The organism is Streptomyces sp. NPDC048484 (assembly GCF_040651415.1).
Classification (GTDB): Bacteria; Actinomycetota; Actinomycetes; order Streptomycetales; family Streptomycetaceae; genus Streptomyces.
On the sequence record NZ_JBEZJY010000006.1, the window covers coordinates 170,430 to 228,100 of the forward strand.

Sequence of the window (57,671 nt, forward strand, 5' to 3'; positions counted from 1 at the left end):
ATAGGTCAGATGAATTCAAGAGTCTGTGACGTATAAGTCTGACTTTTTGTTCCGGTCCTCCGCCTCGTACCCTGAACCTCATGAGCACACCGGGCCGGGGGCTGCACGGCCATGTACTGGAGAGCCTCGGTCCATCGATCACCGCGGGCGAGTACCCCCCCGGCAGCGTTCTGCGCACCGACGAGCTGGCGCAGCGTTTTGAGGTGTCACGCTCCGTGATGCGTGAGGCCGTCCGGGTCCTGGAGTCGATGCACCTCGTCGAGTCCCGCCGCCGGGTCGGCGTCACCGTGCTCCCCGCGAACGAGTGGAACGTCTACGACCCGCAGGTCATCCGGTGGCGTCTGGCGGGCGCCGACCGGCCGCGCCAGCTGCGCTCGCTGACCGTGCTGCGCCGCGCCGTCGAGCCCGTCGCCGCGGGGCTGGCCGCCAGGCACGCCACGGCCGAGCAGTGCGCCGAGCTCACCGAGTGCGCCCTCGGCATGGTGGCCAATTCACGCGGCCACAGGCTGGAGGGGTACCTCGTCCACGACATCGCCTTCCACCGGATCGTGCTGAACGCGTCCGGCAACGAGATGTTCGCCCGGCTCGGTGACGTCGTCGCCGAGGTGCTGGCGGGGCGCACCCACCACGAGGTCATGTTCGAGGACCCCGACCCGGCCGCGGTCACGTTGCACGTGCAGGTCGCGGAGGCGGTGCGTGGGGGCGACGCGGTTCGTGCGGAGGCGTTGACGCGGGAGATCGTGCTCGGTGCGCTGCAGGAGCTGGACATCCTCAGCCCGGAGACCTGAACGGACCTGGGCGCCCTGAGCGCCCTGAGCGACGGCGGGAGCCCTGCCGATGCTGCCGCCGGGCCGCCCGGCCGCTCGGTGCTGTTGTCGCCGATGCGGGCGGCCGCCCGGTGCCGGCTCCGGCCTACGTGCCTACGTGCCTGTCACGCCCTGGTCGGTGATGTCGCCGTCCACGTACACCCATGCGCCGTCGAGGCGTTCGAAGCGGCTGCGTTCGTGCAGGGCGCCTTCGGAAGAGGTCGCTCGGAAGGTCACTGTGCCGGTGGTGTGGAAGGGCGTGCCCTCGGTGGTGGCGAGGATCTCCAGGCCGGTCCAGCGCACGGCCGGATCGAGGTCCAGGCGGGCCGGCCGGGTGCGGGGATGCCAGGTCCGCAGCAGGTACGCCTCATCGCACTTCACGAACGCGCAGTAGCGCGAGCGCATCAGGGTCTCAGCTGTCGGTGCCGCGCCCTCACCCCTATGGAATCGGCCACAGCATCTGTCGTACGTCTCCCCAAGACCGCAAGGACAGGAGGGGTTGCGCGCGGGGGTGGAACGGCGCTGGTTGCGGGAGTGCGGGGTGCGTCTGGGCATGCGCTCCATTCTGCTGCACCACGGCCTGTGGCGAATCGGTGAATCAGGTGACCCGACACGAGTACATCGTGTGCGAACTGTGCGCGGTGTCCTTCATCGAACCTTCTCCACGGGTGGCGTGAACCTGCCTTGCATGCGCAACTGCTGAACCACCAACGTGGGTTGAGCACTTGAGCATCAGGAGTCACAAGCGTGCTGCTTGACCCCGGACGGCCGTCCGGCCGGGGCACTGACGGGGGAAGCTGATGCGGTTCCGTGGACCGGCGTGCCCTCGCACGTCCGGAGACCTCCGCGTGCCGCCGGACGAGACCACCCCCCTCTGCCGCCTCTTGGTGCATTCACCCGGTGCCCGAGAACGGATTTAGGAGGGGGAATGCCGATGAGCGCGGTGAACACTGCCAGGCCGACGTATCCCGGCGTCTACGTCGAAGAACTTCCCAGCAGCGCACGGACCATCTCGACCGTCACCACCTCGGTGACCGCCTTCGTGGGGCACACCCGGCGCGGTCCGCTGAACGAGCCGGTGCGCGTCACGAGCTTCACCGAGTTCGAGCGCCGCTTCGGGGGCCTGAGCTCGCAGAGCGCCGTCGGCTACGCGGTGCACCAGTTCTTCGGCAACGGCGGCACGGTCGCCGTGATCGTCCGAGTCGCCAGGTCGGGCAGCGGCAAGTCCGCCCTCGTCACCCTGGAGTCCACCGAGGGCCACAGCGAGTGCCCCGTCCTGGAGGTGCACGCCAAGGAACCGGGCGTGTGGGGCAACGGCCTGCGCGTCGCCGTCGACTACGACACACCCTGCCCGGACGAGACCTTCAACCTGCGCGTGTACGACGCCAAGGGCGAGGCCCGCGAGAGCTTCACCGGTCTGTCGATGGACACCTCGCACGGCCGGCACGCGCCGACCGTGATCAACGCGGGATCGCGGCTCATCCGTGTCGAGGCCGTGGGCGAGGGCCGCCCCGACCCGTCCGGCACCGTCTCCAAGCCGTTCGGGCACGAACTGCCCGACCTCGCCGTCGACTTGACCGTCAAAATCGGTGAGGTCGAGCGCGAGTTCACGCTGTACGACCCCGACTGCGACGGCGAAGCCCCCGCCACGGTGACCGAGCTGGCCCTGCTCCTGGAGCGGAAGCTGCGGGCGCTGCCCGACGCGCCGGGCCGGCACGCCTTCGCGGGCGCCGAGGTCACCGCCTTCGGCAGGCGCCTCCAGGTCGTCGCGGGCTCCACCGACCCCGAGGACGTCGTCCGTTTTGTCGGCGAGTGCGCCAACGACCTGGGCCTGGAAGCCTCCGTCAACCCGCCCGTCTTCCCGCTGGAGGACGGCGAGGACGGCGAGGCACCCGGCCCCCGCGACCTCGTCGGCAGTGAGACCGACAAGACCGGCATCCAGGCGCTGCGCGGCGTCGCGGACGTCAACCTCCTCGTCCTGCCCGAACTGGCGGCGTACGAGTCGACCGAGGACGCGATCACGGTCGTCTCCGCGGCCCAGCGACTCTGCCAGGAACGGCGGATCTTCCTCCTCGTCGACGCGCCCGGCACCTGGGTGAGCGTGGACACCGCCCGCGCGGGACTCGCGGCCTTCGACGCCGTACGCGGCAACCACGCCGGCCTGTACTTCCCCCACCTCCAGCTCACCGACCCGCTCACCGGACGGCTGCGTTCGTTCCCGCCGTCGGGCGCGGTCGCCGGCGTCTACGCGCGCACGGACTCCGAGCGCGGCGTGTGGAAGGCACCGGCCGGCACCGAGGCACGGCTCGCGGGCGTGCACTCGCTCACGGTCGACCTCACCGACCGCGAGACCGGACTGCTCAACCCGCTCGGCGTCAACTGCCTGCGCACCATGCCGATGGTGGGACCGCTCGTGTGGGGGGCGCGGACCCTGGAGGGCTCCGACGCGCTCGACAGCGAGTGGAAGTACGTGTCGGTGCGGCGGCTCGCGCTGCACGTCGAGGAGAGCCTGCAACGCGGCCTGCAGTGGGTCGTGTTCGAGCCCAACGACGAGAACCTGTGGCAGCAGATCCGCCTCGGCGCCTCCTCGTATCTGCACACGCTCTTCCGCCAGGGCGCCTTCAAGGGCGGCACACCGCGAGAGGCGTACTTCGTCAAGTGCGACCACGACACCACGACGGACGAGGACATCGCGAACGGCATCGTGAACGTCCTGGTCGGCATCGCACCGGTCAGGCCCGCCGAATTCGTGGTCGTCAGGATCCAGCAGACGTCCGGGCAGTTCGAGCTCTAGACCCGACGCCCGACGAGGGAGAACGTGAAGGAAACCGATGGCTGAGTTCACTGTCAACGCCCAGCGCTTCGACCCCTACAAGAACTTCAAGTTCCTCGTGCTGTGGGACGGTCGTACGGTCGCGGGCATCAGCAAGATCAGTCCGCTGAAGCGGACCACCGAGGTCGTCAAGCACCGGCACGGCGGCGACCCCAGCTCCCCGCGGAAGTCGCCGGGGCGCTCCGAGTTCGAGGGCGTCACGCTGGAGCGCGGGGTCACGCACGACCCCGAGTTCGACCGCTGGGCCAACAAGGTCTGGCAGGTCGGGGCCGGCCTCGGCTCCGAGGTGTCCCTCGCCGACTTCCGCAAGGACATCGTGATCCAGGTCCTCAACGAGGCCGGTCAGGTGGCTGTCTCGCACAAGCTCTACCGGACCTGGCCCAGCGAGTACCAGGTCCTCGGTGAACTGGACGCCAACGCCAACGCGGTGGCCATCCAGTCGCTGAAGCTGGAGTGCGAGGGCTGGGAGCGGGACTACGAGGTGCCCGAGCCGGAGGAACCGTCGTTCCTCAACCCCGCCTGACCAGCGGGCAAGTCGAAGGACCTGGGACAGGCCATAAGGGCTGCGGTGGCTGCGGTGGTTGCAGTGGTTGCGGTGGCAGCGGTACGGGACGGGGGAGGGCATGACGAACACTCGGGCGGCTGAACTTCTCACCACCTGGGAGGCCGGGCTTGCCCAGGCGCCGTCCGGACGTGCCCTGCTGCTGCACCGTGCCGCCCGCCCGGACACCGGGGGCGAGGCCCTGTCCGCGCTGCCGGTGGGCGAGCGGGAGGCCGACCTCTTCACGCTGCGCCGGGCTCTGTTCGGCGAACGGATGCAGGTCCGCCTGCCCTGCTCCTCCTGTGCTGAGGACATGGAGTTCGACCTGGACGCCGGGGAACTGGCCCGGCCGGCGGGTACCCCCGCCGAGTCCTCGGTACGGGTCGCCGAGGACGGCTGGGAGATCGAGTTCCGGGTGCCGAGTGTCGCCGACCTGACGGCGGCGGCCCGGCACCCGGAACCCCGGCGGGCCCTGCTGGCGCGGTGCGTCGTCTCGGCGGTGCGGGACGGAACGGTCGTCCTGGCCGACGCGCTGCCCGAGGCGATGCAGCGCAGGCTCGCCGAGGCGGCACAGGAGGCCGACCCGGGCGCCGACGTCACGCTCAACATCAACTGCCCCGAGTGCGGAACGGCCACCCGCGCCGAACTCGACATCGCCTCCTACCTGTGGACCGAACTGGACGCCTGGGCGCGCGATGTGCTCCTCGACGTCCATCTGCTCGCCACCGCGTACGGCTGGAGCGAGCCGGAGATCCTGGCGCTGAGCCCGCTGAGGCGCCGCTACTACCTGGAGCTGTGTGCCGATGTCTGACCCCCTGGGAGGGCGCGCCGACGAAGGCGGGACGTCACCGGCGCCCGACTTCCCCGACTTCTTCGACCGGCTGCTCGCCCGGCACACCCCGGCCGCCGTGCCGCACTCGAACGTGGTGCGCCTGCGGCCGCGACTGGCCGGACCCTTCGAACGGGCCGAGGCGGTACGGGCCACCGAGCCCGAGCCGGACGCGTCGGGACCGCTGTGGCCCACCACGGGCCGGCCGCCGCTCACGGACGGGGACCTGGCCGGCCCGTCGGTGCGTGAGATCCAGCTTCGTACAGAGCGCGAGCGGACCGTCGTACAGCCCGGGCGGCCGGCGTCCGACGCAGTCGTGTTCGGGCCCGTGGCGCGGGACCTGTCCGAGGCGCCACTGCTGAGGCCCGCCGCTTCGGCCGCACCGGCCCCGCGGCCGGTTCCCACGTCCGCGCGGCGTACCGCCGGGCGGGGCGAGCCGGCGCGGGCCGCCTCCCCGAGCGCGGTGTCCGTGTCCCGCCCCTCGGGCACGGACGTCGCTTCCCCTGCCGCCGTGTCCGCCGCGCTGCGACCCAGCGCCGCGGACACGGCGGCGGCCCGCGACGCCGTACGACAGGCCGCGGGCCGACGGCCCGGGCGCGGCGGCGAGCAGGTGGTCCAGGTGCAGATCGGCCGCCTCGAAGTGACGGCGGCGGGTGCGGCCCCGGGCAACGGGAGCCGACGGCCCGCCGCCGCCGGGCGCCCTGCGGCGAGCGTGAGTCTGGCGGACTACCTGGCGAGGGGGCGCGAGTGAGGCACGCGCCGAAGCACGGTCGACGGACCGGCGGGGCTGAGGAACGGACCGGCCGGACTGAGGAACTGACCGGCGGGATCGAGAAGCGGACAAGTGGGACTGAGGAACGAACAAGTGGGACTGAGGAACTGACGTCATGAGCAACGCACTCGCCATCGCCCACGTCACCCAGGCCCTCGCCCTGCTGATCGAGGCCAACCTGCAGCCCGAGATCGACATGGCTGTCAAGGTCGAACCGCGCAAGCCGTCGGCCGACCCGCCCGCCGAACCCACGGTCACCGTCTTCCTCTACCAGGTCACGCCCAACACCTCGCAGCGGGGAAACGACCTGCCGACCCGCGCGGCCGACGGCACCCTGCGCAAGCGGGCCGCGGCGGCGCTGGACCTGCACTTCCTGATCAGTGCGTACGGCGACGAGACGGAACTGGTCGGACAGCGGCTGATCGGCTCCGTCGTGCGCACCCTGCACGAGATACCCGTCCTGCCGAAGGACATCGTCGAACTCGCCGGGGAGAAGCCCTACTTGGCGGACAGCGACCTCGCCGAGGCCGTACAGCGGGTGCGATTCACGCCCACGTCGATGGACATCGACGAGACCTCGAAGCTGTGGGGGATGCTCCACCAGACCCCGTACACCCTGTCGGTGGTCTATCAGGCGGCGCTCGTCTTCATCGAGGGCCGCGAGAAGCCGGTGGCGGCCAAGCCGGTGGAGCGGTCGTCGGTGCGGGTGTTGCCGTTCGGTGCGCAGCCGCAGGGGGCGGGTGGCGCCTCGGCAGGCGCCCCCGCCAAGACGGTCGAGGCCGCCGACAACGCGCCCGACAAGGCACCCGTCAAGTCCGCCGAGAAGGTGCCCGCGCAGAAGCCCGCGAAGGAATCGGCCAGGACACCGGCCAAGGCGTCGGCCAAGACGTCGACCAAGGCGCCCGCGCAGGCACCGGTGAAGGCCGCCGCCAAGGCACCGGCCCGCGCTCGCAAGGAGACGCAGCCCAACAAGACGGCCCAGGCGGGCAGGTCCCCGCGAGGTACGGCCAAGGGCACGGCGGGCTCCCCGGCAGCCGACGACGGCCCCGACCGCGCGGAGCGGTGAGGCGGAGTGCGGACGACGGGGGCAGGTGAGGGCATGGGTACGTACGAGACGGGCGCGACGCACACGGGAGGAACGGGGGGTACGGAAGGAACGGAGGGCACACCGGGCGACAGCCCGGCCCTGACCCTGACTGCGGAGATCCGCCGCGTCCTCGCCCGTGTCGACGCCCATGCGGCCCGCGTGACCGAGTCGGCGGGCGCGGGCGCGAACCCGAACACAGGCGGGGGCACGGGCTCCGGCCCTGAAAGCGGCGATGGGCCCGGGCCCGGGTCCGGTAGGCCGGACGGCGCCGACAGTCCCGTACGGCATCAGGCGGGTCCAGCGGGTCCAGCGGGTCCAGCGGGTCCGGCGGGTCAGGTGGGTCAGTCGGGTCCGGCGACGGGCCCCCTCGACGCGCTCGTCGCCTGCTTCGGCCTCACCCCGTTCGAGCGCGACCTCGTACTCCTCACCGCCGCCTACGAGTTGGACGCGACGACCGCAGCGCGTTGTGCCGCCGCGAGTGGCGACACGGAGCGTGCGTACCCCACCTTCTCGCTCGCGCTGGCCGCGCTGGCCGAGCCGCACTGGAGTGCGCTGACTCCGGTCGCACCCCTGCGGCGCTGGCGTGTCGTCGAGTTGGACGACGACTCGCGCCTGACCATGTCCCGCCTGCGGCTCGACGAGCGCGTTCTGCACTTCCTTCTCGGCTCGCCCTATCTGGACGCCCGCCTGCACGGCCAGTTGCGCCGCGCCCCGGTCCCGGAGGAGCTTCCGCCGTCGTACGACCTGGCCGCGAGCCGGGTCGCCGCGGGCTGGACGACGGGCGCGCGGCCGGACGCGCCGCTGCTCGTCGAGGTGGTCGGCGGCGACCTGCGCAGCCGGGCCGACATCGCCGCCGTCGCGGCTGCCCGCTCCGGGCTCTCGCTGTACGCGATGAACGCCGAGGACATCCCGACCGCCCCCGGCGACCGCGACCGGCTGGCCCGGCTGTGGCAGCGCGAGGCGATCCTGCTGCCCTCCGCCCTGCTCGTCGAGGCCGGCGAACTCGACCGTGACCAGCACGCGGCGACCGACGCCTTTCTGGCCGGGGCCGCCGTTCCCGTCGTCGTGTCGAGCTCCGACCCGCGACAGACGGACCGGCCGCGCGGCGAGCGGGTGACGGTGCCGCATCTGAACGACGAGGAACAACTGGGCCTGTGGACGGGGGCGTTCGAGGACATCGCCGAGATCGGTGAGGGTGAACTGCGGTCGCTGGTGGCGCAGTTCCAGCTGCCACCCCATGTCGTACGGTCCGCCGCTGCCGCCGTACGCCGCGATCTGCCCGCCGGGGACGAGCCGGACCCCGTGCGACTCGCCTGGCGGGCCGGGATGAACGAGGCCCGGATCGGCATGGACGAGCTGGGCCGCCGTATCGAGCCGGACGCTGGCTGGACCGACCTCGTGCTGCACGAGCGGCAGGCCGGCGTGCTGCGGGAGATCGTCGCGCATGTGCGGCAACGGGCAACGGTCCACCAGGAGTGGGGATTCGCCGCGACCCTGCGCCGGGGCCTCGGTGTCACCGCGCTCTTCGCGGGCGGCTCCGGCACCGGCAAGACCCTGGCTGCGGAGGTCATGGCCAAGGAGCTGGGCCTCGACCTCTTCGTCATCGACCTGTCCCAGGTGGTCAGCAAGTACATCGGCGAGACCGAGAAGAACCTGCGTCGTGTCTTCGACGCCGCCGAACGCGGGGGCGCGCTCCTCCTGTTCGACGAGGCCGACGCCCTCTTCGGCAAGCGCAGCGAGGTCAAGGACAGCCACGACCGGTACGCCAACCTCGAAGTCAGCTATCTGCTGATGCGCATGGAGGCGTACCGGGGTCTCGCGATCCTCACCACCAACATGAAGAAGGCCCTGGACACGGCGTTCATGCGACGGATCCGTTTCATCGTCGACTTCCCGTTCCCGGCCGAGAACGAGCGCGCCGAGATCTGGCGCCGCGTGCTGCCGCCGCAGACCCCGGTGAAGGGCATCGAGCCGGAGCTGCTGGCCCAACTGACCGTCGCGGGCGGCTCGATCCGCAACATCGCCCTCTCCGGCGCCTTCCTCGCCGCCGAGGAGGGCGACCGCCTGCAGATGCGGCACATGCTCGCGGCGGCCCGTACCGAGTACCTCAAGCTGGAGCGCTCCCTCACGCCCGGGGAGGTCCGCGGATGGGTGTGAACACGGGAGTGGGCAGGGAAGCGGGCAGGGACGCGAACGGCGGTGCGGGCAGGCGGCCGGACGCGATCCGGGTGAACGTCGGCGAACTCGTCCTCGACGGGTTCCGGGCGGACCCCGACCGGGTGTCCGAGGCCTTTGAGCGCGAACTCACCCGGCTGGTGAGGGAACACGGCGTGCCGCTGGCCGCCGAGCGGGGCGGGGTGACCCTGGACGCGCTGTCCGGGCTGCCGCCGCTGCCCGCCGGGCTGTCGGCGCGACGGCTCGGCCAGGAGCTGGCACGCGCGGTGCACGAAGGCCTGAGTGGCCATGGGGAGGTGACGCAGTGAGAGGCAACTCCCCGACCCAGGACGCCAGTTCGGAGCAGTCGGCCGAGCAGCGGCGCCGCAGGCGCAAGGAACGGGCCGCCAAGTCCCGTACACCCGAACCGAAGAACATCGTCAGCGGCGCCGGACAGCCCCTCGACCCCGGCGTACGACGGGAGTTGGAGGAGCAGCTGGGCCACGACCTCGGTCGCGTACGGCTGCACACCGGCCGGGACGCGGGGCAGCTGACCGAGCTGGTGGGCGCGGACGCGGTCGCGGTCGGCCAGGACGTCTTCTTCCGTGAGGGCGCGTTCAAGCCGGGCACCGACGAGGGCCGCCGGCTCCTCGCCCACGAACTGCTGCACACCGTGCAGAACCCTCACGGTCTTGGCGCGTTGCGCGCCGGGCGCGACATGGGTGCGGTGAGTCTGCCGCAGCAGGCGATCGAGCGCGAGGCGGAGTCGGCGGCCCTTGAGGTCGTACGGCCGAATGCCGCCGGTCCCGAGGGGCCCGAGCCGGACGTCCAGGTGGAGGAGGGTCAGGCGACGCCGGGGTGGCTGCGGTACGCGACCGTGGACGCCGACCGCCGCCGTATGGAGGCGCTCGATCCCGCCACGCTTGTCGACCGGCTGGCGAACGGGCTCGTCCGATCGTTGCGGGGGGACCCGGAGGATCGCTCCGGCCGGGTACGGATCCAACTGGCGCGGCTGGCACCGGAGGTACAGGACAGCGTTCTCGACCGGCTGGAGGTACGGCTGCCCGCACCGGTCGTCGACCGGCTGCTGGACCTGGTCGAGGAGCAGGAACAGGGACCGCTGCCTCTGGACGCGGCCTCGGCACCTGCTGCCGTCCCCGGCGAGGCGGAGGAGATCGCCCAGGAACGCGAGCGCGATGCGGCGGAATCGGACGACCGGCGGGACGAGGCCGGGCGACTCGGCGGCACTGGCGACGGCCGGGACCCGCAGAGCGGGAAGCCTGGAGAAGGCGGCGGGAGGACCGGCGAGCCGCACGCACCCGGCGGCCGGGACGGCGCCGACGCGGACGGCAAGGGCACGGCGCCTCAGGACCAGGATCAGAAGCATGAAGAGGGGGCTGGCCAGGGCGAGGCGGCCGAGCGGCAGCAGGACCGGTCCCGGTCACAGAAGGACGAGAAGGACACCTCCGCGGAGGAGGACGAGAAGGACGCACAGGGCGAGACGAAGGACGCGGCGGGCGCCGAGGAGAAGGAGAAGGAGGAGCAGCGGGAGGAGCGCAAGGCGGAGGGCTCCGAGGAGGAGGCCGCCCAGGAGGCGCAGCGGCAGGCCGCCGAAGAGGAGTCTCAGCAGAGCGAGGACTTGGCCGAAGGCCCCGCCGCCGGCCGGGCTGCCGCGGATGCCCCGGCAGCCGTGGACAGGAGTGGGGCCGAACCGGGCGAGAAGGCCAGGACCGGAGACGACCTCGGCACGGGCCGTTCCCTGGGCGATCCGGAGAACGAAGAGGGCGCGGACGACGAGCCGTTGGGGCTGGTCGGCGAATCGTCGGACCTCGACGCGGAGGACGACCGGGACGACGGCGAGGACCAGGCGTCCGGCGCGTCCGGGGCGTCCGGCGGTGAGGACACGACCGCTGAGTTCGAAAGCGATACCTCGACTCCTGCGGCTCTGAGTCCGGTCAAGCCGAACCCTCGACCGACGGACGACGAGGACCCGGCCGGCGGGCCCATGGCCCCCGAACAGGCTCCGACCCCCGCGGCGGACCGGTCGGACGACAAGCGCGAGGGGCACCGGCAGGACGAGGACCGTCAGCTTCAGGACCTCCAGGCCGACCCGACCGCCGAGCGGGATGGCGATTCCGGTCAGCCACCCGGCAGCACGCTCTCGGGCGGCTCCGCCCCGGACGGCCGGGCCGCCCCGGACATCACCGGTCGCCATGAGGCCGAGCGGGACAAGGAGCAGGCGGACGAGCACCGGGAGGACGCCGAGGCCAGGCGCCGTGACGAGGCGGTGCGCACGGCGGACGACGGCGCGGGCGCTCCGGGGCCGGCGGCAGGCGGTGAGACGGCACCGCCCGAACGGCTGGCGAAGGCCGGCGAGGACGGGCGCGGACAAGCGGGGAGCACCGCCTCCGGCTCCTCGCAGTCGAGTACAGGTGCTGGTTCTGCTGGTTCGGCTGGTCCCCGTGGTGGGCAGAGCACCGGCGCCGGGGACACGGACCGCGCACGGGCCGAGCAGACCGGTGGCCGGTCCGGTACCGAGCAGGAATCCGCCTCCGGCAAGGACACGACCGGCAAGGACACGACCGGCAAGGACACGCAGGACCCCGACGCCGCGGAGGCTCCTGAGACGTCAGGTGTGAGTGAGGGCAATGGCCCCGTAACGGAGGCCGGGCCGACGACCGGACCTGACAAGGTGTCCGCTCCGGGGCCGTCCTCCGCACCGAAACTGGCGCCGGGCAACGGCCCTTACCCCATGTCCGCCGGAACGGAGCCGAAGGACAACGCACCCAAGGCCGCGGGCCCCTCGAACTCCACGGCGTCCAAGGCAGCAGCGGGCGCCGCCCCACAGAACAAGCCGACGGGGGCAAAGCGGCAGGCCGCCCGGCAGGTGGCCAAGAAGGCCCGCAGCGGAGGCGGTGGAGGCGGCGGTGGAAGCAGCCGCTCGTCCTCGGCCCCGGCACCCGTGCGCGGCGGTGCCCGTGGCGGTGGCCGGGCCGGTGCGTCCCGCCCGGCGAAGTCGAAGAAGGAAGCTCCGGCCCCCGATGTCTCGAACGCCACGCCCGAGTCGGGGCTGGCCACGGCAGGGTCGCTCAAGCCCCACCAGGCCCTGGAGACGCTGAAGGGCGTCGACGGCGCCGTGGGCCGCTCGGTGGAGAAGGAGCGCGGGGCGCTGCGCAAGGCTCCGCCGAAGACCCAGCGGCCGTCCGGCTCCCCGCGTACGGTGCCGGGCGGCCCGAAGGCGGCGGCTTCGGGGACCTACACCAACGCGAAGGTCGCGCGCACCGAGGCCGCCCGCGGCAAGACGCCCGAGATCAGTGGTGAGCAGAAACCGGAGGGCGAGGCCCCCGGCGCGAACGCGCCGGAACCGAGCTGGTGGGACATCGCTGTCACGATCGGCGCCCAGCTGTTCGGCAAGCTGCTCAAGGAGATCCTGCCGCTCGACGATGTCATCGACTCGATCCTGCAGCTGCCGACCGAGGACGAGGGTCTGAAGAAGGCCCGGGTGGGCGACGCCCCCAGGCTGCCGCTGGAGAACGACTCGGATCCGCAGCGCACGGACGAGCAGGGACAGAAGCTCGACGAGCGGAAGACCGAGCTGCACCGGGCCGGCCGTGACGACGCGGCCCGGCCGATGGGCGAGGACCAGATCTACCCGGACGTCCCCGACGAGACCCTGACCGGAAAGGTGGCGGGCGGCGGACGCAAGGGTGCCGGAGCGGGCGGCGCGCGCAAGCCGTCCAGCGGTGTGCCGATCGAGTCCGCGTCCGCCGTGGCCGAGCACGACCGTGGTCCGCAGATCAAGGCGGGCTTCGCCGACGGCCGGCAGAAGATGACGCAGGAACGCCGGACCAAGGACAAGAAGGCGCAGGACGACAAGCGGGGGCACGACCAGGATCTCCAGCGGGAGGTCTCGTCCAACAGCGAGCGCCAGGCCGCCACGCGTGAGCAGGGCCGGACCAAAATCGATGATTCCCGCGACAAGTGGCGCAAGGAGCAGGACGACAAGGTCGGGGAGATAGACGACAAGAAGGGCAAGAAGTACGACAAGGTCCGCAAGGACATCAAGGACAAGGACGAGGAGACCGACAAGGACGTCGACAAGCGCACCGAGGACGACAACAAGAAGATCGAGGACGAGGACACCAAGGCCGAACGCGAGGCGGAGAAGAAGCAGGAAGAGGGCAAGGGCGACGCCGACAACTGGCTCGAAGAGGCCATCGACAAGCTGAAAGAGTTCTTCGAGGAACTCAAGAACGCCATCAAGAGCGTCTTCGAGAAGGCACGTAAGGCCGTCACCGAGCTCATCGACAAGTTCAAGCAGCAGGTCTTCAAGCTCATCGACGCGGCGCGCAACTGGGTCGTGGAGCAGATCAACGACTTCGCCGACGCCCTCATCGCCCTCGGTGACGAACTCCTCGCCGACTACCCGGCGATGCGCGACAAGTGGCGCGACACCATCAACGGCGCGCGCGACTGGGCAGTGAAGAAGGTCAATGACTACGCCGACGCCCTCAAGGAGGTCGCCGGGAAGCTGCTGGACGGTCTGTGCGGTGCGCTGCTCGCCGGGCTCGACGTACTGGAGACCGGTCTGCTGGCGGCGGTCGACGTCGCGAAGACGGTCACCGTCGGCGCCCTGGAGTTCGGGGCCGCCGTCGTCGAGGGCCTCGGCGAGTGGGCCGCCATCTTCAACGACGTCGTCTCCGATCCCGGCGACTGGATCAGCAAGGCCGGGGCCGCCGCGGACACCGGTGCCAGGGAGTACCTGTTCGACGAGATCAAGACGGCGGTCAAGGCCTGGTTCGACCAGAAGGTCCAGGAAATCATCGGCGTCCCGCTGGAGGACTTCCAGGAATTGCTCGACGGCGGCGTCACCGTGGCAGAGATGGGCCAGATGGCCTGGGACGCCGCGCTGCCCCAACTCCCGGTCATCATCGGCGTGATGGTCGTCGAGAAGGTCGTCGCCAAGCTGATTCCCGGCGTGGGCTGGGTCATGGCGGTCATCGACGCCCTGCAGACCGCCTGGGGCGCGCTCAGTGAGATCCTCGCCGCCTTCGGCCTGTTCATGGACTTCCTGAAGTCGGTCAAGAGCGGCAACGGCGCGCTGCCGTTCGCGAAGGCGGTCGCGGCGGGGGTCGTCGCGCTGCTGGAGCTGGTCTACACGTTCCTGATCGAGGGCGTCAGCCGCTTCATGGGCAAGGTGACCGACAAGCTCGGCGACATCCTGAAGAACATCCGCGGCAAGAAGAACAAGCCGGGCCGGTCCGACGACCCCGACCAGCCCGGAGCACCCTCCAAGCCCAAGGACCAGGCGCCCACGCCCGACGAGGCCCGGACCCCGGCCCCGAACCGCCCGGCCGATCGCGCGTCGGACCGCCCCACCGACAACCGTCCGGCCCCGCGCAAGCCCTCCTCCGACAGGACGTCCCGCCCGCCGTCGAAGCCGGCCCCCGGCAAGCGTTCGTCACCCGGGAAGAAGCCGCGCCCCGCGCACACCACCAGGCCGAAGAAGCGCCGCGACGACGAGGAACGCCGCGAGGAGGGCCGCGAGGTCAACGCGGCCAGGCGCCGGGAGCGGGACGCCGCACGGCGCAGGCGCGACGAGGACCGGGACGACCGCGCCGGCGGGCCGGCGCGTCGCGGCCCGGCCAAGGACACGCTCCGACCCGACCGCCGCCGTCGGGACACGGACCGTACGGACGACGACCGGGACCGCGACACCAGGAGTGCTCGTCCGGACGGCAGGCATCGGACGGATGACCGCCGCCCGGACCGGGACCACAGGGACGACCGGCGTCACGACACGGACAAGGACACGGGCAAGGACAGGGACAGGGACAGGGACGACAACGACAGGGGGCGGGACAGGGATCGTCCCGGCCGGATCAGGCGCGCCCGCCAGACGGTCAAGTCGGCCGTGAACAGGGTGCGTCGGGCCGGACGCAGGCTCTACGGCAAGGGCAGGAGGCTCGGACGTCGGCTCAACGACCGCGTACGCCGTATGCGGGACCAGTGGCGACGCCGCCACGACCGGCTGCGGGACCGCCGCACCAAACGGCACGACAGGGAGCGGGTGCGGAAGCAGAACGATCCCATGACCACTCTCGAACGGCCGAAGGCGCGCTTCCGCGACGAGGGCGGGGAACTGCACACATTGAGGTTCCACGGCCGTGGCCGGGGAGCGGACCTCTTCGTCCACAGCATCCCGACGGAGGTGCCGAACTTCCTGGCCGACTGGCGGCGCGACGTCGCACGGCAGTCCAACGCGTCGCAGAAGGCCGAGCAGTCGAAGGCGATCAAGAAGATGACGCTGTGGCACAAGAAGGCGGCGGAGATAGACGACCGGATTCCGGCGAGGGTGCCCAAGAGTGAGCGCTCCCGCTGGAACCCGGACCGTGCGGAGCTGCGGGCGGCGATGGCCGAGGTCGCGGAGGCCGCGAGTATGCGCCGCTTCAACGAAATTCCGGATCCCCAGTACCCCGACTACGCGGATCGGCGTGCCACGGGGCATCTGTCGGAGTTCCTGGGCGAGCGTTCGAAGACGGTGTTCGGCGGTCCGGGCGAGGACGCGAGGCTGGCGAAGGACGGGCAGCCCCCCGGCTGGGACTACATCGAGAAAAACGGCCTGGGGCGAGAAGGCGCCTGGGTGCGGATGCATCTGCTGCCCGAGCGCCTGGGCGGCAGGGCGGTCGGAAACAATCTCGTTCCCGCCCGCGGCATCAGGACGAACATCAAGTTTCTCAACGAGATCGAGAACTTCGCGTACAACGCCATCCAGAGCGACGCCGAGTCGAAGGCGGACCGGATCATCTGGTACGAGACCGACGTCAGGTTCGACCACACGAGCGACCCGGAATTCACCGACTTCCCCAGCTACATCCGGTCGGCCTACGGGCGGTACGAGCCGATCCGGGGGACCGGCCGGGAACCCGGTGACTGGAAAAGAATCGAGTCGGCGGTCAAAGAATTTCCGCAGAAGGTCGAGCCGCCCGGCAGCGACGAGTCGGGGAAGCTCCACATCAACGAGGACGGCCACAAGATCATCGGCAATATGCTGAAGTGCAAGCGGTCCCTGGCCGACCACCTCCTGGCTGTTCGCACGGAGAACGGCGGGGAGTTCGAGAACGCGGACGAGGTCGCGGCGCTCATGAGGGAGCGCCGAGAAGACAAGGGCGGCGGTTACTTCATGGGAAATCTGGAGTCCATGCTCGAAAACCTCTTCGCGCTGGACGCCCAGGGCAAGGTCAAGTGGAAAGACGAAGAACCGTCATGAGTACCGATGAGAACTACGAGTTCCCTTATGAGCGGCGTTGCGCCGACATGCTGCGTGACCTGGGAGAATGCCCGGACTTGACCGTCTCGAAGGCCCGGTTCGGCACGATCTCCAAAATACTCGGCGATGTGGACAGGGTCTTCAAGGGCCTGGCGCGGGACAGCGAACTGTCACTCGTACCCGAAATCCGGGAGCACTTCTTCCGGTTCAATCGCATCGAGGCGCACTGGCGCTCTTCGAGTCCGGACACCGAGCTGGTCGGAGAAATCGACCTCAAGCATGTGTACGGGAGCATGGCGGGGCGGAGTCTGCACCACACCTGGGAGGGTTCCGACGACGAGGAGCGGGCTCTCCACCGGGAGTTGAGGGTTTTCGACGACACGCCACGCAGCGGCACCGGACGCATGGCCGCCCTACGGATTGTGCCCGGTGCGACGAATCCGGAGGTCTGGTACCTCGACATGCGTCAGGGCGCCATTCCCATGGAGCTGGGCTACGCGGCATATCTCGACATCCTGCTCATCACCAAGGGAACCATCGGCTGGCAGTACCTCTACTGCGACACCGGTTTCGGTGACCCGGGGTTCACATCCGTTGCCGGAGGCCTCAAAGAAATGCTGGAGGTCTTTCCGCGGTCCTTCCCCGACCACGACTACGCCGAGCTGCGGACCCGACTCCAGGAGCGCCTGTGACCCGCTACGCCGACATCCCCAAACCCATCCGCTCCGGAATAGTCGTGGTCGACCCCGACCGGGGCACCCCCCAGCGGGTCATCGTGCTGCAGTTCAACCCGGACACCCTGGAGCGCAGCGTCTCGCCGCAGACCGCCGGGGACAGCGGGGACGCCTCAGGCGGTGGGGCCGGGAGCGGGGACCGGAACGAGGCACTGCGGCTGAAGGGTCCCGCCCAGGAGACCTGGAAGTTCACCGCCGAGATCGACGCCACCGACCAGCTGGAGATCGCCGCGCCCGACGGCATCCACCCCCAGCTCGCCACGCTCGAAATGCTGGTGCAGCCGACCACGGCCCAGTTGCGCGCCGCCATGCGGCTGGCGCAGAAGGGGACCATCGAGATCAGCCCGATCGAGATGCCGCTGACGCTGTTCACCTGGGGGAGCAAGCGGGTCATGCCCGTGCGGCTGACCGAACTGTCCATCAACGAGTCCGCGTTCGACGTGAACCTGAACCCGATCAGGGCCTCGCTCAGCATCGGCATGAAGATCCTCACCGTCAGCGACCTGCCCGTGGGGCACCGCGGCGCCGACCTCTACCTGGCGCACCTCGCACAGAAGGAGCGCCTCGCGGCAGCCGCCCGCGGCGGCAGCCTGGGATCGCTCGGGTTCACCGGAACCAACGCAGTGACCGGAAGGGGCTGAGTAGACCACCATGCCCGACATCGAGCCGTACGAGAGCGCCCTGGACGCCATACCGGGCGCCCACCCCTACCCCCGTACCAGCCGCTACCACGACGCCGAGATCGGTGTGCACCGCCGACCCGACGGCACCGAAGTCCGTTACACCAAGCGCCGGTTGCTGCCGCCGCTCGACCTGTTCGACGACGAGACCCAGCCCCACACCGTCGGCGCGGGCGAGCGACCCGACCTCCTCGGCCAGGGCTACTTCGGCGACCCCGCCCAGTGGTGGCAGATCGCTGACGCCAACCCCGTACTCGACCCCCGCGAGTTGACCGACGAGGCCGGCCGTGTCATCGACATCCCACTCGCCGGCGGGCTCCCCGGCGGCAGGGGAGAGCGGCGTGTTTGACCTGCCCGTGGGCCAGGGCCCCGTACACATCACCCTCCGCATGGGACCGAAACTCACCCGACCCGTCCCCGCCGAGGTCACCGAAGCGCTGCTGTCCGCCCAGATCACCGCCACCGCGGGCGAACGCAGCGGCTTCCAGCTCGCCTTCGACCTCACCAAGAACGGTGTCATCAGCCGGCAGCTCCTGCCCGAGGGGTTCTTCGACCCGAAGACCCGGATCATCGTCACGGTCACCGTCAAGGGCACCCCCGACGTGCTCCTCGACGGCCTGATCGTGCGTCAGGAGGTCGGCGCCAGCAACCGCCCCGGCCACTCCACCCTCACTGTCACCGGCGAGGACCTGACGCTTCTGATGGACCTGGAGGAGCGCACCGACCGCTACCCCAACCTGCCGCCCTCCGAGCGAGTCCTGGCGATCCTGCGCCGCTACTCCGACTACGGCATCCGGCCCGACGTCTACACGGAGAAGGTGGCCCAGCCCCCGCACCAGGACCTCCGCGTGCACTACCAGACCGGCACCGACCTGCAGTACGTCACCGAGCTGGCCCGCGCCAACGGCTACACCTTCTACCTGGAGCCGGGCCCCACCCCGGGCCGTTCGTCCGCCCGCTGGGGACCCGAGGTGCGCCTCGGCATCCGCCAGCACGCCCTCAACGTCAACATGGACAACAACTCCACCGTCGACCAGCTGACGTTCTCGTACGACGGAACGGCGCGGGAAGAGCCGCAGGCCCGCTGGCAGGACCCGGGGACCCGGCAGTCCACCCTCCTCCCGCAGCCGCCGATCAGCCCCCTGCGCCCGCCGCTCGGCAAGCGCCCCACACCCGCCCTCAAACGCAGAACGCTCACCGGCACCGCCAAGCAGCAGCGCGAACAGGCCGAGGCCGAACTCCTCGCCAGAGCCGCCGTGTCCGCCGACGTCATCTCGGGCTCCGGCTCGCTCGACGTCAACCGGCACGGCTACATCCTCCAGCCCCGCCAACTGGTCGGTGTGCGCGGCGCGGGACGGGCCTACGACGGCGACTACTACGTCAAGTCCGTCACGCACAACCTGCGCCCGGGCTCGTACCAGCAGAATTTCACCGTCTCGCGAGAGGGGCTCGGGGCGCGCAGCGCCTACGTCAGGCCCTGAGACCCGGGGACACGACCAGCAACAGCCGACGGGCCGACGGGCCAACAGACAACAGGAGCAGTTCAGCATGGCGGCACCCAGTAATCGCTACCTCGGAAAGTTCCGCGGTCGGGTGGTGGACAACGACGACCCGCTGCGGATCGGGCGGATCACGGCCGAGGTCCCGGACGTCCTGGGCGACGAGCCGTCGACCTGGGCGCTGCCCTGCCTGCCCTTCACCGGGCCGGAGTCGGGTCAGTTCGCGGTGCCGCCGCCCGGCGCGGGCGTCTGGGTGGAGTTCGAGCAGGGCGACCCCAGTTTCCCGATCTGGACGGGCTGTTGGTATGGGGCCGCCGAGGAGCTGCCGCCCGACGCGCGCCGGGAACTGGCGGCGTCCTCGCCGAACAAGCCGGTCGTCGTGCAGACGCCCCTGGCGCACAAGCTCGTGATGAGCGACACCGCCGGTCCCGGGCAGGGGATTCTGCTCCAGGCCCAGGGCGGCGCGTACATCCGCATCACCCAGGAGGCCGTGGTCATCGCGACCGGCGCGGGTGCCGAGGTCGTGTTGCGCGGCAAGGAAGTGACGATCAACGAGGGCCAGTTGACCGTGCTCTCGAAGCGATAGCGACCGCGACAGCTTCAGTGACAGCGACAGGAAGACGGGGATCCATCAAGTGTCCAGAGCGACAGGGGCGTCCGGGAGCCTGCTCGGCGCAGGCGCCGTGATCAGCTGCCCGCACGGCGGACCCGCCACCACCGCCACCACATCCACCTCCACCGTGCTCATGGACGGCCATCCCGTAGCCACGGCCGCGCACGGGTACGTCGTCAGCGGCTGCCCGCACACCGTCGACGGTGTGCCCGAGCCGTGCGTCTCCGTCCGCTGGACGGCCCAGAGCACCGGTGTCACGGCCGGCGGCTCGCCCGTCCTGCTCGACATCTCCGCGGCCGAGTGCTTCACGGCCGCCTTCGTGCCGCAGGGGCCGCCCGTCGTCCAGGCCGGCCGGCGAAAGGTGACCGTCCGATGAACCCACGCACCCGCCCCCGTACCGACATCGCGTTCCCCTTCCGGGCCGACCGCCGGGGCCGCACCGCGCACGCGCGCCATGACGAGCACGTCCGCGACCTGATCGAACAGGTGCTGTTCACCAGCCCCGGCGAGCGGGTGATGCGCCCCGACTTCGGCTGCGGACTGCTCGACCTGGTCTTCGCGCCCAACAGCCCCGAACTCACCAGCACCCTCGAACTGTCCGTGCAGGCCGCCCTGCAGCGCTGGCTCGGCGACCTCGTCGACGTGGAGGCCCTCGACGTGGCCGGCGAGGACGACACGATCCGGGTGCACCTCTCCTACGCCGTGCGCTCCACCGGGACGCGCCGCGACGACGTCTTCGAAGGGAGGGCCGCCGCATGAGCACCAGCACGACCACGACCACCTCCCGGCGGGGCAAGGTAAGAGCCGCCCAGCTCAACGGAGTCGACGCGGTGGAGGTGAGCGACGACGGACTCACGCTCACCGTCACCTTCCTCGGCAAGGCCCCGCACGGCCTGTGCGCCGAGAACGTACGCATCGACGGCGGCCGGCGTATCACCGGTGTGGAGGCCGTCGACATCAGCGTCGAGCGCGAGGAGGACCCCGAACTCGACGACCGGCTGTACGTCACCCTCGACCGGGCGGGCGACGCGTCCCGCTACCGGCTCTCCCTCGTGGAGACCGACCCGTACGGGCGTCCCGGGACCGAGCCGTACCGAGGCTTCGACCAGCGCTATCACAGCGCCTCCTTCGTCTTCCGGCCCGACTGCCCGACGCCCTTCGACTGCGCCCACGAGAACTGTGCCGACGAGCACCGTGCGGACCCGCCCCACGAGACGCGGGAGTTCCCCGAGGCGCCCGTCGTCGACTACACCGCCCGCGACTACGACACCATCCGCAAGCTGCTCCTCGACCGGCTCGCGCTCACCACCCCCGACTGGATCGAGCGCAGCCCCGCCGACCTGGGGACGACGCTCGTCGAGATGCTCGCGTACACCGGCGACCAGATCAGCTATCAGCAGGACGCCGTCGCCACCGAGGCGTATCTCGACACTGCGCGCCGCCGCGTCTCGGTCCGCCGGCACGTCCGGCTCATCGACTACGCGATGCACGACGGCTGCAACGCGCGCACGTACGTCACCGTGGAGACCGCCGGCGAACACACCCTGGCCCCGGGCACGTACCGCTTCGCCTCCGTCGACGTACGCACCCTCGACCCGCACGACCGCCCGGAGCCCGGCACGGTCATCGGCGACGCAGACCTCGCCGACCTCGACGAGCGCGGCTCCGTCGAGGTCTTCGAACCGGTCGCGTCCGCCGACCCGCTGGAGCTGCGGGCCGCCCACAATGCGATCCGGCTGTGGACCTGGGGCGGCGAGGTGCACTCCCTGCCCAAGGGCGCGACCGCCGCGACCCTGCGCGACGAGTGGCGCGACACGGAGACCTGCGAGGAACGCCGACTCGGCGTGCGGCCGGGCGACGTACTCGTCCTGGAGGAGGTGAAGGGACCGCGCACCGGGACCCCCGGCGACGCGAACCCCGCCCACCGGCAGGCCGTGCGGCTGACCTCCGTCACTCCCGCTGTCGACCGGATCGAGGACCAGCCGGTCCTGGAGGTCACCTGGGCCGCCGAGGACGCGCTGCGTTTCCCGTTCTGCCTCACCACCCGCGGCGGCCGCGACTGCGAGCCCGTCGAGGACGTGACCCTCGCACGCGGCAACGTCGTCCTCGTCGACCACGGCCGCTCGTTGAACTGGTGCGGTGACGGCCTCCCGGAGACGGTGACCGTGCCGCCCGTGCCCGCCGTCGTCGGCTCCTGCGGCGGGCCGGCCTTCGGCTGCGGCGACCGCGACGAGGGCAACGCACCCGCCCGGCTCATCAACTCCCTCACGGACAAGGCGGAGTGCGGCGACCCGCTCAGCCCCGACGACATCACCGAACTGTTCGACGTCGTCGGCGAGGACGCGACCGCACGCGCCGGGCTCGGCCTGGAACTCGCCGGGCAGCGACACGGGCGAAACCGGACGGGCGCCGGGGCAGGTCCCTCTGCGGCCGGAAACGGCGGGCGTGTCGTGCCGGGCACGGCATACGCCCAGGCCGCGGCCCTCAGGACGCTGCTCGCCCAGTCCGTGTACCCGGGCATCACACCCCGCTTCCGGCCGGTGCTCGGCCGCTCGCCCGTGACACAGGCCGTGCCGTTCCCCGACCCCCGGGCCGTCGCCGGCGGCCAGGCCGAGCGGATCGCCGCCATCCCGGGACGGGTCGAACAGCGCCTCGTCGAGCTGTGGCGCAGTGCCCGCGACCGCGACGGGCTCGGCGAACAGGAGATCGCCGAACTCGCGGTGCTCTACGGCCTGAAGGTCCTGGAACGGCTCGAACTCCGCCGTCACCCGGTCCGCGCCCTGCGCGAACTCCTCTTCCGCAGCGACAGGTTGCTCGACGCGAAGCTCCGACGGGTCCAGGTGCTCGCGGCACGGGCCCGCGCGGGCACGGTCCTCGACGGGCACATCGCCTGGGAGATCGCACACAGTTGGGGGCCCGGATACGCGGACGGGCTGCATCCCGGTGAGCAGGTCCTGCGCGGCCCCGCCTCGGCGGCGCTGCGGCACGATCCACGACAGGCCCTGCCGGCCGTCCGGCTCGCCGACGGCGACGTCACCTGGGAACCGCGCCGCGACCTGCTCGACAGCGCGGCCCGCGACCGGCACTTCGTCGGCGAACTGGAGGACGACGGACGCCTCGCGCTGCGCTTCGGCGACGGCCGGCACGCCGCGAGGCCGACGCCCGGTGCCCGGCTCGAACTCCACTACCGGCTGGGCGGCGGCAGCGCGGGCAACGTGGGTGCGGAGGCCGTCAACCACCTCGTCCTCACCGGCGACTGCGAGCGACCGCCGGTGGCAGGCGTACGCAACCCGCTGCCCGCCGTGGGCGGTACGGAGCCCGAACCGGTCGAGCAGGTCCGCCAGCTCGCGCCGCTCGACCTGCGCCGCACCCGCCTGCGCGCCGTCACCGCGGACGACTACGCCGCTCTCGCCTCCGCCCTGCCCGGCGTACAGCGGGCCGCCGCCACGATCCGCTGGACCGGCAGTGGCCAGGAGGCCCACATCGCCGTGGACGCGTACGGCACCGGGGAGCCTTCGGCGGCGCTGCTCGCCGACGTGGCCCAGGCCCTGGAGGCGTACCGCCGCATCGGCCACGACCTCGTGGTCGGCGCGGCCCGGCCGGTGCCGCTCGACCTCGCGCTGCGGGTCTGCGCGAGCCCCGGCCACCAGCACGGGCAGATCCTGGCCGAGCTGTACCGCGTGCTCGGCCGCGGCCGCCTCCCGGGCGGGCGGCTCGGTTTCTTCCACCCGGACGCGCTGACCTTCGGCGAACCGGTCCGGCTCAGTCGCCTGGTCGCCGTCGCGGCCGCGGTGCCGGGCGTCGAGAGCGTCCACGTCACCCGCCTGCGAAGGCTGTTCCACGAGGACCGAGGAGAGAGGGAGGACGGCGTGCTGCGGCTCGGCCCCCTGGAGATCGCCACCTGCGACAACGACCCCGACCGACCGGAGAACGGCCGGTTGGCGATATCCCTCGGAGGCGCCCGATGAGCGACGACTGCACCTGCGGCGGCGCGTGCGGTGACGGCCGGTCCGGCGACGGCGCATACGGCGGTGGCGGCGCGTGCGGCGGCCACGACGAGCGCCTCGCCCCCGCCCTGCCGCACAACCCTCCCGGCCGCACCGGCCTCGACTACCGCGTCGGCGACTACGGCTCCTTCCTGACCGCCCTCCTCGACCGGCTCGCCTCACCCGCGTACCCGGCACTCGACGGGCTGACGGTCCGCACCCCGGACGACCCGGCGATCGGCCTGCTCGACGCCACCGCCGTCCTGGGCGACCTGCTCACCTTCCACTCCGAGCGGATCGCCGACGAGGCCTATCTGCGCACGGCCGACGAGCACCGCTCACTGGCGCTGCTCGGCCGTCTGGTCGGCCACCGGCCGCGTCCGGGCGTCGCCGCCTCCACCCATCTCGCGTACAGCCTCGAACGGGACTCACGTGCGGAGACCCTGCCCGTGGTGATCCCACGCGGCGCGCGCAGCCACAGCGTGCCCGCGTCCGCCGACGAGGAGTCCCAGACCTTCGAGACGAGCCGTGACCTGACGGCCCGCTGGGACTGGAACGAGCTGAAGGTCCGCCGCCGCCGCCCCTCTCTCCTCACCCCGCAGGACCTGGAGCGCCGGTCCGTGCTCTTCGTCGAGGGCACCGCCAACTCCCTCGCCGTCGGCGACCAACTGCTCTTCGTCTTCGGTGAACAGGCGGGCGCACAGCGGCTGCTGCTGCCCGTGGCGAGCGTCCGTGTCGACCGGGACGACGAGATCACCGCGATCGGTCTGCCCCGGTCGGCCCCGCCCACCTTCAGGGAACTCGTCGACGAGGTACGGCGCTGGACCGCCGAGCCCGAGGCCCCTGGCGAGCCCGGCGAGGAACCGCCCACACCGGAGGCACCCAACCCGCGCCCGGTCAGCCGCCTGATCGAGGACCTCGACGACCAGGTCCTCGCCCCCCTGCGCGCCGACCTGGACGGCATCGGTACGCCGGAGAGCCTCGCGGCCCGGCTCGCCGAACCCGTCGCCCGCCTCGGTGAGGCCCAGGTCCTCGCGACACCGTACGAGGACGTGGCGGCCTGGTTCGAGCAACTGGAGGCCGTACTGGCCGAACTGGCCGAGCGCGCCCTGGAGCTGGCCCCCGCGCAGCCGGTCCCGGTGCCGCCGGCGGACGGTCGGGACCCGACGGCGACCGGCGCTCACGCCTCGGCAGTGACGGGCGCCCACACCCCGGCGGTGACTGCGCCACCCGGCGCGCTCGCCCCTGCCGCCCCGGCCACCCCCGGCCGGCACGAGGCCGCCCTCCAGGCTCTCGGTTCCGTCCTGCCGGCGCTCCGCGGCAGGGCACCGGCACCTGCCGCGGGGGCGGCCCGGCCCCGGCGGCCCGGTGCGGACACGGCCCGCCTGCTCTCGGTCCTCGACCCCGGTCTGACCGGCCTCTACCCGGCCTGGCGTACGGCCGCCGCCCCCGGTGACCCGCAACTCCTGCGGGAACTCCTCGCCCTGCGCGTGACCGCCGCCCCCTTCGGCGCGATGGCCCCGCTCAAGCCCGTCCAGGACGACCGGGGCCGGGTCATCCGCACCGCGGACTGGCCACTCACCGGCGCCTTGCTGGTCAGCATGCGCGTCGTGTTCGACACGGCGGGCAGGGCCCCGGTCCGGGCGGAGTTCCAGTACGTCGAGGGCAGCAGCTCCGACCAGCGCGCGGAGAACCTCCCGGTCACCGTGCCGGTCACCTTCCGCCTCGGCACGGGAGAGGTGGACGTGTCCACCCGCGCGGGCCAGGACCGCGAACTGAGCTGGCTCAACAGGCGGCCCACCGACTCCCAGGAGCCCGGCGTCACCGCGGTGCTCCGTGCGGGCCTGCCCGAGCGCACCCTCTTCGTGTCCCGCCCCGACGAGGACGGCCTGGTCCGCGTGGGCGTCCACAACGGCACCACCGAGGAGGTCACCCTGCGGCCGGGCGTCCCGGAGCAGTTCACCCACGGCGAGTACGAGGTGAACCTCACCTACACCGTGGGCAGCGCCGCCCCGAACGTGGAAGTGGTCATCGCCTCGAAGCCGGAGCCCGCCAACCGCCGGGTACTCCAGCTGGACTCGGTGCGCGACGGCATCACGGTCGGCAGCTGGGTGGCGATCCAGCGCCCCGCCAAGGGGGCCGAGGGAGGCATCCCGGGCGACCCGGCCCTCGCGTACGTCACCACGAAGGTGGTGGCCGCGCGGACGGCCGCGTACACCAACTACGGCATCACAGGGCGGGGCACCGAACTCGTCCTCGCCGACCCGTGGCTGGACGAGTTCGACGTCCTGCTCTCGCACATCCGCGACACCACCGTGCACGCGCAGGGCGAACCACTGCGCCTCGCCGACGAACCGCTCGGTGAGGACCTGCACGGCAACGAGATCGAACTCGCCGAGCTGTACGACGGGTTGCGGCCCGGCCGCACACTGATCGTCGACGGAGAGCGCAGCGACCTCCCCGGCACGGCCGCCGTACGGGCCACCGAGGTCGTCACCGTCGCCGCCGCCGAGCCCGCGGTCGACCCCCGGCTCCCGGGCGACCACGTCCACACCGAGCTGACGCTCACCACGGACCTCGCGTACCGCTACCGCCGCGAGAGCGTGCGGATCCTCGGCAACGTGGTCGAGGCGACCCACGGCGAGGGCCGCGACGAGGCGATCGGCAGCGGCGACTCCGACCGCGTGAACCAGACGTTCGTGCTGTGGCAGTCGCCCCTCACCTGGCTCGCCGACGACAACCCCCTCGGCGCCACCCCCGTCCTGGAGGTGCGGGCCGACGGTGTGCTCTGGCACGAGGTCGACAGCCTCGCCGGACGGGGCCCGCGCGACCGCGTGTACATCACTGGCAGCACCGCCGACGGCCGCACCACCGTGACCTTCGGCGACGGCGTCAACGGCGCCCGCCTGCCCAGCGGCCACGAGAACATCCGCGCCCGCTACCGCTTCGGCACCGGCCGGGCCGCCAACGTCGCCGCCGGCCGTGTCACCCAGGCCCTCACCCGGCCCCTGGGCGTCTCCGCGGTCACCAACCCGCGCCCCGCCACCGGCGGCGCGGACGCGGACGGGCCCGCCCTGACGCGGCGCACGATCCCGCTGGCCGTCTCGGCCCTCGACCGGCTGGTGTCGGAGGCCGACTACGAGGACTTCGCCCGCTCCCGGGCCGGCATCGGACGGGCCGTCGCGCGCGAACTCTTCGACGGGCGGCGGCGGGTGCTGCACGTGACGGTCGCGGGCACGGACGACGTGCCCATCGCCGGAGCCGGAGCCGGAGCCGGAGCCGGAGCCGGAGCCGGAGCCGGGGACGGGGACGGGGACGGCGGCGACTCGCCCCTGCTGCGGGCCCTGCGCGCGGCGCTCACCGAGTACGGCGACCCGAACCTGCCGGTCCGCGTGGACGCCCGCGAACTCGTCGCACTGCTCGTGTCCGCGAAGGTGAAGGTGGCGCCCGACCACTCCTGGCAGATCGTCGAACCCCGGCTGCGCCAGGCCCTGTTGCGCCGACTGGGCTTCGAGGGAAGGGAGCTGGGGCAGCCCGCCCGCCTCTCCGACATCCTGGCCACGGCCCACCAGGTGCCCGGCGTCGACTACGTGGACGTCGACGTCTTCACCGGCGTCCCGGCCTCCACGACCGCCGAGGAGCTCACGAAGCTGCTCGCGGACCCTGGCCCGCCGAAGGCATCGGTCCCGGCGCGCGACGCGACGTACGACGAGAAGCTGCACACCGTCCGCGCCAAGGACGGCGAGACGCTGTCGCAGATCTGCGGCCGGTACGGCGTCCCGCTCGCCGAACTCCTGCGCCTCAACCCCGACATCACCGACACCCGGCGCCTGCCGAAGGGCCGTTCGGTGTACGTCTTCCGCGGCATCCGCCCGGCGCAGCTCGCACTGCTGTCGCCGAGGGCCGCGGACACCCTGATTCTGACGGAGGTCAAGTGATGTCCAGGGAACCGGACGGACTCGCCGAGCTGCTTCCGCAGTGGCACCGGCTGCGCGACGCCCAGGAGGGCGAACCCCTGCGCGCGCTGCTCGCGGTCATGGCCGAGCAGCTCGACCTCGTACGGGAGGGGGTCGAGCAGGGCTACGAGGACCTGTTCGTCGAGACGGCGGCCCCCTGGGTACTGCCGTACCTCGGCGACCTCGTCGGCTACCGGACGCTGCCCGGCTACGAGGGGGTGCTCACCACCGGTCTGCGCGGCGGGAGTCAGGCCGCGCTCACGGAGGCCGTCGCACCACGCGCCGACGTCGCCGCCACCGTCGCGAACCGCCGCCGCAAGGGCACCCTCCACCTCCTCGAAGAACTCTCCGAGAACGTGGCCGGCTGGCCCGCACGCGCCGTCGAACTCTCCCGCCACGTCTCCCACCAGCAGCCCGTGAAGCTGTACGGCACCGGGGGCGCCGGGGGAGCCCCGCGCGGCACCCGCGGGCGGCTCGTCGACCTCAGGGACGGCTCCGCGCTCGACCTGGCGGGCGGCCCCTTCGGCGAGACGGCCCGTTCGGCCGACGTACGCAGGGCCGACTCCCGCCACCGGCAAGGAGGTTGGACCCCAGCGGGCGTCGGACTCCACGTCTGGCGGCTGAAGGCGTACTCGCTGACGTCGTCGCCCGCGTACTGCGTCGACCGGGCCCGCAACCTCTACACCTTCTCCATCCTCGGCAACGACACCCCGCTCGTCACCAGGCCCGTCCCCGAGCCCTCGCCCACCCACATCGCGACGATCGACAACGTCCCGGCCTTCATCCGGCGCCGCCCGCTCCGCGACCGCCTCGCCGACCACTACGGCCCCGGCAAGAGTTTCGTCATCCGGCGCGACGGGGAGGACCGGCCGGTGCCGCCCTCCGACATCGTGGTCGCCGACCTGTCGGACTGGCGCTACCGGCCCAAACGCGGCCAGGTCGCGGTCGACCCGGAACTCGGCCGGATCGCCTTCGGCGCACGGAGCGCGCCCCGCAAGGGCGTCTGGGTCGACTACCACTACGCGTCCGGCGCCGACATGGGCGGCGGCGAGTACGTACGCGACCGCGAGCCGCGCCCGGACGCCACCGTGTTCCGGGTCGGCCCCGGCGAGAGCCACCGGCAGATCATGGACGCCTACCGGGCCTGGCAGCACGACCGGCGGGCGGGCCGCTGCGGCCCCGAGGGCATCATCGAGATCACCCACAGCGGTGCCTACCAGGAGCAGCTGGACTTCGACCTCGACCCGGGCGACCGGCTGGAACTGCGCGCGGCCGACGGCACCCGCCCGGTGATCCGGCTGCTCGACTGGTACAGCAACCGCCCCGATGCCCTCAACATCCGTGCCGTGTCGGACGACTGCGCCCCCGGCGAGCGGCCACGGCTCGTGCTCGACGGGCTGCTCGTCACCGGCCGCGGCATCAACGTCACCGGCCCGATGGGCGCCGTCGTCGTACGGCACTGCACGCTCGTGCCCGGCTGGTCCCTGGAGCCCGAGTGCGACCCCCACTCGCCCGAGGAGCCCAGCATCGTCCTGGAGCGCACCACCGCGTGCCTCCAGATCGAGCACAGCATCCTCGGCACCATCGAGGTCATCGGAGACGAGGTCTCCGAGGAGCCCCTCGACATCCACCTGCGCGACAGCGTCCTGGACGCCACCGCCGACGACCGCGAGGCCCTCTCGGCCCCCGACTGCCGGCACGCCCACGCCGTCCTGCACCTCCACCGCACGACCGTGATCGGCGAGATCCACACACACGCGGTCCGCATCGCCGAGAACTCGCTGTTCACCGGACGGCTCCACGTGGCCCGGCGCGGCATCGGCTGCCTGCGGTTCTCGTACGTCCCCACCGGGTCCCGTACGCCCCGCAGGTACCGCTGCCAGCCGGACCTGGCGGGCCCCGGCCAGGCCTCCCGGGTACGGCCGCGGTTCACGTCCACGCGCTACGGGACGCCCTGGTACGGGCTGGCTGCCGACCGGTGTGCCGAGGAGATCCGGCGCGGCGCGGAGGACGGAGCCGAACTCGGCGCCTTCCACGACCTGTACCGGCCCCAACGCGAGGACAGCCTGCGGGCACGGCTCGCGGAGTACACGCCCGCGGGAACGGACGCCGGGATCTTCTTCGTGACGTAGCCCCGACCGCGGCCGGTCGCCCCGCCCCGCCGTGCCCCGCTCTGCACTGCCCTGCCCTGCCCGACGACTTTGTGACATCGCACCTTCCCAACCAGGGGGACACCCTTCATGCACGCAGACCTCTCCCGCTCCACCTTCCGCCCGGAGCGGCACTACTCGGCGGTCGTGGTCCAGCAGGGCCGCGTCCAGCTCGACGCGGACGCCAACGAACAGACCGCGATCCAGCTCCACCAGGCGCGTACGCTCACCGCCGACCTGATCGGACCGCACGGCGGACCGCGCGACGCGGCCGGCTTCCGGGTCGAGTACGTCGGCGGCAAGCACGACATCGACACCCTCCACATCCACGGCGGCCGCTACTACGTGGACGGCATCCTGTGCGACGCCGACCGCCCGGCCGCCGGAGTCCCCGTCCCGGACGAGGACTCCGGGGATGACAAGGGCGACAAGGGCGACAAGGAACAAGCCGCCGCGGAGCCGGTGGCCCACTGGACCTACTGGGACCAGCCGGACGGCTTCCGCGACCCGGAGAAGCCCGGCGACCGGCTGCCCTCGCCCGCCCAGGCGCCGTTCGTCGCGTACCTCCACGTGTGGGAGCGCTCGGTCACCGCCGCCGAGGACCCGGCCCTGCGCGAGGTCGCCCTCGGCGCGGCGATGCCGGACACCGCCGCCCGCGCCAAGGTCGTCTGGCAGGTCCTGCCGCTGGCGCTCGCCGACCTGGAGGTCGAGGAAGCCGAGCCGTCGAAGGACACCGTCCGTGAGGCCTTCACCCGCTGGGCCCGGAAGCAGGCCGTCTCCTCGGCCCGCCTCGCGGCCCGCGCCGAGCGCCCCGGGCACGCCGACGACGACCCGTGCCTGGTCAGGCCGGACGCCCGCTACCGGGGCCCGGAGAACCAGCTGTACCGCGTCGAGGTCCACGAGGGCGGTGAGGCGAAGGACGCCACGTTCAAGTGGTCCCGCGAGAACGGCTCCGTGGTCTTCCCGGTCGACGAACTCGACGGTACCTGGGTGCGGCTGGCGTCCCTCGGCCACGACGACAAGCTGGACCTGGACGTCGGCGACCGCGTGGAGTTCACCGACACCGCGTACGCCTCCCGCCTCGAACCCCTGCCCCTGCTGAGGGTCGAGGAACTGGACCTGCCCGGCCGCCGCGTACGCCTGTCCGCCGAGCCGGAGCCGGGCGTCGGACGGCTGCCCCGACTGAACCCGTTCCTGCGCCGCTGGGACCACCACGAGGGCCCCCGGCACAAGGGCCGTACGACCACGCTGCGGGGCGGGGCCGTGCCCGTCACGGAGGGGGAGTGGTTGCCCCTGGAGGACGGCATCGAGGTCTACTTCGCCAAGGGCGGCGCCTACCGCACCGGCGACCACTGGACGGTACCCGCCCGCACCGCGACAGGCGGCGTCGAATGGCCGACGGACCCGGCCCGCAGGCCGTTGCTCCAGTCCCCGGCGGGTATCGCCCGCCACTTCGCGCCGCTGGCCCTGGTCAAGGGCGAGGCCGGCGCCGTGGACCTGCGGCTCGCCTTCGCCCCCCTCGCCACCGCCGTCCCGGCGGCCGACGAGGCGACGCTCGCGGCGGAGGCACGGGCCCGCCAGGAGGAACAGGACGCCGAGGCCGCCGACCCGTCCGGCGGCAGGTCGCAGACGACCGCAGAGGCGGAGAACGCCGTGGAAGGAGACAACTGATGGCCAAGCCACTGACCGCGTCGAAGCTGGTGGAGATCCTGCGCGCGGAGGGCCTGACGGTCCACGAGGTCCGCAACTGGCGCCGCCACAACCGCAATTCCAAGGGGCCCTGGGGCCCCATGAACGGTGTGATGATCCACCACACCGTCACCTCCGGCACCAGCGCCTCCGTCGACATCTGCTACGACGGCTACTCGGGCCTGCCCGGGCCCCTGTGCCACGGCGTCATCGACAAGAAGGGCGAGGTCCACCTGGTCGGCAACGGCCGTGCCAACCATGCCGGGCTCGGCGACGGAGACGTCCTGCGCGCCGTGGTCAACGAGTCGAAGCTGCCGTCCGACAACGAGGCCGACACCGACGGCAACCGCCACTTCTACGGCTTCGAGTGCATCAACCTCGGCAACGGCAGGGACCCCTGGCCCGCGGCGCAGAAGGAGGCCATCGAGAAGGTCTCCGCCGCGATCTGCCGCGCCCACGGCTGGACCGAGCGGTCCGTCATCGGCCACAAGGAGTGGCAGCCCGGCAAGACGGACCCGCGGGGCTTCACGATGGACGGCATGCGCGGGCGCATACGCGACCGGCTGCGCGGCAAGGGCGACGCGGACAAACCGTCCCCCGACCCGAAGCCCGACCCCAAACCCCAGCCCAAGCCGTCGTACGAGCCCTTCCCGGGCAGCGGCTTCTTCCACATCGGCCAGAAGTCCGCCGTGATCACGGCCATGGGCCGGCGCCTGGTGGCCGAGGGCTGCGGCCGCTACGAGAGCGGCCCGAGCCCCGACTGGACAGAGGCCGACCGCAAGTCCTACGCCGCCTGGCAGCAGAAGCGCGGCTTCAAGGGCAAGGACGCGGACGGAATCCCGGGCAAACTGACCTGGGACGCCCTGAAGGTCCCCAACTAGGACCGCCCCCGCAGACCCGCCCCCGCTGGGGCCGCCCCGCCAGGGGCGCCCCTTCAGGGGCGCGGGGAACGGCGCGACCAGCCCCGACGGACCCGCAGCCGTCATCCAGCCCCGGCGAACCCACTACCCTCCGCTGGGCGGATACGGCGGATACGTTGGCCGCGCCGGAACAGCCACCCCCGGCGAGGGCAACGGGGGCAACGCAGCCTCATGCACCCACGCCGCGAACAACTCGTCCAGCGGCTCCGCCGCGTACCGCGCCACATGCGCGACGAAGGCCGTCGTGGTCACCGAGCCACCCCGGTGCACGGAGGCCCATCCCCGCAGCATCCGGAAGAACGCCTCGTCCCCCAGCACACACCGCACCGCGTGCAGCACCAGCCCGCCCCGCTCATAGAGCCGGTCGTCGAACATCAGCTTCCGCCCCGGGTCGGACAACCGCAGATCCTGTGGTTGCCCCGCCAGCCCCCGGTGGGCGAGACCCGCGAGCGTCTGGGCCGTACGCCCACCGGACCGCTCCGACCACAGCCACTCCGCGTACTTCGCGAACCCCTCGTTCAGCCAGATGTGCCGCCAGTCGGCGATGCTCACACTGTTCCCGAACCACTGGTGTGCCAGCTCGTGCGCCACCAGCCGCTCCGACCCCCGCGCCCCGTCCACGTGGTTGGCGCCGAACAGCGACAGCCCCTGCGCCTCGACGGGGACGTCGAGCTCCTCCTCGGTGACGACCACCGCGTACTCACCGAACGGATACGGGCCGAACAACTCCTCGAACAGGGCCATCATCGCGGGCTGCCGCGCGAAGTCCCGCGAGAACTCCGTCAGCAGCCGCGCCGGAATGTGCCCCGTCTGCGGCACACCGCCCAGACCCGGGTCGCCGAGCAGTACGGTCTGGTACTTCCCGATGGACAGCCCGACCAGGTAACTGGACGTCGGCGCCGACTGCTCGTACACCCAGGTGGTCGTGGACGCCTTCGGCGTACGCGTCAGCAGCCGGCCGACCGCCACCACCGAGTACGCCGACGGCGTGGTGACGGCGATCTGGTACGAAGCCTTGTCGGCGGGCCGGTCGTTGCACGGGTACCAGGACGGCGCGCCCACCGGCTGGCTCGCCACCAGCGCCCCGTCCTCCAGCTCCTCCCAGCCGAGCCCGCCCCACGGGCTCCGTACCGGCTTGGGGTTGCCCGCCCAGTGGACCTCCACGGTGAACGCGGCCCCGGCCCGGATGGGCTTCGACGGGCGGATCCGCAGCCTGCCGCCCCGGTGCGTGTAGTGCGGCGCCCGTCCGTCGACCCGGACCCGGCCGACCCGGAAGTCGGCGAGGTTCAGCTGGAACTCGGTGAGCGGCGACCGGCCCGCTATGGCGTTCAGGCGTGCGGTGCCGGACAGCCGGTTGGGTCCCGGACGGTAGTCCAGGGCGAGTTCGTACCGGTGCACCCGGTAACGGGGATCACCGTTCGCCGGGAAGTACGGATCCGCTCCCGCTGTCTGCTGAACCACTGAAGTGTCTGCTCCCTGCGCTGTGCTCGTACGGTCTGCCGACCTGCCGGTGTGGTGCCGGTGTTCCCTCCCGGGGCGGCGTACGAGTCGAAGCCCCTAGGGACGCCATGCCTCGATCGGGTTGCCCAGCCAGCGGGTGTCGTCGGGAACGGATTCCGCCGCCATGACGAGGGACGCGGGTCCCAGTGTGCTGCGCGCCCCGACGGTGCTGCCGGGCAGAACGATTCCGCCCGGGCCCAGGGTGGCGCCCTCACGGAGGACCACAGTATCCGTCCGCAAGATCCGGTCGTGGAAGAGGTGGGTCTGCAGCACGCAGCCGCGGTTCACCGTCGCCGCGTCTCCCAGTGTCACCAGATCCGTCTCGGGCAGCCAGTAGCTCTCCACCCACACGCCCCTGCCGATCCGGGCGCCGAGACCCCGCAGCCACAGGTTCATCACCGGTGTGCCCGGCACGGACCCGGCCAGCCACGGCACGGCGACCACCTCGACGAAGGTGTCGGCCAGCTCGTTGCGCCACACGAAACCGCTCCACAGCGGGTGCTCACCGGTCCGGTGGCGCCCCACGAGCAGCCACTTCGCGACCACGGACAGCAGCCCGGCAGCCGCCCCCGCGCCCAGCAGCACCAGCCCGGCGAGCGCCCAGGCCCACGGCCCCAGCGCGCTCAGCGCCGCCACCGTCAGCACGGCGAGCGCCGCCGAGCAGAAGACGGGCACGATCCGGCACAGCTCGACGAGACCGCGCGCCCACAGCAGCCGCACGGGCGGGTCGTACGTCAGGCTCTGGTCGCCGCCCTGCGCGGAGCGCGGCAGTTTGACCGGCGGCAACCCCAGATACGAGCTGCCCTTCTTGGCCTTCTTCGGCGTCGCGGACAGCACCCCGACCAGGCCGCCGTCCGGCACGGAACGGCCCGGCGCGGTCATCCCGGAGTTCCCGAGGAAGGCCCGGCGCCCGATCTCCGCCCGTCCGATACGCATCCAGCCGCCCCCGAGCTCGTACGGCGCGGTCAGCGTGTCGTCGGCCAGGAACGCGCCCTCGCCGACCGTCGTCAGGCTCGGCAGCGCGAGCACCGTCGACACCTCGGCGCCCCGCCCGATCCGCATGCCCAGCAGCCGCAGCCACACGGGCGTGACCAGTCCGGCGTACAGCGGGAACAGCGTCTCCCGGGAGCGGTCCATCAGCTGGGTGACCGTCCAGGCCTGCCAGCCGATCCTGCTGTGCGTCGGATGCGTACCCGGCCGCAGCCCCAGGCTGAGCAGCCGCACGGCGACCAGCAGGATCACCGCGTACGCGACACCGAAGGCGAGGGTCGCCGGCACCAGCGCCACGGCGGCGCCCCGCAGCGCCTCACCCAGCCCGGCGTCCGGCGCGACGAACACGCTCGCCACGAGGAGCGCGGCGAGCCCCGCGACCAGCGGCAGCACCGTCAGCGCGAACCCGGCCGCCCCGTACGTCGCACGCCAGTACGTGCCCTTCTGCGGGCGCTCCTTGGGCCAGTCCCGCTTGGCCTTCCCGAGCTTGACCGCGGGCGCGCCGGCCCACCGCTGACCGGTCGGGACATGCCCGGCGACGGCGGAACCGGGGGCCACCTCGGCCCGCTTGCCCACGCGGGCACCGGGGAAGAGGATGCTGCGGGTGCCGACCACGGCGTGCGCGCCGACCTTGACCGGGCCGATCTCAAGCCGGTCGCCGTCCAGCCAGTGCCCCGACAGGTCCACCTCGGACTCCACGGCGGCGCCCCGGCCGAGTTTGAGCATGCCGGTCACGGGCGGCAGCGAGTGCAGATCGACCTCCGGCCCGACCTTGGCGCCCAGCGCACGCGCGTACCGCTCCAGCCAGGACCCGGTCAGCGAGGTCGCCCCGCTGAACTCGGCGAGCCGCTCGGCCGTCCACAGCCGCAGATGCACGCTTCCGCCCCGCGAATACCGCCCCGGCGTCACGTTCCTCAGCAGCAGCCGTGCCCCGCCGGCCCCGATCGCGAGCCGCCCGGGCGGACTGTAGAGCAGGGCGGCCAGCGGTCCGACCAGCCACCAGGAGGCGGTCGGCGCCCACGGATACGCCCCGAACCAGTGCAGCGTGTTGCCGAGCGCGGCCAGCGCCACCGTCCAGCGCAGACCGAGCAGCGCGACCAGCGGAACGAGCACCAGCAACTGCACCGCCTGGGCCCGGCGCGGAACCGGCGCGATCACCCGCTCGGCACTCTCGCCCTGCGCGGACTTCTCCAGATGCCGGGCCAGCTTCCGCAGCACCGGCTGCTGGTAGATGTCGAGCACGGCGGCGCTCGGATAGCGGGTCCGCAGCCTCGTGGTGAGCAGGGCGGCGGCGAGACTGCCACCGCCGATCGCGAAGAAGTCGTCCCGGGCGGAACCCACCGGGATGCCGAGCACCTCGCTCCACTGCTCGGCGAGCCAGGCCTCCGTCCCGTAGAGCTGCTCGGCGGGTCCGCCGGTCTTCAGGTTCTCCAGCGGCCACGGCAGCGCGTCGCGGTCGACCTTGCCGGACGTACGGGTCGGCAGGTCGGGCACGGGCGCGAGCAGTGGGACGAGGGCGGCGGGCAGCTCCGCCCGCAGCCGCTTGACGGCCGCCGCGTGATCCCAGCCGCCGCCCTGGCGCACCCCGTCTTCCTGAACCTCGCCCTGCACGTCGTCCTGAACGTTGTCCTGAACCTCGTCCTGAAGCACGACATAGCCGACGAGCAGCTGGTTTCCGCCGCGCGCGGTCCGCACGGCGGCAGCGGCGCCCGCCACCCCCGGCAGCGCCTGGAGGGCGGTGTCCACCTCGCCCAGCTCGATCCGGCGTCCGCCGAGCTTGATCTGCTCATCGGCCCGCCCGAGGAAGATCAGCCCCTCCGGCTCCGCCCTGACCAGGTCACCGCTGCGATAGGCGCGCTCCCAGCCCAGCGACGCCAGCGGGGCGTACTTCTCGGCGTCCTTCTCCGGGTCGAGGTAGCGGGCGAGCCCCACCCCGCCGATGACGAGCTGTCCGCTGCCGCCCATCGGCACGGGCTCCCCGGCCTCGTCGACGACGGCCAGTTCCCAGCCGTCGAGCGGCAGCCCGATCCTGATCGGCTCCTCGCCGGTCAGCAGCGAGGCACAGGCCACGACGGTGGCCTCGGTGGGCCCGTAGGTGTTCCACACCTCGCGCCCCTCGGTGACCAGGCGCTGCACCAGCTCGGGCGGGCAGGCCTCGCCGCCGAAGATCAGCAGCCGAACCTCGTTGAGCGCCTCCGGCTCCCACAGGGCGGCCAGCGTCGGCACGGTGGAGACGACGGTGATCTCCTGCTCGACCAGCCAGGACCCGAGATCGGCGCCGCCGCGCACCTGGGAGCGCGGCACAGGCACCAGACAGGCGCCGTACCGCCAGGCCAGCCACATCTCCTCGCAGGAGGCGTCGAAGGCCACGGACAGACCGGCCATGACACGGTCACCGGGCCCGATGGGTTCCTCGGCGAGGAACAGCGCGGCCTCGGCGTCCACGAAAGCGGCGGCGCTTCGGTGGCTCACGGCCACACCCTTGGGCCGGCCGGTCGACCCCGAAGTGAAGATGATCCACGCGTCATGCCCGACCCCGGGCCGCGAGGTCGGCACCTCGCTCCGCCCTTCGACGGTCAGCTCGTGCCCGGCCCCGACGACGGCCCGTACATCCGCCTCCCCGAAGACCAGCTCGGCCCGCTCGTCCGGGTCTTCGGCGTCCACCGGCACATAGGCGGCTCCGGCGGCCAGCACGGCGAGAACGGCCACGTAGAGCTCATTGGTGCCCGACGGGACACGCACGCCGACCCGGTCTCCGAGCCCCACCCCGGCATCGCTCAGCCGCTGCCTCAACGCCTCGACCTCTATGGCCAGGGCGCGGTAGGTGAGGCTCCGGCGTCCGTCGTCCAGCGCGGGCTCGTCGGGATACGCCCGCACGGAGGCGTCGAGGATGTCGACGAGCGTGCGCGGTGAAGGTGCGCAGGATGCGGAGAACCGCGCCCGGTCGCCGAACTCCGCCCGTACCTCGTCGTCGGACAAGCCGTCGGACAACACGAGCGCGGGGCCTTGCTGGAGGGCTGCCATCGGGTCCTCACATGTCGTTCCCGGATCTCCCGGGGAGCCGGCGGGCCCGCAGGTATGCCTGGGGATATTCCACTCAGCTCCGAACAAGCGTGGAATTTTAGTACGACGCTAGCCCCGGACCTGTACCTCAGCCAGGTGAATGGCCCTGCGCAGGGCCGTAGAGAGTTGGGCTGCGACCCTCTGACGTGGGGACATGTCACCCTGACGAGATATGTCCCACACCTGGCCGACACCTGGCCGAAACACGGCGGCGACCCGGCCGCACCCGTCCGCCGGACGGCTCCGTGGCCGACCACTTCGATCCCAGGCCGACGACGCCCCACAAAACACCTTGTGCGGGCCGAGACTCAGCTCGGCCCGCACAAGGTGTTATTACGCTCTGTGTCCGAGGGGGGACTTGAACCCCCACGCCCGATAAAGGGCACTAGCACCTCAAGCTAGCGCGTCTGCCATTCCGCCACCCGGACAAGGTGTCTGTCGCGCGGGTTGCCCTCGCGGCGACGGAAGAAACATTACCAGGCTTTCGAGAGCCCCCGATCACTGGCCGATCCCCTGCCGATCCCTGGCGGCGGGGCGTGAACGGCGTGTGACGGGCGTGGTCCGGCCTTGGGCGGGGAGGACCGGAGAGAGAGGATGAGAGGGACCACCAGCAGTGACCGTGGGAGGAAGCAGCGTGAGCGAGCAGGACACGACCAGGAGCATCAAGGGTGAGGACGAGGTCGTCGACCTCTGCCGCGAGCTGATCCGGATCGATACGAGCAACTACGGCGACCACTCGGGCCCGGGTGAGCGCAAGGCCGCCGAGTACGTCGCGGAGAAGCTCGCCGAGGTGGGTCTCGAACCGCAGATCTTCGAGTCGCACCAGGGCCGCGCCTCCACGGTGGTCAGGATCGAGGGGGAGGACCGCTCGCGGCCCGGACTGCTCATCCACGGCCACACCGACGTCGTACCGGCGAACGCCCAGGACTGGACGCACCACCCGTTCTCCGGCGAGATCGCCGACGGGTGTGTGTGGGGGCGCGGCGCGGTCGACATGAAGGACATGGACGCGATGACCCTCGCGGTCGTACGCGAACGGGTGCGCAGCGGTCGCAAGCCTCCCCGGGACCTGGTGCTGGCCTTCCTGGCCGACGAGGAGGCGGGCGGAAAGTTCGGCGCCAAGCACCTCGTCACCCAGCACCCCGACCTCTTCGAAGGGGTGACGGAGGCGATCGGCGAGGTCGGCGGGTTCTCCTTCACGGTCAACGAGAACCTGCGGCTGTATCTGGTGGAGACCGCCCAGAAGGGCATGCACTGGATGAAGCTGACCGCGGACGGCACCGCCGGGCACGGTTCGATGATCCACCGGGACAACGCGATCACCGAACTGTCCGAGGCGGTCGGGCGGCTCGGCCGCCACAAGTTCCCCGTCCGGGTGACGAAGACGCTGCGGCACTTCCTGGACGAGCTGGGCGACGCCCTCGGCACCGAGCTGGACCCGGAGAACATGGACGCGACGCTGGCCAAGCTCGGCGGTATCGCCAAGCTCATCGGCGCCTCGCTCCAGAACACCGCCAACCCGACCCAGCTGGGCGCGGGCTACAAGGTGAACGTGATTCCGGGGCAGGCGACCGCGCACGTCGACGCCCGCTACCTGCCGGGGTACGAGGAGGAGTTCCTCGCCGACCTGGACCGGATCCTCGGCCCGAACGTGCGGCGCGAGGACGTGCACGCGGACAAGGCCCTGGAGACCACCTTCGACGGGGCCCTCGTGGACGCCATGCAGACCGCGCTGATCGCCGAGGACCCGATCGCCCGGGCCGTCCCGTACATGCTCTCCGCCGGCACCGACGCCAAGTCCTTCGACGACCTGGGCATCCGCTGCTTCGGTTTCGCCCCGCTGAAGCTGCCGCCGGAGCTGGACTTCGCCGGGATGTTCCACGGGGTCGACGAGCGGGTGCCGGTCGACGCCCTGAAGTTCGGTGTGCGGGTGCTCGACCGCTTCATCGAAGCGTCCTGAGGCGGGCCGGACAGCGAGGTGTCCTGCATTAACCCGCTGAAACGACACTCCAATAATCGCCAGCGCGTACGGAGTCGACTGAGAAGAGTGAATGCGCTCATAAGCTCGTAGCCCTATTACTCCCTCCTCGTTACTGCTGATGTGATCCGCGGCTGGAATCACATGTGCCTACAAGGAGGAATAATGATTAAGAAGATCGTCGCCGCTGCTGTTGCCACGGGTGGCCTCGTTCTCGCGGGTGCGGGTCTCGCGGCTGCCGACGCCGGTGCTCAGGGTGCTGCTGTGCACTCTCCCGGCGTGCTCTCGGGCAACGTCGTCCAGGCGCCCGTCCACGTGCCGGTGAACGTCTGCGGCAACACGGTCTCCGTGATCGGGCTGCTGAACCCCACCTTCGGCAACACCTGCGTCAACGCCTGACACGTTGTGCTCACCTCATGAGGGCCTGCATTCCATGAAGGTCTGAAGCCCTGAGGGTCTGAGTCCGCGGCCCCGGAGTGCGCGCCATGCGCTCCGGGGCCGCCGACATTCGTATTCCGCGCACGTGCGTCCGGCGCGTGCGCATTCCTGAAGCGACACGGCTTACGAGGCAGGGAAAAGCTATGCGACAGGTCACCCGCAAAGGCCTGATGACGGTGGCGGCGGCAACTGGTGTCCTCGCGGCCACCGGCGGCTACGCACACGCCGACTCGGGGGCGCACGGCACCGCTTCGGGCTCCCCGGGCGTACTCTCCGGGAACTCGGTGGAGGCGCCGGTGCACGTGCCGGTCAACGTCTGCGGCAACACGGTGAACGTGGTCGGGCTGCTCAACCCGGCGGTCGGCAACAAGTGCGCCAACAAGGGCGGCGGCAAGGGTGCCGGCTCCGGCCACCACGGGAACGGCGGCTCGGGGCACCACGGCTCGGGCGGTGGATCGCAGGCCGGGGGGCACACCCATGACTCGCCCGGCGTGGGGTCCGGCAACCATGTGCAGATTCCGGTGGACGTACCCGTCAATGTCTGCGGCAACAGCATCTCCGTCGGCGGTATCGGCAACGCGGCCACGGGCAACGCCTGTGGGAACACCGGCGGCGGACACGGGGTGACACCCCCCGGCGACGGTGGCCCGAACACTCCGGGCAAGCCGGGGCAGCCCGGGAAGCCGGGCGACCCGGAGCGGCCGGGCAAGCCCGGACAGCCCGGGCAACCCGGTGAGCCCGGACAGCCCGGACAGCCGGGCGACCAGGGCCGGCCCGGTGGGAACGGGAACGGGAACGGGAACACGGGCGGCTCGAACGCGAGTGGCCCGGGCACCCAGACCGTCGGCCAGGCCGACGGCTCCGCGCACCTCGCGCAGACCGGCAGCGGTGTGCCGCTCGGTCTCGTGCTGCCGGTGGGCGCGGGCGCGCTGCTGGCGGGCGCCGTGCTCTACCGCAAGGCGCGTGCCTCCGTCTGAGGCAGGCCCCGGGCAGATCGAACGGAGGGGGCCCCGCAGCCGCGGGGCCCCCTCCGTTTCAGCCGTCCGTTTCAGCCGTCCCGCTTCACCACGTGGCGCGCACCTGTCGGATGATCCGTCGGCGCAGCCGCACCTTGCGGCTGCCGTCCGAGTGCAGGCTGAGGCGGTCCAACTCCCAGTGTCCGTACTCCGCATGGTCCGTCAGCAGGCGTGTCGCTTCCTTCCGGGACACCCCGCGCGGCACATACACGTTGACAAATTCGTATTCCGGCATCGCATCTATTGTGCGTGCGGAGGCCGTGTACGGATAGCGTCTGCACTATGTCTGATGCTGCGCAGCCCACCGCTGCCGAGGTACGCGCCGCCGCCGAGGCGGTCAAGACCGCGCTCGACCGTCACCTGGCGGCGGTAGAGCGCCGGTCGGGTGAGGACGACCCGGCCGTCTACGAGGCGTTCAACGAGCTGGCGGCGGCCGCCGAGGAGTACGACGAGCTCCTCTACGACCGCTACGACGAGGTCACTCCCTTCGAGATCCCCGGCTCGGACGACGCCCTGCCGCCGTACACCGGTCCTGAGGAGCCCAACGCGCTGAGCGTGCTGATCCGCCGGGACTACTCGGTGGTGGAGCCGCAGCGGCTGCTGGCGCAGGCCCAGCGGGTCGAGGCCGTCGAGGAGTCCGGGGCCGTGACGGCGGGCTTCGACGCCGCTTCCGGGACGGTGCACGGTGCGCTGGGTGTGCTCTTCGGTGAGTTCGAGGCCGACGAGATCGCTTCCCGGCACAAGGAGTTCGGCCTGGAGGAGGGCGACTCGACGCTGTGGGTGACGGCCTCGGACGAACCCGCCGAGCCGGGGGAGTGGCTGGAGGCCCCGTTCGACCAGGCCGACACCCATCAGGTGGTGTGCCGCTTCGACGTCAGCGCCGTCTTCGACGACGATGCCGAGGACGACATCGATGACGAGATCGAGGACGCCGTCGAGCCGGAACTCGTGGGCGGGCTCGACGAGGACGAGGACCTCAAAGCACAGGACGCGGACCGCTGACGGTCCGCTCACTCTCACGGTGGCGGTCGCCGGGCTGATGGGCCCGGTGGCCGCCACCGCTGCGTTCGGGGCGCCGGCGGTGGGCCCCGCCGGAACAGGGCCCGGGCCCGGCGCCGGCACGGTCCTCAGACCGACGCCGGTACCTGGGCCGTGAGCAGGGTCGGCAGCCTGGTCGTACGGGGTTTGGCGGCGACCTCCGCCACTGCGCGAGGCAGCAGCTGCTCGACGCCGTGGACCACGGAGAGATGCTGGTCGGCGCGGCCGAAGGCGGTGTAGACCCAGGGCCGGGAGAGCACCTGCGCGGCGTCGCCCGGCAGCACCACGACCACGGCGGGCCAACGGACTCCGACGGCCTGGTGGGCGGTGAGCGCCCAACCGTGCCGCACGGTCTGCTCCACCCGCTCCTTCGGCACGACGACGGGCACGCCCGCGCACTCCAGGTGCAGCCCCGCGGCGTCGGCCTTCACCACCTGGCCCGGGACGGAACGGCCCGGCGTCGAGGTGTACGCGATCCGGTCGCCCGGGTCGAAGCCGCCGAAGCGGCCGGGGCCCGGGTTGAGCCGCTCCTTCAGCGCGGCGTTGAGGACCCGGGTGCCCGCCGCGCCGCCGTGGCCCGGAGTGATCACCTGGGTCTGCTCGGCCGGGATGCCGATCGCGCGCGGTACCGAGTCGGCGACCAGCTGCACGGTGCGGTGGACCGCCTCTCCGGCGTCACGCACCGGGATGATCACCACTTCCTTGCCGGGGGCCTCCACCTGGTTCAGCTCACCGATGCCGATGCCCGAGACCAGTTCGCCGACGGGGCCGGGACCCGGGGTCCGTGAGGCGATCTGCGGGCACACCCGCGCGGTGAGCAGATCCGCGAAGACCCGCCCGGGTCCGGCCGACCACAGCACACCGGGGTCTCCGCTCAGAACGAGCCGGGCGCCGTCGGGCATCGACTCGGCGAGCATCGCCGCGCTTTCGACGTCGAGCTGCGGAGCGTCGAGCACGACCAGGAGGTCGGTCCGGAACATGCCGTCCGCATCCCGCCCCGGGCCTTCCTCGCCGGAGAGCAGGCCGGCGACGGTGACGACCGGGTCCCGCGTCTCCTGCGCGGTGCCGAGCAGCCCGGCGAAGCGGCGGCGGCCGTCCGGATGGTGGGCGGCGGCGCACACCCGCAGACCGAGGGACCGGGCGGCCGCCACCAGGGAGGCGGACTCCGCGCGGGACGCCTCGCCGCCGGTGTGCAGGACGAGGCCGTGTCCCGCGACCGCCCGGATCAGCTCGGCGGCCGAGCCCGTCGCAGCCGGTTCCCAGGCCGTGGCCGCACCGTCTTCCCTGGGCAGGGAGTTGACCACCCGGGCCAGCCCGTCGGCGAGGCTCTCCTCGGCGAGCGCGTACCGCTCCAGGCCGATGAGGACGCGCACCGGACGCACCTCCGCGTCCTCGGCACCCTCCACGCCTTCGTCCCCTTCGTCCCCTTCATGCCCTTCGTTCTCCTCCTCGGACCGCCGGGGCGCCGGCGGTTCGCCGGGCTCGTCCAGCGCGTCCTGGAAGACCAGGGCGTCGCCCTCGGCCAGGGCGCTCTGTACGGCGGCATCGGGGTCGGGGACCGAGCGCTGGGCGAGCGCGGCGAGGAGGGCCGGGGCCTCCAGGGCGGTGTGTCCCGCCACTGCGGCCTGTTCGAGGAGCCACACCGTGATCGCGCGGCCCCGCCGCTCGTCGTCCGGACCGCACTCCGCGCCCAGCAGGGCCCGGGCGAACCCGTCGGCCTGCTCGGGCCGCACCCCCGCCACGCGAAGCAACTGCCAGGGGTCCTCGCGCAGTTGTCCGTCCGCTCCCTCGCCGAGGGTGGCGGCGGCCTGCGGCGCCAAGGTGTCCGGGGCGCCGCCCTGGACGAGCACGGCGCGTACCGCGTCGACGGACTCGGCGGCCATCGACGCCGGGGCGCCGGTGGGCACGGGCTGCGGGCGCCGCACCGGCTCCGGCGCGACCCTGCGCGGCGCGGGCTCCGGGTCGCTGAAGACGCTCGCCGGAGGCTTCTCCCCGCTCTCCACCGCCCGGACCGCCGCGAGCAGATCGGCGGCCTTCCCGCTCAGCCCCGTCCCGGCCAGGACCGGTCCTTCCTTCTCCGCCTTCCGACGCTCGATCCGCTCCCGCAGCTCCCGCTGTGCGGCCAACTCGGCTTCGGCCTCGGACAACTGGACCGTAACCTCGGCGACGCCCTCGCCCGCGGCCGGCGAGGCGGCCTCGCGGGCCTCGGTGTCCGGCTGGGTGCCCGGCTGAGCCCCCGCGTCGGTGTCGGGCCCTTCGGACGCGCCGGGCCCTTCGGACTCGGGACCCGCGCTCGGCGTCCCCGGCTCGGCTTCCTCCGCGGCGGCGGACGGCTCCGTGGTCACAGCGTGCTCCAGTCGTGATCGGGGTAGTGGTGCACGGGCGCCGACACGTCGTCGAGCGCTCGGCAGATCTCGTCAGGAAGACTAAGGGTCTCCACTGACAACGCGGCCGTGAGCTGCAGCGCGTTGCGCGCGCCGATGATGGGGGCGGCCACCCCGGGCCGGTCGCGGACCCAGGCCAGGGCCACCTGGAGCGGAGTCACCGCGAGGCCGTCCGCCGCCGTCGCCACCGCCTCCACGACGCGGCTCGCCGCGTCGTCCAGATACGGCGCGACGAACGGCGCCAGCTGTTCCGAGGCACCCCGTGAGTCCGCGGGTGTCGCATGCCGGTACTTGCCCGTCAGGACGCCCCGGCCCAGCGGGGAGGACGGCAGCAGGCCGATGCCCAGATCCAGCGCGGCGGGCAGCACCTCGCGCTCGACGCCGCGCTGCAGCAGGGAGTACTCCATCTGCGTGCTCGCCAGCCGGGTGCGTATCCCTGGGGCGGCGAGCTGCCAGGTCGCCGCCTTCGCGAGCTGCCAGCCGCAGAAGTTGGACACCCCGGCATACCGTGCCCGGCCGCTGCTGACGGCGATGTCGAGGGCCTGGAGCGTCTCCTCCAGCGGTGCCTCGGGGTCGAAGGCATGGATCTGCCACAGGTCCACATGGTCCGTGCCGAGCCGCGCCAGCGAGGCGTCGAGGGCGGACAGCAGATGTCCCCGCGAGCCGTCGAAGCGCCGGTCCGGGTCGGGCACGCTGCCCGCCTTCGTGGCTATCACGAGATCCCGGCGCGGGACCAGACCCTCCATCAGCTGTCCGAGCAGATACTCGGCCTCCCCGTCCCCGTACACGTCGGCCGTGTCGACGAGGGTCCCGCCCGCCTCCCAGAACGCCTTCAACAAGTCCGCGGCGTCGTGCTCGTCGGTGTCTCTGCCCCAGGTGAGGGTGCCGAGTCCGATACGGGAAACGCGCAGGCCGGTACGGCCTAGATGCCTCTGCTCCATGGGGGCTGAGATTACTGGCCGGAAGTCGGTGCGTGGGGTCCTGTGGACAACACTGGATCACGTGATCCGCAACGCTGTCCCTGCCGCTCGGCCCAGCGGCGCGCTAGGGTGCCGGACAAGGACGTTACTGATCAGTAAGGGGAATCGGCCATGCAGCTCGGGATCAACCTCGGCTACTGGGGTGCCGGAATGGACGCGGACAACCTCGCCGTGGCCAAGGAGGCCGACCGTCTCGGGTACGCGGTCTGCTGGGCCGCCGAGGCGTACGGCTCGGACGCGGCCACCGTGCTGAGCTGGGTCGCCGCGAAGACCGAGCGCATCGACGTCGGTTCGGCCATCTTCCAGATCCCGGCCCGCCAGCCCGCGATGACCGCGATGACCGCCGCCACCCTGGACTCGCTCTCCGGCGGCCGCTTCCGACTCGGCCTCGGGGTCTCCGGACCGCAGGTCTCCGAGGGCTGGTACGGCGTCAAGTTCGACAAGCCGCTGGCCCGCACCCGCGAGTACGTCGAGATCGTGCGCAAGGCGATGACCCGCGAGCGCCTGTCGTACGAGGGCACGCACTGGACCCTCCCGCTGCCCGGCGGTCCCGGCAAGCCGCTCAAACTGACCGTGCACCCGGAGCGCGAGCACATTCCGCTGTACATCGCCGCGATCGGCCCGAAGAACCTGGAGCAGACCGGCGAGATCGCCGACGGCGCCCTGCTGATCTTCCCGTCCGCGGACCACATCGAGGACACCGCGCTCAGGTATCTGCGCGCGGGCCGCGAGAAGGCCGGCCTGACCATGGACGGCTTCGACGTCTGCCCGACGGTGCCCCTGGCGCTCGGCGAGGACAAGGACGTACCGGCGCTGGCCGACATGTTCCGCCCGTACACCGCTCTCTACGTGGGCGGCATGGGCAGCCGCAAGCAGAACTTCTACAACCAGCTCGCCGGGCGCATGGGCTACGAGAAGGAGGCCGCCGAGATCCAGGACAAGTACCTGGCCGGCGACAAGGAGGGTGCGGCGGCCGCCATTCCGCACCAGCTCATCGACCAGACCACGCTGCTCGGTTCCGTGGACCGCATCGCGGACCGGATGAAGGCCTACGCGGCCGTCGGTGTGACCACGCTCACACTGGCCCCGGCGGGCTTCACCCTGGACGACCGCCTCGCCTCGCTGCGGGCCGGCTTCGAAGCCCTGGAGCGGGCCGGACTGGCGTAGTCCGGGACGGAAGGGCTCTGCGAAAGTTCTACGGCCGTGGTGGGGGCTCGGGGGGTCTTCCCCGCCACGGCCGTCACGGAGCACAACGCGCCACGGCCCGCTCGGTTACGCGCCTCTCATTCCCATGACATCCACCGTTCGGCGGATTTGTCCGACACAGATGTTGCCGCACCACGGGCTGCCCATTTGACTCGTTCTTTGCGGGATCCCGCATGGAGGTGGGAATCCTGCGTGGAGGTGGCAGACATGCTTTCGGCCAGGAGTCTTTTCCAGGAGATCATCGACAACGACGAGTCGTTCCGGCTCTTCTGCTCCATCGCCGCCAGCGGGGAGACACAGGGAGGCTGGGAGAACGGGCGGATCGCGGCACTCGTCCCGGAGACCGAGCGCGCGCTCGCACCCAAGATCACCCGGCACGGCGCGGACGAGGACAAACACGGGCGGATCTTCATCGCCCTCATGAGGAAGCGGGGCCTCACGCCCGTCGAGATCCCGCCCGGGGCCGACTACACACTGCTTCTTGAGAAGAGCGGCATCGGCCTCGCGCACGACAAGCTCAAACGCGACGAGCCGCTCACCGTCCAGGACATCGTCACCTACCTGTCCCACAGCAGGGTCACGGAGCAGCGTGCCGCGGACCAGATGGTGATGCTCCGCAAGTACTTCGGGGACCACCCGGAGATCGGCAAGGCCGTGCGGATGATCTCCGACGACGAGGACAACCACCTCGCGTACTGCCACGAGGAACTGCTGCGCTACGCCCGGGCGGGCCACGGGCGGGTCATCCAGCAGACCCTGCGCGACTGCGCGATCGCCGAGAGCGGCATCTACCGGGACGTCAGCCTCGCCGTGATGGACCACATGGGGCGCATCCTCGGCTGGCCCAGGCCCAAGGCGGCGCTGCTCGCCGCGGGCATCCGCGCCATGTACGCGTACGAGCGGGTGGCCGGCTGGCGGCGGATGGTCGTGCTGAAGATGCCGGAGCGGCGCGACGCCCTGGGCGGCCCCGCGACAGCGGCGCCCGGGTTCGCCTGACCGTGCGCCACGCGCGCGGCGCCTGCGAAGCGCGCCGCGCGCGTGGCGCACGGACACCGGCTCCGAGGACCGGCTACAGCCAGCCCCGCCGCTTGAAGAGCCGGAACAGCAGCACCTCCAGGACCGCCATGACCAGGACGACCGCCGGATAGGCCCAGACCCAGTGCAGTTCCGGCATGTGGTCGAAGTTCATGCCGTAGATCCCCGCGATCATCGTGGGGACCGCCGCCATTGCCGCCCACGAGGAGATCTTCCGCATGTCGTCGTTCTGCCGCACGCTCATCTGCGCCAGGTGCGCCGACAGGACGTCCGAGACCAGCCGGTCCAGGGCGTCCACGGACTCGTTGACGCGGGTCAGGTGGTCGTTGACGTCCCGGAAGAACGGATGCGCCTTGTCGTCGACGAACGGCACCGCGGGGCCCACGACACCCGCGCCCGCGAGGCGGTTCAGCGGCACGGACAGCGGTCCGGTGGCCCTGCGGAACTCCTGGATCTGCCGCTTGAAGGTGTAGATCCGGGACGCGGTGTTCCGGGATCCGCCGTCGTCCGGCGAGAACACCTCCGCCTCCAGCTCCTCCAGGTCGGTCTGCAGCTCGGTCGCCACCTCCAGGTAGTGGTCGACGGTGGCGTCGGCGATCGCGTAGAGCACCGCCGTCGGACCTAGGCGCGTCATCTCCGGGTCCTTCTCCAGCCGGCCGCGCACGGACTTGAGAGGCGAACCCTCGCCGTGGCGCACGGTCACCACGAAGGAGTCGCCCAGGAAGATCATGAGTTCCCCGGACGACACGGTGTCGCTGTCCGGGTCGTACGTCACCGGCTTGAGTACCGCGAACAGCGAGTCGTCGTACACCTCCAGCTTGGGGCGCTGATGCGCCTTGAGGGCGTCCTCGACGGCCAGCTCGTGCAGCCCGAACTCCTCCGTGACGAGATCGAACTCCCGCTCCGTCGGCTCGTGCAGCCCGATCCACACGAACGCGTCCCCGGAGGCACGTGCCGCGTCCAGCGCGTCGGAAAGGTCGTCCGGCCCCTCCGTCCGGTGCCCGTCCCGGTAGATGGCACAGTCCACGATCACAGAGCGTATTCTCCTGTCACTCGTTCTCCGGCGCACCCGGCCGGACGCCTACGCTGGGCCGCATGCCCACCTTGATCCTCGTCCGGCACGGACGCTCCACCGCCAACACCGAGGGGCTGCTCGCCGGGTGGACCCCCGGCGTGGCCCTCGACGAGCGCGGCGGCGCGCAAGCCGCGGCGCTGCCCGGGCGCCTCGCGGAACTGCCTCTCTCCGAAGTCGTCAGCAGCCCCCTCCAGCGCTGCCAGGAAACGATTCAGCCGCTTCTCGACGCCCGTCCCGGACTGTCGGCCCACTCCGACGAACGTATCGGGGAGTGCCACTACGGAGACTGGTCCGGGCGCAAGCTCGCCGAGCTGGCGGGCGAGCCGCTGATGGAGGTCGTCCAGGCGCACCCCTCCGCCGCCGCCTTCCCGGGCGGCGAGTCGATGCGCGCCATGCAGACCCGGGCCGCCGAAGCGGTACGGGAGTGGAACGCGCGCGTGGAGCGCGATCACGGCAGTGACGCCGTCTACCTCATGTGCTCGCACGGCGACATCATCAAGTCTCTTGTCGCGGACGCACTCGGTCTTCATCTGGACCTCTTCCAGCGGATCTCCGTAGATCCGTGTTCCATCACCGCGATCCGTTACACACGACTGCGGCCATTTCTCGTACGCCTCGGGGACACCGGTGATTTCGCCTCTCTCGCGCCGAAGGAGGAGCAGGCCGGCGGTGACGCGGCGGTCGGGGGTGGTGCGGGCGCACCGTGATCGTCGGTCGCAGTAGGGTGAAGCGGTCGAAGAAGCGCAGCAGTTGTCAGCAGCCGGCGCAGTCGACGGCAGAAGCAGTCGATCAATCCAATGGAGACAGGACGTGTCCCGTCAGGTGTTCCTCTACGACCCGCCGGACCGTTTCGTAGCCGGTACGGTCGGGCTGCCAGGGCGCCGCACCTTCTTCCTGCAGGCCACCTCCGGCCCCCGGGTGACCAGCGTGGCTCTGGAGAAGACGCAGGTAGCGGCGCTCGCCGAACGCATGGACGAGCTTCTCGACGAGGTCGTACGGCGGACCGGGGGCAGTGCCCCCGTCCCCGCGATGGCCCCGACGGAGGTCTCCGACTCCGCCCCGCTCGACTCGCCCGTGGAGGAGGAGTTCCGGGTCGGCACCATGGCCCTGGCCTGGGACGGTGACGAGCAGCGCATGATCGTCGAGGCGCAGGCGCTCGTGGAGCTGGACGCCGATTCCGAGGAGGGCCTGGCCGCCGCCGAGGAAGAGCTTCTGCAGGACGAGGAGAACGGCCCGCCGATGCTGCGGGTCCGCCTCACCGGCGCACAGGCCCGCGCCTTCGTCAAGCGTGCCCTCGACGTCGTCAACGCCGGCCGGCTGCCCTGCCCGCTGTGCAGTCTCCCGCTCGACCCGGAAGGACACGTATGTCCGCGCCAGAACGGATACCGCCGCGAAGCGTGACCACGGCCGAGCTGCTCGCCGAGGGTGAGCTGACGGTACGCGGCCGCATCCGTGAGGCCTCGAACGCGGTGCTGCTGTGCGACGTGTCCTACGAGGGGCGCGAGGCGCCCTGCGTGTACAAGCCGGTCGCCGGAGAGCGGCCGCTGTGGGACTTCCCCGACGGGACCCTCGCCCAGCGGGAGGTCGCGGCGTACGAGGTGTCCGAGGCGACCGGCTGGGGACTCGTCCCGGCCACCGTGCTGCGCGACGGACCGTACGGCGAGGGCATGTGCCAGCTGTGGATCGAGTCACCGGACGGCGGTGAAGGCGCTGGTGCCGGCGACGAAGGTGCTGGTGACGAAGGTGTCGGCGGCGGCGCCGGGCTGCTCGCGCTCGTCGACGCGCAGGAGCCGGGCGAGGGCTGGAAGGCCGTCGGCCTGGCCGAGGTCGGCGAGGGGCGCACGGCCCTGCTCGTGCACGCCGACGACGAACGGCTGCGCAGACTCGCCGTCCTCGACGCGGTGATCAACAACGCGGACCGCAAGGGCGGGCATCTGCTGCCCGCACCCGGGGGACGGCTGTACGGGATCGACCACGGGGTCACCTTCAACGCCGAGAACAAGTTGCGCACGCTGCTGTGGGGGTGGGCGGGGGAGAAGCTCACCCCCGAGGCGGTCGAGACCCTGGAGCGGCTCAGGGACGCCCTGGGAGGGGCGCTGGGCGTGCGGCTGGGGGAACTGATCACCGAGGCGGAGCTGGACGCCACACGCGCGCGTGTGGCCGGTCTGCTCGCGTCCGGACGGCATCCTGAGCCGTCGGGGGAGTGGCCCGCGATCCCGTGGCCGCCCGTGTAGCCGTGCGGCACACTTCGCGACGATGGGCAAGAGGGCCTGTCAGGCCATCCGGCCTGGTCCGGTTCGTATACGGAACATCCGTCCGGTTAGGCTCAAGGTATGCATGCCTGGCCCGCTTCCGAGGTCCCCGCCCTGCCCGGCAAGGGCCGCGACCTCAGGATCCACGACACAGCGACCGGTGGTCCCGTGACCCTCGACCCCGGTCCCGTCGCCCGTATCTATGTCTGCGGCATCACCCCGTACGACGCGACCCACATCGGTCACGCGGCGACCTACAACGCGTTCGACCTCGTACAGCGCGTGTGGCTCGACAACAAGCGGCAGGTTCACTACGTCCAGAACGTGACGGACGTCGACGACCCGCTGCTGGAGCGCGCCACGCGGGACAACGTCGACTGGGCCTCCCTCGCCGAACAGGAGACCACCCTCTTCCGCGAGGACATGACCGCCCTGCGGATGCTGCCCCCGCAGCACTACATCGGCGCCGTCGAGGCCATACCCGGGATCGTCCCGCTGGTCGAGCGGCTGCGGGACTCCGGAGCCGCGTACGAACTCGAGGGCGACGTCTACTTCTCCGTCGAGGCGGACCCGCACTTCGGCGCGGTGGCCAACCTGGACGTGGCGGCGATGCGGCTGCTGTCCGCCGAGCGCGGCGGCGATCCGGACCGGCCGGGCAAGAAGAACCCGCTCGACCCCATGCTGTGGATGGCCGCCCGGGAGGGCGAGCCGAGTTGGGACGGCGGTTCGCTCGGTCAGGGCCGGCCCGGCTGGCACATCGAGTGCGTCGCGATCGCGCTCGACCACCTGGGGATGGGCTTCGACGTACAGGGCGGTGGCTCCGACCTCGCCTTCCCGCACCACGAGATGGGTGCCTCCCACGCGCAGGCGCTGACCGGCGAGTTCCCCATGGCCAAGGCGTACGTGCACGCGGGCATGGTCGCGCTCGACGGCCAGAAGATGTCCAAGTCCAAGGGCAACCTGGTCTTCGTGTCGACGCTCCGCCGTGACGGCGTCGACCCGGCGGCCATCCGGCTCGCCCTGCTCTCGCACCACTACCGGGCCGACTGGGAGTGGACCGACCAGGTGCTCGGGGACGCGCTCGCGCGCCTCGACCGCTGGCGGGCCGCCGTGTCGCGGCCCGACGGCCCGTCGGCCGAGGTACTCGTCGAGGAGATCCGCGAAGCCCTCGCGAACGACCTGGACGCGCCGGCGGCCCTCGCGGCCGTCGACCGCTGGGCGGCGCTCCAGGAGGAGCGCGGCGGTACGGACGAGGGCGCCCCCGGCGTCGTCTCGCGTGCCGTGGACGCCCTGATGGGCGTGGCTCTCTGAGGGCTTGTGTCTGAGGGCGCCGCACAACGCCGGGCGCCGGACGGGTTGTTGCCCGTCCGGCGCCCTCTGCGTGATCGTGTGGTCGGATCGTCACGTACGCGATCGTGCGTCACGTACGCGGTGGATCGTGCGTCACGCCACTACTTGTTCACGATCACGGCCTGGATGGTGTTGGTCGAGGAGTCGTAGATCCCGATGACCTGCTGACCGAAGGCGAAGGCCTCCTGGACCTCGTCGTGCGTCACCTGGTTCGGGTTGACCAGCGGGCGCCAGCCCTGGTTGATGTACAGGTAGAGGATCGACGGCTGGCCCGGCAGCGGGGTGACGACGTCCCAGAAGTGCTCGGCGACGCCGCTCGTCAGCGCCACGGCCTCGACGGCGCTGCGCATGATCAGTGGCTGGCCTTGCTGGCCCTGTTGCTGCTGCCCGCCGAGTTGCTGGAGCAGGTGCTGGAACGGCTGCTGCTGGCCCAGCTGCTGGAGCTGCTGCTGCAGGTGCTGAGGAACCTGGTGCTGGCCGAACCCCTGCTGCTGGCCCATGCCCTGCTGACCCATGCCCTGCTGACCGAACGGCTGCTGTTGCTGCTGGCCGAAGGGCTGCTGCTGGCCCATGCCCTGCTGGCCGAACGGCTGTTGCTGCTGCCCGTACCCCTGCTGCTGCCCGAAGCCCTGCTGCTGTCCCTGCTGCGGAGGGGCCGTGCTCGGACCCTGCTGCTGGTTCTGCTGGCCGAACCCCTGCTGGCCCTGCTGTCCTTGCTGTCCTTGCTGGCTCATCTGCGGGGTGGTGCTCATGCGGGTGCCACCTTCCCTCAATGGTTGGGCGATGGTTGGGCGGTTTCCGGTCGTTGAGTGATGGTCGGTCGCGTCAGCCGGTGACGACCAGGCCGACGATCTCGTCGTCCGAGAACCAGACCCGTACGTCGGGGCGCCCGCTCGCGAAGGCGGACTGCACCGACTGGCGGATCTCGGCGGACGGGTTGTTCAGGCTCCGCCAGCCACCGGCCACGAAGAGCCGGAGCCTGGGCGGGAGTTCACGCGGGTAGGGCACCAGTTCGTCCCAGTACCGTTCGGCCTGGCCCGAACCGACCGCCCCCGGCAGCAGATGGGCCACCGCCGCCTTGATGTCCGGCCGGCTGCCGATCCGCTGCGAGGCGGGCCGGCCCGGCGCGTCCTGCTGCGGGGAGCCCGTGGCCCGCAGCACGTTGCGTGCCTTCTCCGGGGTCATCGGTCCCTGGCCGGCCGCTTTGAGCATGCCCTGCAGCGCGGCCAGGGCGCCGACCACCACCGGGGAGGCGGAAGAGGTCCCGGAGAAGGTGTCCGTGAACCAGGCGATCTCCTCGGCGCCGCCCTGCAGATCGCCTGGCTTGTCCCAGAAGCCGCCGGTCGTGGTGACCTCGCGGCCCCAGCCCTGTGCGTCCACCCGCGCCCCGTAGTTGGAGAACGCCAGCCGCGAGCGGTCCGGGCCGTGGTCGCGGCCGTGGGTGCCGGGCGGCGGGGCGCCCGCGCCGACCAGGATCGCGCCGGAGGACTGGTTGGACGGATTGAAGGGGTTGCGCCACCAGTCGGGGAATTCGTCGGGGCGGCGCTCGTAGACCGCGTCGTCCAGGGACTCCCCGCCGTTGCCCGCGGCCTCCACCACGAGGATGCCCCTGGCGGTCGCGTACCGGATGGCCGCGAAATCGTCGGGCCACCACTCGATCGGAATGTAGCCGCGCTGGTCGTCGCGCTGCTGGAAGTCGAACCGCGGCCCCGGGCGGTGCAGTTCGATCAGGATGATGTCGCCGGCGCTGAGCCGTTCGGCCGCCGCGTGGATCGCGGCCGCCGTGCCGATGCCCTGGAAGGACGCGGCCGCGGTCACGCTGTCCGGCACGATGCCGGTGATCCCGTACTCGTTGCGGTCGCCGCCGATCACACCGATCACGGCGGTGCCGTGGTTGCGCCAGGCCAGATCCTGGATCGGGGTGCCGACGACAACCCCCGCGAGCTTCGCGGCCAGGTCTTCGTGACCCAGCTGCCAGGCCCCCTCCACGTCGATCACGGTGACGCCCTGGCCGGACCCGCCGGGCCGCTGCCAGGCCCAGTACGCGTCCACGCCCTCGGGCGCGGGGCGCAAGTAGCCCTGGCGGCTGGTGAAGTCGGGCGTGACGGGCGCGCCTTCCTTGTGCCGCCGGCTCTCGTCGGTGCTCTCTCCGACGGATCCCACGGAGGCCGGTACGGCGGCCGGTTTCACATACGCGGTGGCGATCTCCGGCAGCGCGGCGATCCGCGACCGCAGTTCCTGGGCCCGCTCCTCGCCGCCGTGCACCCGGTAGAACAGGCCGAGGTCGGGCAACGTCTCGGCGCCGTCGGCCGGAGGCGGCGCCGCCGACCGCAGCCGCTCCTCGCTGCCGAACAGCGGTTCCAGGGCGAGCTGTTCGTCGCTGAGGAACATCGTGAGCGCTGTCACGTCGGCGCCGGCCGCCGAACGGACCCCTTGGGATCCGGCGCGCAGCTGAGCCTCCGGCCGAGCGACGACGATCAGCTCCTGCTCGGCCCCCCGGTAGTTGAATCCCGCTCCGTCGGGTCCCGGCCCGGACGCTCCCGGGCCCTGCTCCGGTTGTACCTGGTCGGTCATCGCGTGCCGCTCCCTTCGGTCCGTTCAGGTACTGAAGTTGTCGGTGTCGCTGGTTGTCGGTGTCGCTGTTCACTTGTCTTTCGTCGGCGACCGTTTCGGCTTGTCTTTCGTCGGCGAACCGTTTCGGTTCTGTTTCGTCCGGTTGCGTCCTCCGGGGCACACCCTGCTCCTCCCGGGCCGACTCGTCCACCCCCGAGTTCGCCAACTGCGTTTGACAATAAGTTGAATTGGGTACCGTGCGCATTCCGTCCTGAAAGCGATGTCACGCCACAATCCGGCCAAAGACTGCGGAGACGGGTGTCATGTGATGGGGTGACAGCGTCTGTTGACCGTCGGGCCGACAGCGCGTCGGCCCCCTGTGGAAGGACGCACCGTGGTAATCGCAGACCGTTCCTTCGCACGTCGAAGACTCCTCACCACGGCCGCCGCCGTGGGCGGAACGGCACTCCTGGGCGGGACGGCACACGCGGCCGAAACGCGGAAGAAGGCCTGGCCCGACCGTTTTCCGCTGCCGGACGGCTTCCAGCCGGAGGGCATAGCCATCGGCTCGACCCCGTTCGCGTACTTCGGATCGCTGGCCAACGGCGACATCTACCGGGCGAGCCTCGCCACCGGGCGCGGCTCCGTCATCAGCGAGGGCCCCGGGCCCGGGCACCCCAGCGTGGGCTTGAAGCTCGACCGCCACGGCCGGCTGTTCGTCAGCGGCGGGGCCGGCGGTGATCTGCGTACCGTCGACGTCCGCTCGGGGAGGATCGAGAAGACGTACGCCGTCGGCGGGACGTTCGTGAACGACGTGATCCTCACTCCGGGCGCGGCCTGGTTCACCGACTCGTTCCTGCCCCGGCTCTACCGGCTCGCGCTGGACCGGCACGGGCGGCCCGGAGCCGTCACGACCGTACCGCTGAGCGGCGACTGGCAGCAGGGCACGGACTTCACCGCCAACGGCATCGAGCGCACCCCGGACGGCAGCGCGCTCCTGGTGGTGAACTGCTTCGCCGACGGCGGCACACTGATGCGGGTGGACCCGCGCACCGGAGCCGCGACCGCCGTGGAGCTCGGCGGAGCCGCACTGCCCAACGGGGACGGTCTGTTGCTTGTCGGCAGGGTCCTCTACGTCGTCCAGCAGCAGCAGAACGCCATCGACGTGTTCCGGCTGAACGCGGCCGGTACCCGGGGCAGGGCGATCGCCCGGATCACCGACCCACGCTTCCGTATCCCGACGACGGCCGCCGCGTGGGGCGACCGCCTGTACCTGCCGAACGCGCGCTTCGACGTCGAGCAGCCGGCGCCCGACACGGACTACGACGCTGTGGCGGTACCCCAGGTGTGACGTGAGGTGTGACGTGGGGTGTGACGGGAGGCCTGACGTGCGAGGGGCGGTGCGCTCGCAGCGCACCGCCCCTCCGCCCGGTCAGTCCCTCCGCCCGGTCAGTCCTCCGAGGAATCAGGGAGGTCCGAAGGGTCGGCGGAGCCCCGGGGCCGCGAAGGCCCCGACGAGCCCGACGAGTCCTCGGGAGAGCCGGAGGTTCCCCCGGCGGCGGTGGTGGTGTCCTCGTCGGTACCAGCGGTACCAGCGGTGCCAGCGGTGCCGCCGGTGTCCCCGGCCTCGCCGCCGACACCGTCCGTGCTCTCCGCGGGTTCCGGGGCCTCCGGCCGCTGCGGCTTCGGCGGCCTGGCACGGCCGCCGCCCGGGGTGTCACGGAGGTACGTGGCGGGGTCTCCGCTCTCCGTGGCGTGGCTGCCGGGCGGTGCCGCCGGACCGCCCCCGTCCCGTCTGCGCAGATAGCGCTCGAACTCGCGGGCGATCGCCTCGCCCGACGCCTCCGGCAGCTCGGCGGTGTCCCGGGCCTCCTCCAGCGACTGCACGTACTCGGCGACCTCGCTGTCCTCCGCGGCCAGCTGGTCCACGCCCACCTGCCAGGCCCGGGCGTCCTCGGGAAGCTCGCCCAGCGGGATCCGCAGGTCGATGAGGTCCTCCAGGCGGTTCAGGAGAGCCAGCGTCGCCTTCGGGTTCGGCGGCTGCGAGACATAGTGCGGCACGGCCGCCCACAGCGACACCGCGGGTACGCCCGCGTGCGTGCACGCCTCCTGGAGGATGCCGACGATGCCCGTGGGGCCCTCGTACTTGGTCTCCTCCAGATCCATCGTGCGTGCCAGGTCCGGGTCGGAGGTGACTCCGCTGACCGGCACCGGACGGGTGTGCGGGGTGTCGCCGAGCAGCGCGCCGAGGATCACCACCAGCTCCACGCCCAGCTCATGGGCGAAGCCGAGCA

The 57,671-nt window shown here is 71.7% G+C and carries 43 protein-coding genes and 1 tRNA gene (1 of these 44 only partly in view); 33 read left to right on the forward strand and 11 right to left on the reverse strand.

Annotation, left to right across the window (positions count from 1 at the left end; genetic code table 11):
• Positions 1-80 precede the first annotated feature (80 nt).
• Positions 81-788 (forward strand): FadR/GntR family transcriptional regulator, encoded by a 708-nt coding sequence (locus AB0D14_RS08340; RefSeq protein WP_362776040.1) that lies wholly within the window; start codon positions 81-83, stop codon positions 786-788.
• 132 nt (positions 789-920) lie between these two features.
• Here AB0D14_RS08340 and AB0D14_RS08345 read toward each other — a convergent pair whose 3' ends face one another.
• Positions 921-1,361: a YchJ family protein gene (locus AB0D14_RS08345; protein ID WP_362776042.1), complete on the reverse strand. Its 441-nt coding sequence runs from the start codon at positions 1,359-1,361 to the stop codon at positions 921-923.
• Between the two features lie 373 nt (positions 1,362-1,734).
• On the opposite strand from AB0D14_RS08345, the gene AB0D14_RS08350 reads away from it, so the two are divergent.
• The 20 genes from AB0D14_RS08350 to AB0D14_RS08445 all read left to right on the forward strand — a co-directional run bounded on the left by AB0D14_RS08350 (position 1,735) and on the right by AB0D14_RS08445 (position 32,480).
• Positions 1,735-3,600, forward strand: coding sequence for a phage tail sheath C-terminal domain-containing protein (locus AB0D14_RS08350; protein ID WP_362776043.1), 1,866 nt, complete (start codon positions 1,735-1,737; stop codon positions 3,598-3,600).
• Between the two features lie 37 nt (positions 3,601-3,637).
• A complete protein-coding gene (locus AB0D14_RS08355; protein ID WP_362776044.1) occupies positions 3,638-4,162 on the forward strand; it encodes a phage tail protein in 525 nt (174 codons plus the stop codon).
• 100 nt (positions 4,163-4,262) lie between these two features.
• A complete protein-coding gene (locus AB0D14_RS08360) occupies positions 4,263-4,991 on the forward strand; it encodes a hypothetical protein (protein ID WP_362776046.1) in 729 nt (242 codons plus the stop codon).
• Complete coding sequence (locus AB0D14_RS08365; protein ID WP_362776048.1) at positions 4,984-5,760, forward strand: hypothetical protein; 777 nt, start codon at positions 4,984-4,986, stop codon at positions 5,758-5,760. Before AB0D14_RS08360 ends, AB0D14_RS08365 begins: the two co-directional genes overlap by 8 nt.
• Positions 5,761-5,896: 136 nt before the next feature.
• A complete protein-coding gene (locus AB0D14_RS08370) occupies positions 5,897-6,847 on the forward strand; it encodes a DUF4255 domain-containing protein (RefSeq protein WP_362776050.1) in 951 nt (316 codons plus the stop codon).
• Between the two features lie 33 nt (positions 6,848-6,880).
• Positions 6,881-9,025 carry an ATP-binding protein gene (locus tag AB0D14_RS08375; protein ID WP_362776052.1) on the forward strand — a complete coding sequence of 715 codons (2,145 nt, stop codon included), beginning with the start codon at positions 6,881-6,883 and terminating at the stop codon, positions 9,023-9,025.
• Positions 9,016-9,351: a hypothetical protein gene (locus tag AB0D14_RS08380; RefSeq protein ID WP_362776054.1), complete on the forward strand. Its 336-nt coding sequence runs from the start codon at positions 9,016-9,018 to the stop codon at positions 9,349-9,351. Before AB0D14_RS08375 ends, AB0D14_RS08380 begins: the two co-directional genes overlap by 10 nt.
• Positions 9,348-16,292 carry a DUF4157 domain-containing protein gene (locus tag AB0D14_RS08385; RefSeq protein WP_362776056.1) on the forward strand — a complete coding sequence of 2,315 codons (6,945 nt, stop codon included), beginning with the start codon at positions 9,348-9,350 and terminating at the stop codon, positions 16,290-16,292. The genes AB0D14_RS08380 and AB0D14_RS08385 overlap by 4 nt, the downstream gene beginning before the upstream one ends.
• Positions 16,289-16,984 carry a hypothetical protein gene (locus AB0D14_RS08390; protein ID WP_362776058.1) on the forward strand — a complete coding sequence of 232 codons (696 nt, stop codon included), beginning with the start codon at positions 16,289-16,291 and terminating at the stop codon, positions 16,982-16,984. The genes AB0D14_RS08385 and AB0D14_RS08390 overlap by 4 nt, the downstream gene beginning before the upstream one ends.
• Positions 16,981-17,667: a hypothetical protein gene (locus AB0D14_RS08395; RefSeq protein WP_362776059.1), complete on the forward strand. Its 687-nt coding sequence runs from the start codon at positions 16,981-16,983 to the stop codon at positions 17,665-17,667. The genes AB0D14_RS08390 and AB0D14_RS08395 overlap by 4 nt, the downstream gene beginning before the upstream one ends.
• Before the next feature lie 10 nt (positions 17,668-17,677).
• Complete coding sequence (locus tag AB0D14_RS08400) at positions 17,678-18,055, forward strand: hypothetical protein (RefSeq protein WP_362776060.1); 378 nt, start codon at positions 17,678-17,680, stop codon at positions 18,053-18,055.
• A complete protein-coding gene (locus AB0D14_RS08405; protein ID WP_362776062.1) occupies positions 18,048-19,187 on the forward strand; it encodes a hypothetical protein in 1,140 nt (379 codons plus the stop codon). Before AB0D14_RS08400 ends, AB0D14_RS08405 begins: the two co-directional genes overlap by 8 nt.
• Positions 19,188-19,254: 67 nt before the next feature.
• On the forward strand, positions 19,255-19,791 hold the full coding sequence (locus AB0D14_RS08410; RefSeq protein WP_362776064.1) for a phage baseplate assembly protein V: 537 nt from the start codon (positions 19,255-19,257) through the stop codon (positions 19,789-19,791).
• 49 nt (positions 19,792-19,840) lie between these two features.
• Entirely contained in the window at positions 19,841-20,194 is a 354-nt protein-coding gene (locus AB0D14_RS08415; RefSeq protein WP_362776065.1) for a hypothetical protein, read from the forward strand.
• Positions 20,191-20,577 carry a GPW/gp25 family protein gene (locus tag AB0D14_RS08420; protein ID WP_362776067.1) on the forward strand — a complete coding sequence of 129 codons (387 nt, stop codon included), beginning with the start codon at positions 20,191-20,193 and terminating at the stop codon, positions 20,575-20,577. Before AB0D14_RS08415 ends, AB0D14_RS08420 begins: the two co-directional genes overlap by 4 nt.
• Positions 20,574-23,786: a putative baseplate assembly protein gene (locus tag AB0D14_RS08425; RefSeq protein WP_362776069.1), complete on the forward strand. Its 3,213-nt coding sequence runs from the start codon at positions 20,574-20,576 to the stop codon at positions 23,784-23,786. Before AB0D14_RS08420 ends, AB0D14_RS08425 begins: the two co-directional genes overlap by 4 nt.
• On the forward strand, positions 23,783-27,742 hold the full coding sequence (locus AB0D14_RS08430; protein WP_362776071.1) for a putative baseplate assembly protein: 3,960 nt from the start codon (positions 23,783-23,785) through the stop codon (positions 27,740-27,742). The genes AB0D14_RS08425 and AB0D14_RS08430 overlap by 4 nt, the downstream gene beginning before the upstream one ends.
• A complete protein-coding gene (locus AB0D14_RS08435; RefSeq protein ID WP_362776072.1) occupies positions 27,742-29,892 on the forward strand; it encodes a hypothetical protein in 2,151 nt (716 codons plus the stop codon). Before AB0D14_RS08430 ends, AB0D14_RS08435 begins: the two co-directional genes overlap by 1 nt.
• 108 nt (positions 29,893-30,000) lie before the next feature.
• Positions 30,001-31,581, forward strand: a complete 1,581-nt coding sequence (locus tag AB0D14_RS08440) for a DUF6519 domain-containing protein (protein WP_362776074.1) — start codon at positions 30,001-30,003, stop codon at positions 31,579-31,581.
• A complete protein-coding gene (locus AB0D14_RS08445) occupies positions 31,581-32,480 on the forward strand; it encodes a peptidoglycan-binding protein (RefSeq protein WP_362776076.1) in 900 nt (299 codons plus the stop codon). The genes AB0D14_RS08440 and AB0D14_RS08445 overlap by 1 nt, the downstream gene beginning before the upstream one ends.
• A 123-nt stretch (positions 32,481-32,603) precedes the next feature.
• Here the strand turns inward: AB0D14_RS08445 and AB0D14_RS08450 are convergent, their stop codons facing one another.
• The 3 genes from AB0D14_RS08450 to AB0D14_RS08460 all read right to left on the reverse strand — a co-directional run bounded on the left by AB0D14_RS08450 (position 32,604) and on the right by AB0D14_RS08460 (position 38,500).
• Positions 32,604-33,980 (reverse strand): M1 family metallopeptidase, encoded by a 1,377-nt coding sequence (locus AB0D14_RS08450; RefSeq protein WP_362776078.1) that lies wholly within the window; start codon positions 33,978-33,980, stop codon positions 32,604-32,606.
• A 96-nt stretch (positions 33,981-34,076) separates the two neighbouring features.
• Positions 34,077-38,033 (reverse strand): Pls/PosA family non-ribosomal peptide synthetase, encoded by a 3,957-nt coding sequence (locus AB0D14_RS08455; protein WP_362776080.1) that lies wholly within the window; start codon positions 38,031-38,033, stop codon positions 34,077-34,079.
• A 382-nt stretch (positions 38,034-38,415) separates the two neighbouring features.
• A tRNA-Leu gene (locus AB0D14_RS08460) sits at positions 38,416-38,500 on the reverse strand.
• A 206-nt stretch (positions 38,501-38,706) separates the two neighbouring features.
• Here AB0D14_RS08460 and AB0D14_RS08465 point away from each other — a divergent pair.
• The 3 genes from AB0D14_RS08465 to AB0D14_RS08475 all read left to right on the forward strand — a co-directional run bounded on the left by AB0D14_RS08465 (position 38,707) and on the right by AB0D14_RS08475 (position 41,465).
• Positions 38,707-40,032 carry a M20/M25/M40 family metallo-hydrolase gene (locus AB0D14_RS08465; RefSeq protein WP_362776081.1) on the forward strand — a complete coding sequence of 442 codons (1,326 nt, stop codon included), beginning with the start codon at positions 38,707-38,709 and terminating at the stop codon, positions 40,030-40,032.
• A 183-nt stretch (positions 40,033-40,215) separates the two neighbouring features.
• On the forward strand, positions 40,216-40,449 hold the full coding sequence (gene chpH / locus AB0D14_RS08470; RefSeq protein ID WP_362776082.1) for a chaplin ChpH: 234 nt from the start codon (positions 40,216-40,218) through the stop codon (positions 40,447-40,449).
• Positions 40,450-40,631: 182 nt separating this feature from the next.
• Entirely contained in the window at positions 40,632-41,465 is an 834-nt protein-coding gene (locus AB0D14_RS08475; protein WP_362776084.1) for a chaplin family protein, read from the forward strand.
• A gap of 85 nt (positions 41,466-41,550) precedes the next feature.
• Here the strand turns inward: AB0D14_RS08475 and AB0D14_RS08480 are convergent, their stop codons facing one another.
• Complete coding sequence (locus AB0D14_RS08480) at positions 41,551-41,739, reverse strand: DUF5703 family protein (protein ID WP_362776085.1); 189 nt, start codon at positions 41,737-41,739, stop codon at positions 41,551-41,553.
• Between the two features lie 47 nt (positions 41,740-41,786).
• Between AB0D14_RS08480 and AB0D14_RS08485 the strand changes: the two genes are divergently transcribed.
• Positions 41,787-42,506, forward strand: coding sequence for a hypothetical protein (locus AB0D14_RS08485; protein WP_362776086.1), 720 nt, complete (start codon positions 41,787-41,789; stop codon positions 42,504-42,506).
• 125 nt (positions 42,507-42,631) lie between these two features.
• Here AB0D14_RS08485 and AB0D14_RS08490 read toward each other — a convergent pair whose 3' ends face one another.
• Positions 42,632-44,887 carry a helix-hairpin-helix domain-containing protein gene (locus AB0D14_RS08490; RefSeq protein WP_362776088.1) on the reverse strand — a complete coding sequence of 752 codons (2,256 nt, stop codon included), beginning with the start codon at positions 44,885-44,887 and terminating at the stop codon, positions 42,632-42,634.
• A complete protein-coding gene (locus AB0D14_RS08495) occupies positions 44,884-45,867 on the reverse strand; it encodes an aldo/keto reductase (protein WP_362776089.1) in 984 nt (327 codons plus the stop codon). Before AB0D14_RS08495 ends, AB0D14_RS08490 begins: the two co-directional genes overlap by 4 nt.
• Positions 45,868-46,017: 150 nt before the next feature.
• Between AB0D14_RS08495 and AB0D14_RS08500 the strand changes: the two genes are divergently transcribed.
• Positions 46,018-47,073, forward strand: coding sequence for an LLM class F420-dependent oxidoreductase (locus AB0D14_RS08500; protein WP_362776091.1), 1,056 nt, complete (start codon positions 46,018-46,020; stop codon positions 47,071-47,073).
• Positions 47,074-47,319: 246 nt separating this feature from the next.
• Complete coding sequence (locus AB0D14_RS08505) at positions 47,320-48,108, forward strand: ferritin-like domain-containing protein (protein ID WP_362776093.1); 789 nt, start codon at positions 47,320-47,322, stop codon at positions 48,106-48,108.
• A 73-nt stretch (positions 48,109-48,181) separates the two neighbouring features.
• On the opposite strand, the gene corA is transcribed toward AB0D14_RS08505, so the two are convergent.
• Positions 48,182-49,180, reverse strand: a complete 999-nt coding sequence (gene corA, locus AB0D14_RS08510; protein ID WP_362776094.1) for a magnesium/cobalt transporter CorA — start codon at positions 49,178-49,180, stop codon at positions 48,182-48,184.
• A 62-nt stretch (positions 49,181-49,242) separates the two neighbouring features.
• On the opposite strand from corA, the gene AB0D14_RS08515 reads away from it, so the two are divergent.
• The 4 genes from AB0D14_RS08515 (at position 49,243) to mshC (ending at position 52,785) form a co-directional block, all read left to right on the forward strand.
• Positions 49,243-49,929 carry a histidine phosphatase family protein gene (locus tag AB0D14_RS08515; RefSeq protein WP_362776096.1) on the forward strand — a complete coding sequence of 229 codons (687 nt, stop codon included), beginning with the start codon at positions 49,243-49,245 and terminating at the stop codon, positions 49,927-49,929.
• A 103-nt stretch (positions 49,930-50,032) separates the two neighbouring features.
• The gene (locus AB0D14_RS08520; protein WP_362776098.1) at positions 50,033-50,623 is read left to right on the forward strand and encodes a DUF3090 domain-containing protein; all 591 of its coding nucleotides are present in this window, start codon (positions 50,033-50,035) and stop codon (positions 50,621-50,623) included.
• Complete coding sequence (locus AB0D14_RS08525; protein WP_362776100.1) at positions 50,587-51,456, forward strand: SCO1664 family protein; 870 nt, start codon at positions 50,587-50,589, stop codon at positions 51,454-51,456. Before AB0D14_RS08520 ends, AB0D14_RS08525 begins: the two co-directional genes overlap by 37 nt.
• A 99-nt stretch (positions 51,457-51,555) precedes the next feature.
• Entirely contained in the window at positions 51,556-52,785 is a 1,230-nt protein-coding gene (gene mshC, locus AB0D14_RS08530) for a cysteine--1-D-myo-inosityl 2-amino-2-deoxy-alpha-D-glucopyranoside ligase (protein WP_362776101.1), read from the forward strand.
• A 140-nt stretch (positions 52,786-52,925) separates the two neighbouring features.
• Here mshC and AB0D14_RS08535 read toward each other — a convergent pair whose 3' ends face one another.
• The gene (locus AB0D14_RS08535; RefSeq protein WP_362776103.1) at positions 52,926-53,174 is read right to left on the reverse strand and encodes a hypothetical protein; all 249 of its coding nucleotides are present in this window, start codon (positions 53,172-53,174) and stop codon (positions 52,926-52,928) included.
• A gap of 15 nt (positions 53,175-53,189) precedes the next feature.
• On the opposite strand from AB0D14_RS08535, the gene AB0D14_RS08540 reads away from it, so the two are divergent.
• On the forward strand, positions 53,190-53,633 hold the full coding sequence (locus AB0D14_RS08540) for a hypothetical protein (protein ID WP_362776105.1): 444 nt from the start codon (positions 53,190-53,192) through the stop codon (positions 53,631-53,633).
• A gap of 16 nt (positions 53,634-53,649) precedes the next feature.
• On the opposite strand, the gene AB0D14_RS08545 is transcribed toward AB0D14_RS08540, so the two are convergent.
• On the reverse strand, positions 53,650-55,398 hold the full coding sequence (locus AB0D14_RS08545) for a S8 family peptidase (RefSeq protein ID WP_362776107.1): 1,749 nt from the start codon (positions 55,396-55,398) through the stop codon (positions 53,650-53,652).
• Between the two features lie 373 nt (positions 55,399-55,771).
• Between AB0D14_RS08545 and AB0D14_RS08550 the strand changes: the two genes are divergently transcribed.
• Entirely contained in the window at positions 55,772-56,728 is a 957-nt protein-coding gene (locus tag AB0D14_RS08550) for a superoxide dismutase (RefSeq protein ID WP_362776109.1), read from the forward strand.
• A 98-nt stretch (positions 56,729-56,826) separates the two neighbouring features.
• Here AB0D14_RS08550 and AB0D14_RS08555 read toward each other — a convergent pair whose 3' ends face one another.
• Positions 56,827-57,671, reverse strand: the 3' portion of a protein-coding gene (locus AB0D14_RS08555; RefSeq protein WP_362776111.1) for a PAC2 family protein. The gene runs 331 nt beyond the window's last position; 845 of the gene's 1,176 nt are visible here — the last part of the coding sequence; its start codon lies off the right edge, out of view; it ends in the stop codon at positions 56,827-56,829.

Bases quoted from the DNA above. Each gene is read 5' to 3' on its own strand.
- AB0D14_RS08340 (WP_362776040.1), top strand. From the start codon at position 81: ATGAGCACACCGGGCCGGGGGCTGCACGGCCATGTACTGGAGAGCCTC.
- AB0D14_RS08345 (WP_362776042.1), bottom strand. From the start codon at position 1,361: ATGCCCAGACGCACCCCGCACTCCCGCAACCAGCGCCGTTCCACCCCC.
- AB0D14_RS08350 (WP_362776043.1), top strand. From the start codon at position 1,735: ATGCCGATGAGCGCGGTGAACACTGCCAGGCCGACGTATCCCGGCGTC.
- AB0D14_RS08355 (WP_362776044.1), top strand. From the start codon at position 3,638: ATGGCTGAGTTCACTGTCAACGCCCAGCGCTTCGACCCCTACAAGAAC.
- AB0D14_RS08360 (WP_362776046.1), top strand. From the start codon at position 4,263: ATGACGAACACTCGGGCGGCTGAACTTCTCACCACCTGGGAGGCCGGG.
- AB0D14_RS08365 (WP_362776048.1), top strand. From the start codon at position 4,984: ATGTCTGACCCCCTGGGAGGGCGCGCCGACGAAGGCGGGACGTCACCG.
- AB0D14_RS08370 (WP_362776050.1), top strand. From the start codon at position 5,897: ATGAGCAACGCACTCGCCATCGCCCACGTCACCCAGGCCCTCGCCCTG.
- AB0D14_RS08375 (WP_362776052.1), top strand. From the start codon at position 6,881: ATGGGTACGTACGAGACGGGCGCGACGCACACGGGAGGAACGGGGGGT.
- AB0D14_RS08380 (WP_362776054.1), top strand. From the start codon at position 9,016: ATGGGTGTGAACACGGGAGTGGGCAGGGAAGCGGGCAGGGACGCGAAC.
- AB0D14_RS08390 (WP_362776058.1), top strand. From the start codon at position 16,289: ATGAGTACCGATGAGAACTACGAGTTCCCTTATGAGCGGCGTTGCGCC.
- AB0D14_RS08400 (WP_362776060.1), top strand. From the start codon at position 17,678: ATGCCCGACATCGAGCCGTACGAGAGCGCCCTGGACGCCATACCGGGC.
- AB0D14_RS08410 (WP_362776064.1), top strand. From the start codon at position 19,255: ATGGCGGCACCCAGTAATCGCTACCTCGGAAAGTTCCGCGGTCGGGTG.
- AB0D14_RS08420 (WP_362776067.1), top strand. From the start codon at position 20,191: ATGAACCCACGCACCCGCCCCCGTACCGACATCGCGTTCCCCTTCCGG.
- AB0D14_RS08425 (WP_362776069.1), top strand. From the start codon at position 20,574: ATGAGCACCAGCACGACCACGACCACCTCCCGGCGGGGCAAGGTAAGA.
- AB0D14_RS08430 (WP_362776071.1), top strand. From the start codon at position 23,783: ATGAGCGACGACTGCACCTGCGGCGGCGCGTGCGGTGACGGCCGGTCC.
- AB0D14_RS08435 (WP_362776072.1), top strand. From the start codon at position 27,742: ATGTCCAGGGAACCGGACGGACTCGCCGAGCTGCTTCCGCAGTGGCAC.
- AB0D14_RS08440 (WP_362776074.1), top strand. From the start codon at position 30,001: ATGCACGCAGACCTCTCCCGCTCCACCTTCCGCCCGGAGCGGCACTAC.
- AB0D14_RS08445 (WP_362776076.1), top strand. From the start codon at position 31,581: ATGGCCAAGCCACTGACCGCGTCGAAGCTGGTGGAGATCCTGCGCGCG.
- AB0D14_RS08455 (WP_362776080.1), bottom strand. From the start codon at position 38,033: ATGGCAGCCCTCCAGCAAGGCCCCGCGCTCGTGTTGTCCGACGGCTTG.
- chpH (WP_362776082.1), top strand. From the start codon at position 40,216: ATGATTAAGAAGATCGTCGCCGCTGCTGTTGCCACGGGTGGCCTCGTT.
- AB0D14_RS08475 (WP_362776084.1), top strand. From the start codon at position 40,632: ATGCGACAGGTCACCCGCAAAGGCCTGATGACGGTGGCGGCGGCAACT.
- AB0D14_RS08480 (WP_362776085.1), bottom strand. From the start codon at position 41,739: ATGCCGGAATACGAATTTGTCAACGTGTATGTGCCGCGCGGGGTGTCC.
- AB0D14_RS08485 (WP_362776086.1), top strand. From the start codon at position 41,787: ATGTCTGATGCTGCGCAGCCCACCGCTGCCGAGGTACGCGCCGCCGCC.
- AB0D14_RS08495 (WP_362776089.1), bottom strand. From the start codon at position 45,867: ATGGAGCAGAGGCATCTAGGCCGTACCGGCCTGCGCGTTTCCCGTATC.
- AB0D14_RS08500 (WP_362776091.1), top strand. From the start codon at position 46,018: ATGCAGCTCGGGATCAACCTCGGCTACTGGGGTGCCGGAATGGACGCG.
- AB0D14_RS08505 (WP_362776093.1), top strand. From the start codon at position 47,320: ATGCTTTCGGCCAGGAGTCTTTTCCAGGAGATCATCGACAACGACGAG.
- AB0D14_RS08515 (WP_362776096.1), top strand. From the start codon at position 49,243: ATGCCCACCTTGATCCTCGTCCGGCACGGACGCTCCACCGCCAACACC.
- AB0D14_RS08525 (WP_362776100.1), top strand. From the start codon at position 50,587: ATGTCCGCGCCAGAACGGATACCGCCGCGAAGCGTGACCACGGCCGAG.
- mshC (WP_362776101.1), top strand. From the start codon at position 51,556: ATGCATGCCTGGCCCGCTTCCGAGGTCCCCGCCCTGCCCGGCAAGGGC.
- AB0D14_RS08535 (WP_362776103.1), bottom strand. From the start codon at position 53,174: ATGCGCAGCGCCGTCGAGGCCGTGGCGCTGACGAGCGGCGTCGCCGAG.
- AB0D14_RS08545 (WP_362776107.1), bottom strand. From the start codon at position 55,398: ATGACCGACCAGGTACAACCGGAGCAGGGCCCGGGAGCGTCCGGGCCG.